Annotated in this window: 40 protein-coding genes; 27 read left to right on the top strand and 13 right to left on the bottom strand. The window is 48.3% G+C overall.

Features of this window, described 5'->3' with window-relative positions; all coding sequences use genetic code 11:
• The first annotated feature begins 174 nt into the window (after positions 1-174).
• On the top strand, positions 175-465 hold the full coding sequence (locus QQK21_RS21855) for an HU family DNA-binding protein (protein WP_284194288.1): 291 nt from the start codon (positions 175-177) through the stop codon (positions 463-465).
• A 25-nt stretch (positions 466-490) separates the two neighbouring features.
• On the opposite strand, the gene QQK21_RS21860 is transcribed toward QQK21_RS21855, so the two are convergent.
• From QQK21_RS21860 to QQK21_RS21875, 4 genes are all read right to left on the bottom strand, one after another.
• Positions 491-679, bottom strand: coding sequence for a hypothetical protein (locus QQK21_RS21860; protein ID WP_284194289.1), 189 nt, complete (start codon positions 677-679; stop codon positions 491-493).
• Between the two features lie 737 nt (positions 680-1,416).
• Positions 1,417-2,307: a replication initiation protein gene (locus tag QQK21_RS21865; RefSeq protein ID WP_284194290.1), complete on the bottom strand. Its 891-nt coding sequence runs from the start codon at positions 2,305-2,307 to the stop codon at positions 1,417-1,419.
• Positions 2,308-3,298: 991 nt separating this feature from the next.
• The gene (locus QQK21_RS21870) at positions 3,299-4,135 is read right to left on the bottom strand and encodes a VUT family protein (RefSeq protein WP_284194291.1); all 837 of its coding nucleotides are present in this window, start codon (positions 4,133-4,135) and stop codon (positions 3,299-3,301) included.
• A gap of 1 nt (position 4,136) precedes the next feature.
• Positions 4,137-4,709, bottom strand: a complete 573-nt coding sequence (locus QQK21_RS21875) for a helix-turn-helix domain-containing protein (RefSeq protein ID WP_284194292.1) — start codon at positions 4,707-4,709, stop codon at positions 4,137-4,139.
• 246 nt (positions 4,710-4,955) lie between these two features.
• Between QQK21_RS21875 and QQK21_RS21880 the strand changes: the two genes are divergently transcribed.
• The 25 genes from QQK21_RS21880 to QQK21_RS22000 all read left to right on the top strand — a co-directional run bounded on the left by QQK21_RS21880 (position 4,956) and on the right by QQK21_RS22000 (position 28,579).
• Positions 4,956-5,135 (top strand): TraY domain-containing protein, encoded by a 180-nt coding sequence (locus tag QQK21_RS21880; RefSeq protein WP_284194293.1) that lies wholly within the window; start codon positions 4,956-4,958, stop codon positions 5,133-5,135.
• Positions 5,136-5,480: 345 nt separating this feature from the next.
• A complete protein-coding gene (locus QQK21_RS21885) occupies positions 5,481-5,885 on the top strand; it encodes a hypothetical protein (protein ID WP_284194294.1) in 405 nt (134 codons plus the stop codon).
• Between the two features lie 11 nt (positions 5,886-5,896).
• A complete protein-coding gene (locus QQK21_RS21890; RefSeq protein ID WP_284194295.1) occupies positions 5,897-6,040 on the top strand; it encodes a hypothetical protein in 144 nt (47 codons plus the stop codon).
• A gap of 161 nt (positions 6,041-6,201) precedes the next feature.
• Positions 6,202-6,651 (top strand): hypothetical protein, encoded by a 450-nt coding sequence (locus QQK21_RS21895; protein ID WP_284194296.1) that lies wholly within the window; start codon positions 6,202-6,204, stop codon positions 6,649-6,651.
• Positions 6,652-6,704: 53 nt separating this feature from the next.
• On the top strand, positions 6,705-7,001 hold the full coding sequence (gene traA / locus QQK21_RS21900; RefSeq protein ID WP_284194297.1) for a type IV conjugative transfer system pilin TraA: 297 nt from the start codon (positions 6,705-6,707) through the stop codon (positions 6,999-7,001).
• Positions 7,001-7,303: a type IV conjugative transfer system protein TraL gene (traL, locus tag QQK21_RS21905; RefSeq protein WP_284194298.1), complete on the top strand. Its 303-nt coding sequence runs from the start codon at positions 7,001-7,003 to the stop codon at positions 7,301-7,303. Before traA ends, traL begins: the two co-directional genes overlap by 1 nt.
• A gap of 10 nt (positions 7,304-7,313) precedes the next feature.
• Positions 7,314-7,874 (top strand): type IV conjugative transfer system protein TraE, encoded by a 561-nt coding sequence (gene traE / locus QQK21_RS21910; RefSeq protein ID WP_284194299.1) that lies wholly within the window; start codon positions 7,314-7,316, stop codon positions 7,872-7,874.
• The gene (gene traK, locus QQK21_RS21915) at positions 7,871-8,602 is read left to right on the top strand and encodes a type-F conjugative transfer system secretin TraK (protein WP_284194300.1); all 732 of its coding nucleotides are present in this window, start codon (positions 7,871-7,873) and stop codon (positions 8,600-8,602) included. The genes traE and traK overlap by 4 nt, the downstream gene beginning before the upstream one ends.
• Positions 8,592-10,103, top strand: a complete 1,512-nt coding sequence (locus tag QQK21_RS21920) for a TraB/TrbI/VirB10 family type IV secretion system protein (protein ID WP_284194301.1) — start codon at positions 8,592-8,594, stop codon at positions 10,101-10,103. The genes traK and QQK21_RS21920 overlap by 11 nt, the downstream gene beginning before the upstream one ends.
• Before the next feature lie 39 nt (positions 10,104-10,142).
• Positions 10,143-10,532, top strand: coding sequence for a type IV conjugative transfer system lipoprotein TraV (gene traV / locus QQK21_RS21925; RefSeq protein WP_284194302.1), 390 nt, complete (start codon positions 10,143-10,145; stop codon positions 10,530-10,532).
• 3 nt (positions 10,533-10,535) lie between these two features.
• Positions 10,536-13,094 carry a type IV secretion system protein TraC gene (traC, locus tag QQK21_RS21930; protein ID WP_284194303.1) on the top strand — a complete coding sequence of 853 codons (2,559 nt, stop codon included), beginning with the start codon at positions 10,536-10,538 and terminating at the stop codon, positions 13,092-13,094.
• On the top strand, positions 13,060-13,788 hold the full coding sequence (gene traW / locus QQK21_RS21935; protein ID WP_431313156.1) for a type-F conjugative transfer system protein TraW: 729 nt from the start codon (positions 13,060-13,062) through the stop codon (positions 13,786-13,788). The genes traC and traW overlap by 35 nt, the downstream gene beginning before the upstream one ends.
• Positions 13,785-14,813: a conjugal transfer pilus assembly protein TraU gene (traU, locus tag QQK21_RS21940; RefSeq protein ID WP_284194304.1), complete on the top strand. Its 1,029-nt coding sequence runs from the start codon at positions 13,785-13,787 to the stop codon at positions 14,811-14,813. Before traW ends, traU begins: the two co-directional genes overlap by 4 nt.
• Before the next feature lie 330 nt (positions 14,814-15,143).
• A complete protein-coding gene (locus QQK21_RS21945) occupies positions 15,144-15,422 on the top strand; it encodes a hypothetical protein (RefSeq protein ID WP_284194305.1) in 279 nt (92 codons plus the stop codon).
• 133 nt (positions 15,423-15,555) lie between these two features.
• A complete protein-coding gene (gene trbC, locus QQK21_RS21950; protein ID WP_284194306.1) occupies positions 15,556-16,230 on the top strand; it encodes a type-F conjugative transfer system pilin assembly protein TrbC in 675 nt (224 codons plus the stop codon).
• On the top strand, positions 16,227-17,942 hold the full coding sequence (gene traN / locus QQK21_RS21955; protein WP_284194307.1) for a type-F conjugative transfer system mating-pair stabilization protein TraN: 1,716 nt from the start codon (positions 16,227-16,229) through the stop codon (positions 17,940-17,942). The genes trbC and traN overlap by 4 nt, the downstream gene beginning before the upstream one ends.
• A gap of 38 nt (positions 17,943-17,980) precedes the next feature.
• On the top strand, positions 17,981-18,766 hold the full coding sequence (traF, locus tag QQK21_RS21960) for a type-F conjugative transfer system pilin assembly protein TraF (protein ID WP_284194308.1): 786 nt from the start codon (positions 17,981-17,983) through the stop codon (positions 18,764-18,766).
• A gap of 8 nt (positions 18,767-18,774) precedes the next feature.
• Entirely contained in the window at positions 18,775-19,209 is a 435-nt protein-coding gene (gene traF, locus QQK21_RS21965; RefSeq protein ID WP_284194309.1) for a conjugal transfer protein TraF, read from the top strand.
• Positions 19,206-20,567 carry a conjugal transfer protein TraH gene (locus tag QQK21_RS21970; protein ID WP_284194310.1) on the top strand — a complete coding sequence of 454 codons (1,362 nt, stop codon included), beginning with the start codon at positions 19,206-19,208 and terminating at the stop codon, positions 20,565-20,567. The genes traF (QQK21_RS21965) and QQK21_RS21970 overlap by 4 nt, the downstream gene beginning before the upstream one ends.
• Positions 20,568-20,569: 2 nt before the next feature.
• Complete coding sequence (gene traG / locus QQK21_RS21975; RefSeq protein WP_284194311.1) at positions 20,570-23,383, top strand: conjugal transfer mating-pair stabilization protein TraG; 2,814 nt, start codon at positions 20,570-20,572, stop codon at positions 23,381-23,383.
• Between the two features lie 98 nt (positions 23,384-23,481).
• Positions 23,482-24,015 carry a hypothetical protein gene (locus QQK21_RS21980; protein ID WP_284194312.1) on the top strand — a complete coding sequence of 178 codons (534 nt, stop codon included), beginning with the start codon at positions 23,482-23,484 and terminating at the stop codon, positions 24,013-24,015.
• Positions 24,016-24,531: 516 nt separating this feature from the next.
• Positions 24,532-26,643 carry a type IV conjugative transfer system coupling protein TraD gene (traD, locus tag QQK21_RS21985; protein ID WP_284194313.1) on the top strand — a complete coding sequence of 704 codons (2,112 nt, stop codon included), beginning with the start codon at positions 24,532-24,534 and terminating at the stop codon, positions 26,641-26,643.
• 66 nt (positions 26,644-26,709) lie between these two features.
• Entirely contained in the window at positions 26,710-27,654 is a 945-nt protein-coding gene (locus QQK21_RS21990) for a hypothetical protein (protein ID WP_284194314.1), read from the top strand.
• Positions 27,655-27,702: 48 nt separating this feature from the next.
• Entirely contained in the window at positions 27,703-27,858 is a 156-nt protein-coding gene (locus QQK21_RS21995) for a hypothetical protein (protein WP_284194315.1), read from the top strand.
• Positions 27,859-28,003: 145 nt separating this feature from the next.
• Positions 28,004-28,579 carry a hypothetical protein gene (locus tag QQK21_RS22000; RefSeq protein WP_284194316.1) on the top strand — a complete coding sequence of 192 codons (576 nt, stop codon included), beginning with the start codon at positions 28,004-28,006 and terminating at the stop codon, positions 28,577-28,579.
• Positions 28,580-28,720: 141 nt separating this feature from the next.
• Here the strand turns inward: QQK21_RS22000 and QQK21_RS22005 are convergent, their stop codons facing one another.
• From QQK21_RS22005 to QQK21_RS22020, 4 genes are all read right to left on the bottom strand, one after another.
• Positions 28,721-29,290 carry a PIN domain-containing protein gene (locus QQK21_RS22005; RefSeq protein WP_284194317.1) on the bottom strand — a complete coding sequence of 190 codons (570 nt, stop codon included), beginning with the start codon at positions 29,288-29,290 and terminating at the stop codon, positions 28,721-28,723.
• Positions 29,290-29,742: an excisionase family DNA-binding protein gene (locus QQK21_RS22010; RefSeq protein WP_284194318.1), complete on the bottom strand. Its 453-nt coding sequence runs from the start codon at positions 29,740-29,742 to the stop codon at positions 29,290-29,292. The genes QQK21_RS22005 and QQK21_RS22010 overlap by 1 nt, the downstream gene beginning before the upstream one ends.
• Before the next feature lie 251 nt (positions 29,743-29,993).
• Complete coding sequence (locus tag QQK21_RS22015) at positions 29,994-31,100, bottom strand: RNA-guided endonuclease TnpB family protein (RefSeq protein ID WP_284194327.1); 1,107 nt, start codon at positions 31,098-31,100, stop codon at positions 29,994-29,996.
• Positions 31,101-31,137: 37 nt separating this feature from the next.
• Positions 31,138-31,686, bottom strand: a complete 549-nt coding sequence (locus QQK21_RS22020) for a recombinase family protein (protein ID WP_284194319.1) — start codon at positions 31,684-31,686, stop codon at positions 31,138-31,140.
• 129 nt (positions 31,687-31,815) lie between these two features.
• Between QQK21_RS22020 and traI the strand changes: the two genes are divergently transcribed.
• Positions 31,816-37,581 carry a conjugative transfer relaxase/helicase TraI gene (traI, locus tag QQK21_RS22025; protein WP_284194320.1) on the top strand — a complete coding sequence of 1,922 codons (5,766 nt, stop codon included), beginning with the start codon at positions 31,816-31,818 and terminating at the stop codon, positions 37,579-37,581.
• A gap of 33 nt (positions 37,582-37,614) precedes the next feature.
• Here the strand turns inward: traI and QQK21_RS22030 are convergent, their stop codons facing one another.
• The 5 genes from QQK21_RS22030 to QQK21_RS22050 form a co-directional block, all read right to left on the bottom strand.
• Positions 37,615-37,980 carry a hypothetical protein gene (locus QQK21_RS22030; RefSeq protein ID WP_284194321.1) on the bottom strand — a complete coding sequence of 122 codons (366 nt, stop codon included), beginning with the start codon at positions 37,978-37,980 and terminating at the stop codon, positions 37,615-37,617.
• Between the two features lie 586 nt (positions 37,981-38,566).
• On the bottom strand, positions 38,567-39,067 hold the full coding sequence (locus QQK21_RS22035; protein WP_284194322.1) for a lytic transglycosylase domain-containing protein: 501 nt from the start codon (positions 39,065-39,067) through the stop codon (positions 38,567-38,569).
• Between the two features lie 53 nt (positions 39,068-39,120).
• Positions 39,121-39,456, bottom strand: coding sequence for a type I restriction endonuclease subunit M (locus tag QQK21_RS22040; RefSeq protein WP_284194323.1), 336 nt, complete (start codon positions 39,454-39,456; stop codon positions 39,121-39,123).
• Positions 39,457-39,564: 108 nt separating this feature from the next.
• Positions 39,565-39,954 (bottom strand): DUF7659 family protein, encoded by a 390-nt coding sequence (locus tag QQK21_RS22045; protein WP_284194324.1) that lies wholly within the window; start codon positions 39,952-39,954, stop codon positions 39,565-39,567.
• Between the two features lie 27 nt (positions 39,955-39,981).
• Positions 39,982-40,275 (bottom strand): hypothetical protein, encoded by a 294-nt coding sequence (locus tag QQK21_RS22050; protein WP_284194325.1) that lies wholly within the window; start codon positions 40,273-40,275, stop codon positions 39,982-39,984.
• Positions 40,276-40,857: the final 582 nt, after the last annotated feature.

A 40,857-nucleotide genomic window follows, 5' to 3' on the forward strand; every position in this document is an offset into this window, starting at 1 on the left:
ATATGAAAATATTGATGAAATAGGATTAGGTGGAACTTATCGGTGAATTGGGCGCAATACCCCTATAAAACTGTCTATTTTCCTTCTAAAATAGGGAGATTTGTGAATAGAGCAATGGAGTGCTGTACTGAAAGTGTGTAATATCCTAGCACCATTTAAAAAAGTGAACTTGCGATGGAAAACATTGAGCTGATCAAAAGGATCTCAGAAAAATACAATCTCGATTACAAACAAGTCGAGGCATTGGCTGGCGTCATATTTGATGAGATGTCATTAGCACTCTTAAACCACGAATTCATTCAATTACCAAAAGTGGGTAAGTTTTTTATCAAGACTCGACCTGAAAAATCAACAGAGAATAGAAGAGGTCAAGACATTAGAGTTAAGGAAAAACACGTAATTCACTTTAAAGCAGATCTAGAGCTCAGAAAAAAACTGAATCCTAAATCTCGTCTGAGTGAGTAGTCAAACCCAAATATTTTTCTTCTATTCATCTACCATAAAGCCTATCGATACAGCCCACGACTGGATTAGGACCAGGATAAATGCCTTGTTCAATCTCTATAGGTCGCCGTTCTATAAAATCGAGTAACACATTAGAGATCTGGTGAGCAGCATGAAATAACCGGTGCCTATCACCAGAATCAAAGTAGCGACCAAGCCCAGGCTCAAGCATCACTATTCAAAATCACCATCCAATAATATGTAGACATCCATGACAATTTTCCCACTGCAGCAGTCTCACTAATAACAAAACTCACTCTCTTTATTCCCAACCTTACCTTAACTTCAACACCTAACCATCGTAATAAAATTTAGGTATTCACTTTTTTGAATACATTTTCACTTTTCGTATTTATAACCCCAAGGTATTGCTTGAAATTAAGAAGTGGATAGTTACGCTCAGAGGTGAGAAAGGCTTGATTTTAGGTAAAATTAACCCTTACCCACGCAGGCTTCTATTCGCTCACTGCGCAGGTAGTGGTTTTCCTTAAATGTCCTTACGCCCGTCGGGTCGAAAAGGAATCATCCAGTGCGTAGTCTCTCTCTACCTGTACGTATTTAGAGTCTCCACTTGTCAGCCTAACAAGCTTCTACAACTCCCTTCCTAGCCACGTACCGCAAATCAATAGAGGAGGAGAATACTCGCTCTATGCCTCTCGCCAGAGTGTCACGCGAGGGTTTCCCCAACATACGCTCTCTGTGATTTGCACCAACCGCTAGCAACCGCCGGACTGTGTTTGGTTGCTCTCTTTGTCCCTAGCGCCCACCTGTCTCTATAACCACCCGTAACGCTAGAGTCACTAAATTTGCACTTGGTTTTATTGGGTAATAAGTGCCTTTTAAACCCGTTAATCATTTATCTAGTGAAAGGCTTATCAGTGAATGCTTAAGAAACATGCACCGATAAGCCTTTCACCAATAAGCTGTCTCAGAGAATGAAATATCAGCCTTAGACTCCAATAACTGACGAATCGCGATAAAGATACGCTGTAACGTTTTTTTACTTCGTTGTTGATGAGTCGCTTCGGCCAAAGATTGTTTTTCGCTCAAGGGGAAAGTAGGGGATAGCTGCATAACATAACGATTACAGTCACTACGCCCCGTGTAGTGGTCCCAGGTCCAGCGAGCGACGCTTTTCACCCTTGTCTTAATAGAGCTTTCTGGTAGGTTTGCATCAAAGCCTTGCTCAACAAAATGATTCTTAGCTGAAGCATAGTGATGCACCCGATTTTTAAAGGGTTCATAGGTTCCTTGGTCACGTTCTTTGTTGGCGATCGAGTACGCAAAGTACCGAAGGTGGTCAAACAAGGTACAATGACGTGAATGCGACGTATCCGCTAACTCTTTTAGCCACCAAGGGTGAAAGGGCGTTTTGGCCATAGGACCAGAATACTGCCCATCCGACTCAAGTCGAGTGGCCATAGCTTTGTAGATGGCTTTCATATACTGAATCGGTTTTGCTCTGGCTTTATCAGACACGCAAACAGGGGGGATTGCGTAATACAGATGCGCCTTATTACTGCGCCTATTACGCACAATAAGATTAGGAGGGGGCAGGTTGGCATCTTGCCATACATATGGGTTGGGAATGGCAAGATGAGCATGGTCTATATCAAACACAAGCCATGACACCATATCGTTGCGATTCACTCCCATATAGGGATAGCGCATAGCGATCTTACGAGGTTTGATGTTTGCCGCCGTTTTATTTGTACTGCATCTCGAATAGTACGGGGCTTCATCAATCAAGCGTTGAGCGTTCGTTAATCGCTCTTTTCTGGGTATTGTAATCAATTCTTCCATAATAATGGCTTTGTTAGGGTTGCAAAAACCCCCTCATTGATTACAATAAAAAAGCAACCAACAAGTAGTTTTGGCGACCAGTAGTCTTAATCAGCAAGTCTTTTTACTTGCATTCCTGTTTGGGGGAAAACATTAGCTACATGACAGCCTCCTTGTGTTGAGTTTGCAGTGTGTATGTTTTTGGGACATACATATCCGTTGTTCATTTTTGCGGCCACAAAAGTGAACAAACAAGCCTATTTCATATAAAAAATGCCAAGCGACCTGACTTGACAAGTCGCTTGGCATTTTTATATTGAACTTGCATACGTATATTCCCCAGAAAATGAACGAATATAAGTAATCACTGCCGAAAGAACAAAGATCTAAAAATGATCTACGCATGCTTAGGCAGCAAGAGGCTAAAACAGAGAAAGTGGGGTTATAAGAGTTCACGACACGCCACCTCACCATAGCTCTCAAAGTACGCTATCGCACCATCAGAGAAATTGGGAACTTGACTGTGTCTAATTTTTTTTAGTCGCACATGACGACCACATCGAAGTAAGATCATATTTTCATCCAGACGATTGAGGTAATGATCGGTTGGTTAGGCCAATCAACGTCATAACTATAAGAGAATAGTGATAAATATGCAAATCAAAGATCACGAAAAGTGATATCAAGCCTAAAACGACAAAGCCCAAACTCCGTCTGGAAAGCTTGGGCTTTGAAGGAACACTATACGTTAAGGTACCACCCTTAACATGTTCTTTGTGATTACTAAATATCACTACCTAGTTTCTAGGTAGCTGCGCCCACACTAGGTGGTGACACTCAGCAATCTACTCGTATATTATGAACCTAAAATACGAACATTTCAATAGTATAAGTAAAAAAAATGAGCATCCATTATAAATTAATACAACTCTACGCATTAACGCACTACTCAGAAATAGATCTGTAATGATCTCGATAGGTTGATGTGAGAAACTCACTCCTTAATTACCATTCAAAATTTAATCTTTCTATTTAAGTAACATACTGACATGCACAATAATGGTATCATAGCAATAGAAAAAATAACTTTTATTTGGAAATTTGATAAAATAAACAAATAGGTATCTATATTTAAAAGTTTGCTATATTTAAAAAACGATATCCATAAAATAGTAAAGAAAAACTGGCTGATAAATGTTGACAAGACAGACCTAAACCATAATGCCTTATTTCTAGTTATATACTTTACTCTTCTAAAAACAATCGCATTTATCTGATCTGCGATTAAAGAACAAAATCCATTGATAAAACATAACTTCACCATTCCACTAAAAACAACGGTTTGGAAACTAGAGTCATCTGATACAGACGGAAGAAGTGATGATATATATAAAAGCCCTCCAGAGATAAACATAAGAAGGGCGTTAATCCACAATGTTTTTCTCGCAGCAATATAGCCGTAGGATTGGCATATTGTATCTATAAAAAGAAACGATAGACAGAAAAATACGATTCCACCTGGTTGTTTTAACCCTAGTATTTCAACCTCTCTAGGCGCCAACAAAACTGAGACTATCATGCACATATAGAAAAGGCACCTAAGCGCACTCAGATAGGATGTATTTGCTACTTTGTATATAGATACTCCACCCCAAAGGCCATCCTCCACAACCAAATCCGACTTGCACTTTTCCTTATACTCTTTACATAAGAGAATTTGATCATCTTTATCAAAATACTCTATCATTTGACTTTCAATTATATACGATAGTGATGATTTTAATTCTCTACCCTTTGAATCAGTGTATTCGACGTTCTGATCGTTGATTTTATATATATTAAGATTCATTCTATATCTCTATTGTTTTTATTCTATCATCAATAATAGCTGCAATAACGATGCCTATAACATCATAATTTCTAATATTTTCAATGATTTTTAAGCCATTCTTAAAAATCCATCTAGATTCGTATTCATCATTATATCTAATAGCCAAATATATTCCATCATTATTCTTTATCAAATAATCACCATTTGAGTTGCTGCTTTCTGGGATGGTAATCAAAATAGATTCTTTACTAAATGGCGGGAATGTAAAGCCTTTCCAAGCACTTACACTTCCTTCAATTTTGCTGAGATTATAAATTACTATATTACCTGAATATTTATTTTCTAATATATCAAATACCTTAACTGAATTTTTTGGGTCAACATCAATGTTCCCAGTCCCAGTTAAGATCCACTCTTCCGAAATGAGTAAATGTTCTGAAATCTGTTTTATGAATTTTTTCGGGCTGGTTATCTTGTTGTTTATAACCCTAGAGATATAACTCTTAGCTATACCTGTTTCTCTTTCTATATCTGCAGGGCTCTTACCTCGACTATGTATCGCCATCTTTACACGATCACCAATAGTACTCATAGGGTCCTTTTTAAACAGCACCTTACTCTCCAAAACTAGGCTATCTATTCACCGTCAATTACATTCTGACACCAAAAATACAAACATTCACTTAGTTTTCAGAAAAAAAGTAACAAAGTAATCAATAACGGCATCATATGTAAACTTTGTTGACATTATTTAAGTGAATGTGTTTACATATATGATGAATGTGAGAAGTGGTTAGCTTACATTCAAAACATTTTTTATAGATTCGGTAGGTTTTGTATGGATTTCAAATCTAAACCTGAGCAGTTTTACAAAGCAGTTGGCGTGGCTTTTACTATTAGTGGCCAGTCCAATGAAACACTGACTCAATCTGCAAAGCGAGCTCAGCGCCGTAAAAAATGCGAGGCAAAACTTCGACTAGAAGATCACCTCAAGCGTTTTCCAGATTGGAAGTTATAGAAATTTAGTTATCTATATTAGATAACCGGTTGGGTAGCCAAAAGCCACCATGCCATATTTTGAGGGCTGAATGAATATGGCAACAACACACTCGACAGGACGTGGCTTCGCGGCCTGGGAGGTCATCAGACCTGAACATAAAAATAAACAGAGCATGTGAACGCCAATCTGAAAAATGATAAAGACAGGCGTTGGCCGATGCCGCCAGGGTCGGGAATATGTCGAAAAAAGAGTTCCACCACTAGGAACTCACAAGCCCGTATAGTGGCGAGAGCACTGAGTAGGTGCTCATTTCCTGTGTGTTTTCTAAGAAAATATACAGGAAATCTCTAAGGAGGCGCTTCTATGCTCACCATCGTTATTGCCAAAACATCATGTGTTGAACCTCGTCAACTTATTGGTCAGCACTTAGATGAAGGCACCCAAATTAAATCTATTAAAACATACGGTAAAATTGACGGTGTTTCACTTTTCGCTGCACTGGTCGATAGCCCTAACACACTAAAAACCCCTATTTCTCATGTTAACTTTGAAGGTTTCGCAGTTCATCCTGTACACCTGAGACCTTCAACTCGCCCCCCACGAGTTCAGCATGGAGAAACTGTACAGTTAAGATCATCTCCAAAATGGCGTCGCCGATTGAAACGTTATAAGAAGAATGAAATTAAGACCCAACTATCTGAAAGTAGTTGGTCGAAATTTGTTAAGAAAAAACATGTCCTTTCCGCATATCAACAAATAAATCACTAAGGAATGATAACATGAGTAAGCATTCATATTATCGAAACAAAAAGGAAGAACAGACGGCAAAAAAACAAGCCGCAGTTCGAAGAAAGATTGAAACATGGAGAGAGTGTCAAGAAGTGGGACTAAATCCCCTCAAAGATCTGCAATGGATTAGATAAATAGAATCCTCAAACAAATAGTACCAGCTTAGCTATCTCTTAATCTAACATCCGGTGACGCTCGCGCCATCACCCCTTCGTTACGTAACCACTAGGGCCATCGACTCACTCTCGATGGCCCTAGTGACGTTTACCTCTGCCTATTTTTTAAAGGAGACAGAATGAACCCGACAAATAAGGTTCACCACCATCGCACGGACGGCCCCGACGTAGACTTGGCCCCTCAGATGAGCGCCATTCAAGCCACGCTCAACAAACGCAAAGCCTACACAAAACCCCATTGCCTGATTATCGAAGGACGCGCGGGATTTGGCAAAAGCACCTTAGCGGCACTGCTCAAACTTCGCTTTCCCCATGCGCAGCTTATCGACAGCGCCCCAGACGGAAGCTGGACTTTTCATTCGGTCTCGTTTGAGCCCGTCGATGACGCCTTTTATCTCATCGACGAAGGATTATTGTGTGACGAAGCCACACTGGAAAAGCTGCTCATCAAAGGCAACGCGGTCATCTTCGTCAATAAGTTTCAAGACCTCCCTGAGCGGCTTTGCCGCCAACCGGCATTTTGGATGCAGCTCAGCAAAAACTTCTGCTGGCTTATCCAAACGCCGTAATCCTTAACCCCAACCTTATCCATTTTTTTAACCCTAATAAAAGGACAAATACTATGAACACACCTTCTAAGTCCCGCTCCATCCTTGGAGCGGCGCTTACCCTTGGCGCACTGGCGCTTGTCGCCGCTCACCCCGCGCTTGCCGCAGACGATGTATTTGCGAGCGGTAAAGAGGTTATCAAAGCCTCGGCAGGGAAAGGCTCTACGATAGAAATGGCCATGCTCACTTCAGGTCTTGTCGGCGCTTTAGTGATGGGCTGGATGTCACGTAACTGGTTTGTTGCCGCAGGCGGTTTTGCCGTAGGCAATATTTTATGGTCGTTCGCGGCACCAATGGTGGGTCTGGCCTAATGGAAAACCCCCGCCTTTTTTTTGGTATCCCTAGCCACCTGAACAAAGGCAAACGTCTCGCGGGCTTTCCGCGAGACGAAATCGTCCCCGCACTTGTCTTGTTCGGATTGTGCTTTTGGAAAGTCGATGCCCTAGTCGGACTTGCGCTGGGCTTTGCTTGGTTCACGGGCCTTCGCACATTAAAAACTGCGTACGGCGAGAGCGTCATTGCCATCACCTTCTATTGGTGGTCTGAAGCTTGGCTCAGCAAAACCTATTTTAAGCGCACCCCCGCGGCCGAGCGCCGCTACTGGATTTTCTAAGGAGGCCTACTTGGACTCATACATCGAAGATGAAAAACTCAAACTCAAAAGCGTGCTCAATGCGTTCTTGGCGACAGGCTTTGGCGTCATGCTGCTCGTTAACTTAGGTCTTGGCGCGGCGATTTATAACATGTCCATGTACAAAAGCCGCACACTCCTTCCCCCTTTAATATCCAAAGCCTTTACGGTGTCGGACGGGGCCGTTGATGCGGCGTATTTGGAGCAAATGGCGGAGTACTTTCTGGCGCTCAAGCTCAACGTCACGCCTGCCTCGGTGGATAGAAAACACTCTCGGCTGCTCAGCTACGTCAGTACAAAAGATTGGTCAACGATTCAGCCAGCGCTCACGCGCGAAGCCACGCAAATCAAACAAGGTAACATTTCCAGTGTCTTTGACATCGAACACATCGAAGTGTCATTGGAAACCTTGGAAGTGCGCTTAACGGGCACGCTAAAAAAATACGTCGGCATTCGACCTCTTCAGCCCGAAACCGTTACCTACCAAGTGTCGATGGCCTACCGTGGCGAAATCACACTACTCACCATCCAAAAAGTGGAGCCGATATCATGACGCACCTTCTCTGGCTTACCCTGCTCACGCCCTTTCTTGTGCTGGCAGGAAACACCCCAAAAGCCGTCCATGCTTTTGACGATGGCGACACCATCAGCCTGACGTTATCGAGCCTTGATGTGAACACGCTGCGGGTAAGCCATGACCGCATTGTTTCCATCACCTGCCCGCCAGGGTTTTGCTCCTCACAGGCCAACCCCAAAGACAAGTTTGGCACCGTCAATCTTAACCTTGGCATACAAGCGCCGTTCACCGCGCAAGTGGCCACAGAAAAAGGTCGGCTACTGGCCCTTTTGATAAACCCTAAAGCCGTGCCTGGCAAAATTGTTGAGCTCACTTACAATCAGCGCCATCTTGATGAGCCCTCGTATTTTGAGCGTGGGTTTGATTACCCGATTGCGCTGACCGAATTCACCAAAGCCATGATGCGCTACCGCCAGCACCCCGCCCCCATCTCTGGGGTACGTATTCACCCTGTAGACCCAGATACCTTGCCAAAAGACGATGGGCCTTTGCCGCTTACCCCCAAAGTGGTGTTCTCTGGCAAAGACTATTCGGGCATTTTGTATGAGGTCACTAACGCTACCGAGCGCACCCAAACGCTGACCACAGCGCAGTTCTACAGCGTATCTGCCCGCAGTGCGGCGCTAGACCGTTACACCCTCGCCCCAGGCGAGTCCACGTCGCTCTATCTCATCACCGGAGGAGGCGCGCAGTATGCTCAATGAACTCAAAGACAAATGGCTCGCCAAGTTCAGCGAGCCCAAAGGCGATTTTAATGACGGTGCAACGATTAACGCCTCAACGTCCAAACTCAATCGCACCATCACCACTACCGTGCTCGGCGTGCTCGGGGCGGGCGGGTTTGTGGCTTGGATGTGGATGCAACCGGTCTCAGCCAACGTCGAGGCGCCGCCCACCTCAGAGGTGGCCTTTGGCGCGGTAGTGGATGACACCTTTACCGACAAAGACAATCAAAGCGCGCTGTCTCTGCAGCAGCTGCAAATTGAGCAAATGAGCCAATCGGTGTCCACGCTGCAAAAGGAAATGAGCGACTTGGCCAAAGACATTCAAAGCGGCTTTGACAATCTCAGGGAACAAGACAGCCCCACAAACCCTGAGCTGGACGCGCTCAAGCGCGAATGGGAATCGCAGCTTCAAGAGGTCGAAGCACTAAAACAATCGCTTCAGGCGCAGCTGACCGAGCAAAACGCAGCCCACAATGCGGTCAATGGTCAGGGTGAGCGATTGGGGGACTACAACGGGCGCTTGCCCAATGTGACCCAAGGGCGCTACGACGCCCAAGACCCCGAAGTGGACACGTTTACGTATCAGCGCGAAGCGCAAACGGTCGCAAGCCCGACCGACTTTGACATCAGCACCTTTGAATGGGACGCGACCATCACCGAGGCTAAAGCGAAACGCACGACTGACAACTACGTGCCCACAGGCACCTTTGTCACCGCCGTCATTTCAGGTGGGGCCGATGCCAACGCGGGGGTCAGTGGCCAAGGCGATACCGCGCCGATTGTGTTTCAAACCGTCAACGACGGCATTTTGCCAAACGGCGAGCACTCAAAGCTTGACAACTGCACCATCACAGGCTCGGTGTACGGCGAAATCTCAGCCAGCCGCGGCATTGTTCGCACCGCTCGGATAAGCTGCGTTCAACCTGATAAGGGCATCTTGGACATTCCCGTACAAGGCACCGCATTTAACTTTGGACGCAACGGCATTCGCGGCACCACCATTTTGAAAAACGGCGACATCGTTGAGATGGCGGGCATCTCCGGCATCTTGACGGGGATTGGTGAAACGGGCAAAGCGCTCTCTCAAACCACCACGCCAACCGCGCTCGGCCCCTCACAAACCATCCAAAGCAGTGACGCATTACTCAACCTTCTGGGCAATGCCACCTCCAGTGTGGGCAGCAAACTCGCTGATTACTACATCAAGTTGGCGGAGTTGTATCACCCCATCGTGGAAATCAACCCAGGGGGCCTTGTCAACATTGTCTTTCTTAAAGGCTTTCCGCTTGACCCCTTACTGGCGGATGAATACGAGGCCAAAGTCAACGCCGAAGAGGAAGCTAAGCGCGCCCCCACCAACGGCTTTATGAGCATCCTTGGCGCGGCCCCCGCCACGTCTTCAGAAAGCGCTATCAACCCACTGGCGCAGCAAATGGCCAGCAGTGGCCTCAGCGCGTCCTCGTTTGGCCAAGTGGAATAACCCCATTTCACGTTATTTAACACTAAAAAGGAAAGGATAATGAAATCTCTCATCATGGCCTTGTCCCTGCTGTGCCTGCTCTCTGGCTGCGCCGCAGGCCTTGGCGAAGACTTTAGCTGCGACAAAGTAGGCGGCGTCTCTGGCTGCATCACCATGGATGAGGTCAGGCAACACATTGACGGCTTTGCCAGCGGCGAGTCCAACACGCCGCAGATATCAGCGCCAACACACACCAACGTGTTTACCTTGCTCCCGCGGCGAGACCGATATGGCCAGCCCGAGCGCACACAGGATGTAAAGCGAAAAATCACCATCTTTCCTTTCGTGACAAGTGAAGGCAAACACTACGTAGACACGCTCGACATTTACTTTGTGCTCAGTGATAGCCAGTGGAGCGGTAAACCCGTACAAGACATCAAGAAGGATTAATCCATGCGCTTAACGTCACCGCCGTCACTCAAAAAGGCGCGGCAAGGATTGGCGGGCATTTACGCCGACGCCAAAACCGAGCAAAACCAGCTGCACGCCGAATTGCCCTATCGCACCTTCGACATGATAGAAGGTCTGTTTAACAACAAAAGCTCACGCGGCTTTGGGCTTCGCCTGAGCGTGCTGGGCGGGGCGAACGATGCGCTCATCGCCTCGCTCAACGATATGGTCATGACCTTGCCGCAAGGCAAAAAGTGGGACTATCAGTTACAATTGGTTGGCCACAACCGCGTCAGTCACTATATTGATGCCAATCAGCGCGAGATGAGCAAGCGCGGCGGCGTTCTGGCTGAAATGGCTGAGCGCGACGCCAAGTACGCCCACTACGCGGCCAAAAATGGGTTTTTCCATCGCCAGCACAACAACCATTTTGACCTTCGGGACTACGATGCGTATTTCTTTGTCTCCACCAAGGAGTCAAGCCTTGAGGAAATCAAAGACGTGCGCAGCGAGATTGAGACCTCGCTCGGTCAACTCGGCGTGCAGTTTCTGCCTGTCACGCCCGAAGCACTCATTACCCATGTGGGCGATATTGTCAACTTCAACCCCAAACAAGACCGCCCCATCGTGCGAGACTACAACCCGCTCGATTCGCTGCACAGGCAAGCGCTCGCCAGAGACACCGAATGTTTGTTTCGCCGTGACCATCTGGCCATGCGCCACACCTCAGACGAGGGGGACGACGTGGAAACGCGCGTGGTCAGTATGGGACTGTCCAAACTGCCCAAGGACTTTCGCTTGTATGGGCTGCCCGAGTGTTTTGCCTCGCTCAGACACATCAACCGCGCGCTGATTTGCCCGCACGTGTTAACCCTAAACTTTCGCTGCGAGTCTACGGCCAAAGAAGAGGCCGACAACAACTCGAAAATCACCGATTTGGTCAAAACCGTCGAATCGAAAATGCGCCTACTCGCGCCCTTTGCCAAAGAAGAGCTCGATGAGCGCCAAGAGATACAAAACGGCATGGCCAAAAAAGAGTTTTGCATCACCTCGATGGCGCTGACCCTAACCCTCTTTACCAGTGCAGCGCGCCAGCGAAAAGACACGCAAGCGGCGAGAAACGCCTTTTTTGGCGCGGGATTGAACATGATTAAGCTCAACATGCTGCAATCGCAATCTTTGCTCTCCATCTTGCCGTTTATGATGAGCGATGGGTTTTGGGAAGACGCGCACAAGGCCGGACGCATCTGGAAAGTCAAAAGCTCCAATCTGGTCAACTTCTTTCCGATGGTGCTCGATTTTAAGCGCTTAAAGCCAGGCGTCCTACTGCCGACCATGCGCCAGCAGCTCTCTTATCTCAATGTCTTTGATTGTGGCAGCGACAATCAAAACATTGCCTTAACAGGGGGCTCAGGGGCGGGCAAATCGTTTTTGGTTCAGGAGATTGCCCGCGTCACGCACGCCATGGGCGGCAAGGTGTGGATACTCGACAAGGGGTCGAGCTACAAAAAGCTCACCTTGATGCTCAAAGGGGCCTACATGACGCACAAGAACATCTTCTTAAACCCCTTTACCCATCTTGGCAAAATTGAGCAGGGGCGGCAGTTTGAAGATGACGAAGGCAATACGGTTGACCCGATGGCCGAGGCACTTGATAACATCACCGCGCTCTTTGCCACTATCGCTTCGCCCTATGAGCCGTTAACCGGCTATCAGACCAACATCTTAGGTGACGCGATTGCCAGCGCGTGGGAAAAGCACGGCACCACCACACTGGTTGACCATGTGCAAGCCGAGCTGTACGCCAAAGCCGATGAATTGGATGACCGGCGCGTGCGCGACATTGCCGTTCAGCTCAATAAATATTGTGAAAAAGGCATTTACGGCGACCTCTTTAATAAGCCGTCGATGCTCGACCCTGACGTGCACTTTACCACGCTTGAATTAGATGGCTTTGCGCCAGGCGTACTTCGAAGCGTCATTTTTGCCTTGATTGTCACCATCAATCAGCAAATGTATCTCTCTGGCTCTCGTTCGACGCCGAAGATGTGCATCATCGAGGAAGCATGGAGCTTGATGTCAGGCAGCAACCAACAAGCGCAAGAGTTCATCAATACCGGCTACCGCACCGCGCGAAAATTCGGCGGCTCCTTTTGCACCGTTACGCAGGGCATCACCGATTTCTTTGCCAACGCGGAAGCCAGAGCCTGTTACAACAACTCGGACATTCACATCATCATGCGCCAAGGCGAAGGCTTTGATAGCTACCTGCAGCAAAACCCCGATGCCTTCAGCGCGCTTGACAAAGAAATGATCCGCCGCTTTGAAAAATCCAAAGACGCCGGATACAGCAGTGTGCGGGTCAAAGCGGGCGGGCACGTCACATGGCACCGCTTTTTTGCCGACCCCATTAAGCGCGCCATGTACTCCACCGAGCCCAATGAATACGAATACTGCGAAAACTTAGTCAAGCAAGGCGTTCCCTTGATGGAAGCCATCGACCAAACCTCGATGCACTACTACGGAGATGACATTCGTGAATTTGAATCGCACTTTACGTAAAGGGGCGTATCTGGCGCTGGCGGTTTTTGGAACCGCCGCGCTTGCAAAACCCCTTGGCACACATGGCCCGACGTTTCCCATTGGCGAGCTCGACATGCTGCGCTGGATTGAGGCGCGCCTTACCCACTTTGAGCGCACAGGCAAACTGGCCGACATGCAAGAAGAGATGAAAGCGCGCGTCACGCACGCGGCCAATCACCCCGCCCCTGTGGACATTGGCCCCACGACCTCACCCAAACGGTTTTGGGTTAACCCCAGCGTGACCCTGCCGATTGACATCAAAGACCCGAGTACTGGGCGACTATTTGGTAAAAAGGGCGACACGATCAACCCGTTTGACCGAGACACTTGGCCTCAGTTTGTCAAAGACACCCTGCCAGAGATGCACTACACCAAGGCGCTGCTGTTTTTTGATGCCAGAGACCCGCGACAGCTCGCCTTTGCCAAAGCGTTTACGCACCGCAAGCCGATGAAATACATCCTAACAGGCGGCCCACTGAATGAAACGGCAAGCGATATTGGGGCGCGCATGTACTTTGACCAGCAAGGCACGCTCACTCGCAAACTGCACCTTCAACACGTACCTGCCTTGGCTGAGCAAGACGGGACGCGCTGGCGTGTTCAAGAGTTTGATGTCTCCACACTGCCCCTAGATGACGCGCCGTCATCCCCCACGAAGAAGGACAGTCCATGACCAAACCCTTTCTCAAACGATACGGTTTAAGACGATGTCTTGGCACCTTGTTATTGGTTCTCCTGACCAACAAGGCCGCCGCCCAAGGGCCTGCGTGCGTCAGCCAATTCATTAACCCCATCAGCGATATCTGTTGGTCGTGCATGTTTCCAATGACCATCGGCTCGGTGCCCGTGTTTCCATCAAGCTACCCCGACACGTCCAACCCCTCGATGCCGATTTCGTTTTGCCCCAAACCGCCGCCCATTTTTGTGCAAATCGGGCTCAACATTGGCTACTGGGAGCCCTACGCCTTAACCGATGTGACGAGGGTGCCGTACTGCATGGTCAACATGGGCTTGTCGCTTGGCGGGGCGAATCAACAAAAAATTGGGGGGCGCATTACCGCGCGCGACAGTGACAGCAGCGATGGCGGGTTTTATCACGCTCACTGGTACAAGTACCCGCTGATTTGGTGGCTGCAGCTGATGCAATCGACCGCTTGCATGGCCACGGATAACTTTGACATTGCTTACATGACCGAAATTGACCCACTGTGGGATGACGATGAGCTGTCACTGATTGTAAACCCCGAAGCGCTGCTTTTTGGCAACCTGTTTGCTCAAATGGCGTGCGTGCCCGAAGCGATGGCCACCTCGACCAACATGGTCTTGCCCTTTGATGCGCTCTTTTGGTGTTTGGGCTCACAAGGCAGCGCCTACCCATTAACCGGCACCACCAACTATCGAGACACGCCGATTCAAGCAGGCACCCTCATCATGGAGCGACTGAACTACAAACTGCACCGCCAAGGGATCATCATGGAAAGTCACGGACAAGATGGCGCAGTGTGCTACCAAACACCGATGCCCATATTGCCCAAATCCCGTTATCGATACCAAATGTCGGCCCCCATTCCTGATGCGGGATGGTGTCACCCGTACACCACCACGACCACGATTTGGGAAGCAGGCCACGACAACCCTGTCACGGGCGATAACTTTGGTTACGTTCAGTGGCGAAAACGCAACTGCGTCTTTTTATAAAAACCCAAGCTCAAGGGGCGCGCATGAGCGAGTCTTTTTTCGCTCGTGCAGCAAGGCTTGAGCCGACAAGCGGAAACCCCGTCAAAGGGCCGCTATCGTCCAATCCGCGCGTTCAGCCTGCGCACTCTCACCCACTCAGATTAAGGAATTCAAGCCGTGAAACACGCCACACGCACCCTATTATCATTAGTTACCCCGTCACGCATTGTATCTTGGTGTCGGTTCACCTTTCATCTTTTGACGACCTACACCGCCATCGGCTGTTTTTGGGTGGCCATGCTTGGACTCGCAGGCGGTTTTGTGCCCTTTGCCACCATCAAGGTGGTCGGCATGGCGGCCCAGTCAGCCGCCCTTGGCGGCGCCCCCGAAGGATACATCAATATCTATGGATGCGAAGATGGCAGCACCATTCCAAGACACACAGTAAAAACGAGCCCTATCTGTCCTGGCTCCAAAGTCAAGGCCATTCCGATTGTCGATTCCGCCCAGTACACCATCGACAATGTGTATTCGCTTCTTCAGGCTTACTACTTACTGGGGCTGATATTGGCGATTGGCTATCACACTTTCATTCCACCCATTCGACAACGACTCAATCTTCAACCTTAAGGACCCTTCTCATGCGCCAACTGCTCTATTATGTCTTATATTGCCTCGCCGCCTTTGCTCTCACCAGCGCCGCCTATTACGCTCTGGGCCTTACCGCCTTCTCAAATGACGCACTGACTTGCGGGGGATGCATATGATAAGGACCATGATTTGGGGGCTTTGGCTCATCAGCTTGCCCGCGCTCGCCTACACCGACGCCGAACTCAACGCCTTAGCCGAGCGTGAGCAAGCCCTTATTCGTACCCCGCCTACCGAAGACATCAAAGCCATACTCAAAAAGGCAGAGACGCACAAAAGTGACGCGCTGGCAACCGCCCAAACCGTGCAGTCATTGGTGAAATCCAATGCCCTCACAGAAATATTGGGCACGCCAACGCCTCGTGAGAACCCCAATCGCGCGCCGCGTGGCGTGATGGCTTTTGTCTCGCTCACCATGCCAGATACCGCACTCAAGCAGCTCCTTCAGCAAAGCGCACGCACCGAGGTGCCACTGATCATTCGCGGCGTTCTGCCCCAAGGCTTTGAAGCCACCACAGGCCGCATTGCCAAACTGGTCGGCATGAACAGCAAAACCCCCATTGAGTCCGGCTTTGCCATTAGCCCTGAATGGTTTGAACGTTTTCACATCCAGCGCGTACCGGCTTTTGTATCGGTCAAAGACGGACATTGCCTACCCAAACAGCCGTGTACGCCAAGCGATTACGACATTGTGTATGGCAATATTTCCTTGTATCAGGCGCTGACATTTTTAGAAGACGGCGACGCGGCTGAGAACGTTATCCCCCTTAATCAAAGGTTACGACAATGAACCGAGTCATGGCGCTTGGGTGGCTTATCGTTTCGGCCACGACCTTGGCAAACGAACAGCAACGTTTTACCGACAACGCGAATTGGGCAAGGCAAACCGCCGAATCGCTGCAAACGACGCAAAGTTTGCCCCTAAACATCAACGACTATTGCAAAGACGCGGCGTGTCAGCGTGAAATCGCCAACCCGTCGCAAACCCAGCTCAATGACGCCAACATGGACAGCGAGAAGACCCGCGCGATGGCAGACAATGAACTCGCCCAGGGCATCGAGGATAACCTCACCAAACCGCGCCCCGATTTTCGCCAAGACACCAAGTTTCGCTTTGCGCTGCTCAGCCAAGAGAATGCCTATGAAATCACGCACGGCATCTCAAACCAATACGTCAACTGTGACGCCAACCAGCAGTGCTTGTTTGACGACCAAATCAACCACTGCTTCGCGCCCACACGCTCGCCCGTGCCCTGTTTTAAAATTCCGCAGTTTACGCCCACGGCGATCCCAGCGACCTACACCTGCCCAGAAGGGCAACTCTCTGGGCGTCACTGCTTGGTCGCACGGGCAGAGTGTCGATACAACTATAGCAATTACTGGCGGGCTGATACGTATTGCCAGCGCAGCGGAACCGGAAATTACGCCATGTGGAACGGAAATATGGTTAGAGCGCCTTTTTTTAAAGGCAGGATGATTAGCTCAAGCAGCATGAACTGTGAGAGAGGTAGCGGGCAAGCATGGTCATACATGCACGAAGTTTGCCGCCCCTACACCCAGTCAATACCTGCGACCCCAACCTGCCCCGCAGGGTACGGACTGAGCGGCGCACAATGCGTGAAAAACGCCGTCAGCTGGAAAACCGACTGCGCCTTATTACCCGAATGCCAGCCTGTCAGCGAGCATTGCGTCGAAGGCCCCGCAACACGCACCATCAACGGCGTTCCCGTGACCTTGCCGTGCTGGAAATTCGAAGTGCTGCACGAATGCGACTTGCCTGACACATGCGCCCCGCTGTCCGAGTGCACCGAAAATGGCAGGCAGTGCAGCCAACGCCAAAACGGGGTTTGCATCGAGGAGAAGATCAGCAAGACGTGCGTCATCAAAACGTGCCGTGACGTCAGTCTGGAATGTGGCGAGCAGTCATTTTGTCTCGATGGCGAATGCTATGTGCCGACCCCTGAAACCAGTCATGACTTTGACCAAGCCGCGGCTTCCCTTGCGGGCGTCAGTGAAGCGGCGAAAGGGCTTGGCGATCCGCCGCGCATTTTTACAGGCACGCCAATGAAGTGCTCAAAAAAGGCGCTTGGCATTGCCGATTGCTGTAAAGATGGCGGCTGGGGCACCGATATTGGCCTAGCTAAATGTTCAGAGGAAGAAAAAGCGCTGGGCCTTGCCAAAGAAAAAGGCCTTACGATTTACATCGGCGAATACTGCGCCGAAAAAATTCTCGGTAAATGCATTCGCAAAAAGCGCGCTTACTGCCGTTATGACAGTCTGCTTGGCAAAATCATTCAGCAGCAAGGGGCGCTGGCGCAGCTTGGCAAAACTCTCGGCTCGCCTGAGCACCCAACCTGCGCGCCCATTACGCCAGACGAGCTCGCCAGCATCCATTTTGAGCACATTGACTTTACCGAGTTCTACCCTGAGATGCACAGCAACACTCAGCTCCCAGACCCCAGCCACATTCAGCAGCGCTTACAAAGCGCCATGCAGCCCTAACGCTTGAAAAACTTTCATCAATAGACCAAGGACAGTGTATGAACCCGTATACCACCGCGCCCTTTGCGGCCATTGTCGCGCTTATTCTCTCTACCCTAGTGCTGTATCCGCCAAACCTTCTTGCCCAAACGCCACCTGGTTGGCGATTTTACAATGAGCCGATAGCCCCCAAGGTTCAGCCCAAACCCAAACCCACGCCCGCCCCGTCCGCGCCCCAAAAAGTGATGAGCGCCACCGAGCAACTGGCGTGGTTTCATAAAGAGTGGAATGAGGCCAAAGCCGCGGCCATGATTGACCCGCACAACGAAGAAAAACTGCATCGACTGCTGACGCTCAATCGCTACATCACCGAGCAAACCAGCGTCACGGAAATGACCTTTAAAAAGCTCTTGGCCGAGAATCCTGAGCTTTCTTACACCAAAGACCATCCAACCGAGCAATCGGCCCGTAAGGTGTATTTGTCCAAACTCAAAGACAAGCACGAGCGCAAAGTCACCGAAATGATGCGTCTAGGTTGGGGGCTCTTTTTTGTCTATGACAGTACCGACACGCTGGCCATGACACTGGCTCCTTCAATACAGCAGTTTGCCGACCGCTATCAACTAGATCTGCTTGGGGTAAGCAATGACGGCGCGTTTTCAAAAGACATCCGAGATAACCGCGCCAATCACGGCAAATTCAAGGTGAAACACTTACCCGCGCTGCTTTTGGTTAACCCCAAAACCGGACAAACCAAACCCCTAGCTTATGGCTTTATTGCCCAAAGCCAACTGCTTCGCCGCTTTTACAACGTGGCGACCGATTTTAAAGACGCCAACTCATGAGGTGCACCATGAATACACATTTCAAATCCACACTCTTGGCCTTGCTGCTCCTTTTGGTTTCGCTTCCAAGCACGGCTAACACTTCCTCGATGCGCCATGAATACGCCATCGTGTTTATCTTTCAAGGCAGCTGCGGGTATTGCCATCAGTTCGCCCCTTCGGTCACAGAGGTCTCACGCACCCTGTCCTTACCTGTGTACGGGTTTAGTCTCGATGGCGGAGCCGTGCCAGGCTATGAGGTGCCCATTACGGCCACGCCTGAAATACACCGCACCTTTATGACGGGCGCAGGCAGCAGCCAAGTGGTGCCCGCGACGTTTTTAATTAACGTCAACAGCCGAAAGTTCGCCCGCATTTCATCAGGCCTTATCAGCCAAGACGTGCTCTATCAGAGCCTGTCAAATGCCTTAAGCGACCCAGACGTTCAGGAGGCCTTGCGATGAAGCGCCTTTCGCCGCTTTTATTGGCGCTGGTCAGCACCCAACTGATGGCGAGCGCCAACAACTCACTGCAGCAGTTTTTCGACCGCTCCGGCTACAACGCCAACGTCACCGACCCTGTGGCCTACAAAGGGCAAAGCGCGAACTATTACAGTGGCGGCTCTTTGTTTGTGCGTACCAACGTGGTCAATGCCCAGCTTGCCACCGTCACCGTGCCCTCGATTGGCGCAGGTTGCAGCGGCATTGATATGTTTATGGGTGGGTTTTCGCACATCAGCTCCGATGAGCTGTCTAAATTTGGCAAAGCCATCATCCATAACGCGCCGCCGTTTTTGGTCGATCTGGCGCTGCAGACGTGGGCCCCGCAGCTTAAGCAAAACCTCGATAAACTGCAGGCCACTGCCGACAAATGGCTCAACCAATCCATCAGCTCCTGCGAAGCCGCGCAAGCAGCCGTCGGAGGACTCGCCGCCTTTGCCGCGCCTGCCACTAAAAAGCATGTCTGCGCCACGCTGGGCACCCAGACCAATGCCTTTTCCGACTGGGTTGAGGGTCAAGCTGAGTGTAATAACGACGCCACGGTTAACGGCCAGCTTGATGCGGGGAAAAACGACCCAGAGCTGGAAGGCATGACGATGCGAAGTCACAACGTGGTCTGGGCCGCCATGATGAAAAACACCTATTTTCAGTCAGATACCGACTTGGCCCAGTTTGCGATGAGCTTATCTGGCACCTTCATCTACGACCAAGACGGCAATCCCTCGTTTTCTCCGAGTCTGTTAAAGGATGACAACAACATGATTGATGCGCTGTTAAACGGCGGTGAAATTGACCGTTACACTTGCAATGACACCTCCCCCGATGCGTGTCTGGTTCTGGTCAAACGCAAACACACCATTGCCGCGGGCAGCGCGTTTCAAATCCGGCTGCAAAAAGAGCTCGATGGATTGTGGCAAAACGTGTTAAACGACCAACCGCTCACCAATAAGCAAAAGGGCTTTATCGAGCTGATGCAAACGCCGATTTTAAAGTTCTTGTTTGACAGCGCCTCGACAGGGCAAAGGCCCAACACGCCCGCTTACGCCAACATGCTGGCGATTGAAATGCTCAATCGTTATCTCAATCAGACCCTTGGCGTGGTCGAGCATTCTCTCTCAGCGTCCAAAAGCCATCCAGACAATATTGAGGCGATTAAAACCGACATTGCCAGAGCCAAACAGTTTATGCACGGCCTCACGACCAAGGCGATGGACGACATTAACGCCTACAACGCGATGATTGCCGCCGAGCAAGCCAAGCAGCGCAATCACCGTAAATCCCTTGCCAAACGACTGCCCAGTCAGCCGTCGTATCAGGAGTGAGTATGACCTTTGATTACTACACCTACACCGCAGGTCCGGTCACGCAAAAAGCGTTTAACGCCGTGGCGACTTTTTTTAACACCGAGTCATTTGCCGATTATCTGCAAATCTGCATCATGGTGGGCCTGCTGGCCTCTACCGTGACCTTTATGCTCAAACGCGACCACAAAGACATTGGCAAATGGATGGCCGTCTATACCTTGGTGCCGCTGATGCTCATCAACATGAAGGGCACGGTGTTTATTATCGATAAAACCCAGCCAGGGCGCGTGTACAACGTCGATAACGTGCCGTATTTGGTTGCTCTGCCAACGTCGGTATTCAGCTCCCTGATGGTCGGCATGGCCGAAGGGGTAGAAGGGATTTTCACTACCTCCGACGATGAGCGCTATGGCCGAACGGGGATGCTGTTTGGCTCTGAGCTGTTTCAACTGTCGCGCTACGCCGATGTGCGCACCGCGGCCCTTCGAGACAAATGGAGCGATTATTTTGAAAACTGCCTCTATCTGGACGTGCAGATCAACCGCAAGTTCACCTGGGATGCGCTGTTTGGCGCGGAAGACGTGTTTGCGTTTTTAGACACCGTTCGCCAAAGCCCGCTGAGGGGGCTGTATCTTAACGATGTGTTTCACACCTGTGATAAAGCCTACCCCCTCATTAAAAAAGCCTTCGCTGACGCGGCAGGTGATGACATCAACCTTCTGGCTCAGCATTTATGGGGCAAAAACGCGCAGCAATACAAAGCCCAAACCGAGCAAGCGCTGCAGCGCAGCTACGCCAAGTTTGTGAAATTTAGTACCAGCGCGTCTAACATCATCAAGCAAAATATGGTCATGAACGCGATACGCTACAACATTGATGCGTCAGACCCGCAGCAAACTGCGATGAACTACGCCTACACCACCAATAAGATGCACACCTCTTCGATGTGGGCGTCGTTAGGACTGATGGCCAGAGAATATTTACCCATGCTCCACACCCATTTGTTTTTGCTCTTTAGTGCCCTAGGTTTTTTCATTGCAGGCGCGGCCATGATACCCAGCATGACACAGATGGTGCTGACCAACTACGCCAAAACCTTTGCGTACTTGGCAACATGGCCAACCCTGTTTGCACTGATCAATGCCATGCAATTATTTGGATTGGAAATGATGAGTGAGCCTGTGGCGTCCAAATTTGGCGGGTTAACGCTTTCAAACGCCAACCCTCTTGATGAGCTGCACAGCCGATGGTCGTGGATGACGGGCATCTTTATGATGAGCGTGCCTGTGATTGCAGGCTATATCCTTAAAGGCGGCAACGCGGTGTTATCCAATATGAACTATCAAATGGCCAGCATGATTAACGCCACCAATGCCAGAGCCTCAGCGGCTTCCTCAAGCGGTAATGCCGATTTTGGCAATCTGCAGATGGACAATCACAGCTTTAACAACACCTCGGCGAACAAGTTTGACGACAACACCCTCACCAACACGGGGCACACGTACACGCAAAACGCCGATGGCTCGATGACCACGCAGCACGCCGACGGGCACCGTACCTTCAACGCGACCCCAGCAGTGAGTCAGGCCAACTTCCAGACCACGGCGCAAAGCGCGATACAGCAAAACGTGCAAGACAACCTCACGCAAACGCAGCAATCCATCGAACAAAACTCGACGAATCTTGCCCACAACGTGAGCTCTGGCATTGCACTGTCTGACCGTTGGAACGATACCGTTAATCAAAACCTGTCTTACGGACACGGCCACAATACTGGCATCGAAACACAAGTAAGAGAAGGTATGGACGACATGCAATCGGCGGTGAAATCCGTATCTCAAGCTACCGGATGGACCGAAGATCAATCTAAAGCCTACCTTCGTTCCATGAGCGCAGGCGGCGGCATCGGACTGGGTGGCAAAAATGGCGGCGGCAAACCAGGCTTGCTTAGCCTGCTCAACGCCAATGCGGGCATGCAGTGGTCCAATGAAGACCGCGACAGCTTTAGCAAAACGGTCAGCGAAAATGAGCAGCTGCTTAACCAAGCGACTCAGCAGTATAGCCAAGGGGCCAGCACGGTCACGCGCGCAGGCGAGCAAGTGGACAGCAAAGACAGTCGCAGCGATATCGAGCAGTTTGCGCACGACTTTGCCACCAACTACAACGAGGGTCGCCAGCTGACCGCGCAAGCCAATAAGCTTGAGTCGGACATGCTCGCCTACAGCACCGCGCTCACTCGCCTAGAAAGCGATTCAGCCTCCTTTACCGCCAACCACATCATGGGCTTCCAGAGCTTTTTGGAAAATAGAGTCAACATGGAACCAGGTGATGTTCAGCGTTTAATGACTGCCCACAAACCAGAAGATCTGCAAGAAGTGAAAGAGCGCTATGGCGATTACGTGCAAACCGAAGCCTTTAAAACCCTCACCAATGTAAACGACGGGCAAGGCTATCAAAATCAGTATGACGCCAACAAGCCCACTCAGCATATGGTGCCCCAGATGAGCGACAATCAGCGCTACATCGTTGAGGCAGGCGCGGTGGTTGCCAAGGCCGACGCAACGCACAACCGTGACGTGGCCATGAATGAGCGTCAATCGTGGGAGTTGTTCAATCAAGACCAATATCAGCAAGTGGCCACCGACTCACAGACCCAGCAACGTGAGACGCAAAGCCGCATCGACCCATCGATAACGCCGCCCCCCTCACCTAAGATACGCCAAGAGGTGGAGTTTGAAGTCGGCAACGGGTATCAGGGCGCCGCGCCCAGACCGGATGCCTCGGACACGGCCTCAACAGGCTACAATGGCTACCGACCCAAGGAGGACGCCTAGACAAAAAATAACCAACTGAGTGCATAAAAACCTTTATGCACTCGCAAAAGGCTGGTAAAATAAACAGTGTAAATATGATCAGTTTAAAGGTATGGACGATGAAACGACTTTTTAGTGTGGTGATGACCCTGTTTGTGAGTCTACCCGTTTGGGCGCACTCGCCTGAGCTGACGCAGTTGCTCGATGAGCTCAACGCTCAATACAACCAAACGTATACAAAAGGAGCAAGGGAAAGGGACAAAGCCGATGTCACCAAGCTGCCTTATTTTGTGATGCATGTGAACGAGCAAGACACGCCTGAAAAGTTAAAATTGGAGTCGTATTTGACTGGGCTTCACAACGGTCTGTACGACAGCATCAATATGCAAAAACAGCTCAACGTGACGTCCTGGTTTTGTATGCGTGACACCATGATCATGAACCCCAAGCGCCATCCTGACTTTTTAAAGGATTTGATTTGGTCAACGCTGGAGAAAGTGGCCAATCAACAGCAAATTGACATCAAAAGTGAAAACTATATCGGCGCATTCGGTCTCTCCATTAACTCCGTTGTGAAATATGGGCTTCAAACTGAGTACCCTTGCTTTAAGCCAATCCCCAAGCAAGTGCAGCTTAATGGCTGGAAATACTAGTTTCAAAGCCGTGCGGTGAGACACATTGTCGTTTCACTAAACTTCGACATCGATAGCCTTTTTGACCATTTAATCAAAGCCATACCAAAAACCAGTAGAAGCGGGGCACCATCCCCGCTACTCTCACGGTGATAGACACAACTATCACACTCAACCCAAATTTGGGTGGCGCTCATTGAGCGCCCTTTTTTTAAGTTATTTGAGTAAATATCTGGTTATGACTACACTAAAATGAACGACAGAGAGTCATTATCGTCTCCTTCAAGTACACAAGAAGACTCTCTAACGTCATTTGGCCACGAGCTCTGTGGCCTTTCTTTTTGATGTGACACGCCCCACAAGGTGCACTGTCCAGCCTATTAAATCACCTCGCTCACTAGAAAACAGCCTTACCTGAGCTAGCCTTAAGATTGTCATGCAACTGAGTTGACTTGTCAGGCTAGTACATTACCGCGCTCTCACATTAGAGCGCTTTTTTTCGTCTGTTTTTTCACTGACACGACAAGGAACTCTGTTATGCCTACGCATACCCAAAGCAACCACGTCACCCGTGGTGGCCAAATTACTTTTCACTCCATCCACATGTTTTTTCAAGTTCACAACAAGCTCGCCAAGATCATCTCCATCGGTGTTGTGGTGCTGAGCGTGTTGGTTGCTTGGTTACTGGCCCCCGACAATGCTTGGCATGCTGTGTTTTACACCCTTCGAAACCACCTCTATGATGCGTTTCAAATGTCGCACGACGCCAAGGTCACGACCTTTTGGAACGGCCAGCGCTACGTCAGTACCCTTGGGCAGCAGCTCCATAATGCGGAACTTGGCCAGATATACGACGCTGTGATTTACCGCTTTCAAGTGAGCTTTCTCATTGCCTCTTTGATTGGCACCGCGACCTTCATTGGCATGACAGCGTATTTTAAACGCCAAGGCGAAAGACAAAGTGAAGACCGCCATATCCGAGGGTTTCAGTTGGTTGACCCCAAAACCATGAGCCAAGACATCAAAGCGCGTGCCAAACGAAAGCGTCGCCAAGGCATTGGCAACGGGCGTGTGTCGAGCTTTCGCATCGATGGGTACGCGCTGTTTAAGATGCATTTTGAAGTGCAGCACTTACTCTTTGATGGCACCACAGGGGCAGGAAAATCGGTGGCCATGCGAAAGCTGCTCAACTGGATACGCGCTCGCGGCGACAAAGCGGTGATTTATGACAAAGGCTGCACCTTTACCAGTGAGTACTTTGACCCCAGTGCCGACACCTTACTGAACCCCTTTGATAAACGCTGCGCCAACTGGGACATATGGTGCGATGCGTTTGAAGCCCCTGATTTTGAAAGCATGGCCTCAGCACTCATTCCTCAACACGGCGAAGGCGACCCGTTTTGGGTAGAATCGGCGCGCACCATCTTCTCAAGCACCGCCTATCGCATGATGAACGACACCCAAGGCGAGCGCACCACAGAGCGTCTATTGCATTTAATGCTCACCTCTGAACTAGAAACCTTGGGCACGTACCTAAAAGGCACGGAATCGGCCTCATTGGTGTCCGATAAAATCCAAAAAACCGCCATCTCCATCAAGTCGGTGCTCGCCACCTACATTAAAAGTCTGCGCTTTTTGGATGGTTTGGACTCGCAGCCCAATGACGAAGGACAGCCCCGCAAGACCTTTTCCATTACGCGCTGGGTGCAAGATGACCGTCAAAAAGGGTGTCTGTTTCTCTCAAGTGCCGCTGAGCAGCACGCCTCACTGAGACCCCTAATATCGATGTGGCTTGCCATTGCCTCCAACGCCATTTTGGGATTAAAACCGGATGAAAATCGGCGCGTGTGGGTACTGATGGATGAGATGCCGAGCTTGCATAGATTGCCTGAGCTCGGCAGCATCATCTCAGAGGTCCGAAAGTTTGGAGGCTGCTACGTCATTGGCATTCAGTCCTACGCCCAGCTTGAGAAAACCTATGGCAAGACCGCCGCGCAAGAGATGTTTGATTTGCTCAATACCCGCTTTTTCTTTCGCGCACCGTCAAACGCGATGGCGTCCATCTCTTCCAAAGAGCTGGGTGAGCAGGAAGTGGACTTATCTAGAGAAAGCATTTCGTATGGTGCGAACGCACTGCGTGATGGCGTCAACATTGGTCACGACACCAAAACCCGTCCGATTGTTACCGCCAGTGAAATTCAAGCATTGGATGACTTGGAGTGTTACTTGCGCGTGCCAGGCTCGGCGTATGTCACCAAACTTGACCTTCACTACGACAAACTCAAGCACCCAAACCCAGGCTTTATTAAACGCGAGTTCACCACCTCCCCAGGCATGGTCAGTGCGTACGAAAAAGCCGTGTTTTTGGAAACGGTCGCGCCAGGTCTGTATCTTTCAGACAAAGACCGTCAGAGCTTAACCGCCATACAAGCGGCTCAGTTTGAAACCGATGAAGAGATGAAAATCGAAACCACGCAAATGAACGAGGCCCAGCAAGGCGATACTTTCAAAACCCTCGTAACGAAAGAGAAAGCCCCTCAGCCCGAACCCGATAAATCAACGGATGCAGACTACGAAGAAAAAGCGCATCACCTACTTGACGAAGCAGCCATCAGTCAAGAACAAGAGGTGGGTGACATTTACGAGTAACCTACATTCCCCATTTGTCACCAGAGCTTTTCCAGTCTGGTGACGCTATTAAAAAGGACATCACTCATGACCTCAACACGCCCTTATTTAGTTCGCCCCCTATACCACTTCGCTCAATTTTTCTGGGACACGTTCGTAGTCAAAGCGTCGGTCGGCGTCCTGCTGCTGACGGTCTTTCTGTGTTTAAATGGCACCGTCACCCGTAACCTTGAAGATGCCTTATCCCTTATCGCTGAGCACGCCCAGCTGGGCGCCGCCCCTGAAGGCATGATTTATGTGACGCAATGCGCTAAGCCAAGCGCCCTCGACCCTCAAGCGATATCAGACCCATGCCCAACACGCCATATTGAGGCGCTATCGATAGAGGACGCCACCCAAAATCATGTACTCCCGATACTGTCGCTGCTCTCAGCGCTGTACTACTTGGCAGGGCTATGTCTGGGTTACACGCTGCACTGCCTGTATCACGCCAGCGCCTTTCTTATCCCAAAAGCATGCACGTTGATAAAAAGCATTCAGCACAGGCAGTTTGAAAAGGACGTGAACTGGTGCATGGACAAAATTAAGCAGCATTTTTCGGGGCAACCGTATTGGGAAGAATGGAATATCGCCGCGTTTTCTAGGCAAGGGAACGGCGACGCGCTTTACTGGGCAGGTGTTAACCAAGAAGCCACAAAGCGGATCACCACCATTCCCACGACACTTCACCACCAAGAGGCGTATCGAGAAATGAATCGTATGGCGCTGTTTTCATTGAATGTGATAGCAAGCGCTCTGCTCTACACCGATGAAGCCAGTCAACATAGCAACACGTTAGAAGACATCATAGAGCTGACACATCAACAATTAATCCGCCGCGCACCAAGCGCTATCTCCGAGCACGACGAAGCACTGCGCTGCATTCAAACTTGTCTTAATCACTTTTGCCATGTGCTGAATGCACCATGTACTGATTTTTTTTATTATTCAAAGGAATTACACGCGCATAGACGGAGGGAATTTGATAGTTAGTCATTTGACAGTTAATATTGATGAATTAACCAGCATAGTAAAACCTTTATGAGCCACCCTAACCCGACACCAAGCAGTACGAATAAGAATCGAAAATTCATGACCAAAGCTAGAAACTTTGAGATCAGCGTGTCTTATGAAGGGCTGGCGGTCAGCAAAAAGCGTCGCTCACTGGCTGAACTCAAACGTCAATATGCGGGATAAAAGCAATGGGTAGTAGAACGTTCTATGGGCAGTCCTGAGATTTCTCATAAATTTTTGTTGAATTAAATTTGCCTATATCATCATTATGTGTTCAATTGACTATCAGGCTAATTAATTAATAATTTCAAACAGTAGAGAAAAATTGATGCCCTACAACATTCCATCTATCAGTATCAACTCATCCGTTGTTGCCGTATCACTCAACCAAGCCTCTTATTATTTTCAGAATGAAATCGAGCATGAAGGCCCATTTAAAACCAACCCTCTTACTGTCATTGTTCTACCAGAATCTGAGACTGGGATAGCAAATCAATATTGGACTCAAGCCATGCTCAATATTCAGCAAGAAACAAGAGAGTATAGCGAACCAGAATTAATTCAGCTAAGTGACGGTACTTTCTTCGATGTGGGCTTGCTAGATATACAAGTCTTTTTCGATGGGGAAAACGGCCCTATTAAGGCACTATTAAAAAAACAACCTGACTTCTTTCTTAAAGAGAACTTAAAACATATAGAGGACGTCTACGGCATATTATTCCATGATCAAATGATCGTAAGCACTACACTCCATACCAAGAGAACTGACGGAGAGTTTCAGTTACATTACCACAATATCATTTATTCTCTTCGCAAAGAAAAAGAAAGAATTGAAACCTTACCTATGGTTCAGCTAATCAATCATTCATCCATCGACATCAGTACCCTTCACTTTATTCGTTGACCGAAACGACCATAGGAAACAAAAACACCATCTTAGAAAGGATGATGTTTATCTCTATGACGGACCCAAAGCACATCATTGTGTATTGACCGTTTAAAACGGTAACCATTTTTAGTAAATCGAGGAAAGCACCTATTCACACTAAAGCATCAATCTAAAACGCTTCAATTTTGAGACGAAACTCGGCAGTTTTTGCTTTTGTAAGCAAACTAAAAACTCATCGTGTGTCATGGATGGATTTTTTAATGAGCGCCTTTGCTGCTGGGCAGCTTTCACGCACGAACTGCTATCAAGCTCAAACATGTCACACAAGAACTCATCTGGATGTATGGCTGACAAGCCCAGCGGCTCAAGAGACTCAATAGGAAAATCTTTTAAATTGAAAGTGATGATGGACTCAGCTTGCCCTTTAATCGCCGCCGCAACAACGTGCCTATCATCGAGATCGGGCAGGCTCAGCCCATCAACCAACAATTCGTAACCTTCAACCAAGCAATCAGGCACATAAGCGTTCATTAATTGCTTCGTTCTTTCTAACCGCTTTGGATCAACGCTTGGGTTGTTTTTGAGAAGGTTTCGAATCCACTCATCGTGTATCTGCTCAGTCCATCTCGCTCTAAACAGACCTGTATTGGACAAATACATCAGATAGCTACGAAGAGGGGCTGGGTACATCACACATGCATCTAATATGACCGTATATGACGACATTAGTAGCCCATATCCATTTCTTGATCCAATTCGGATAATTCAGCGAGCGCCGCCAGTCTATTGTTTTCTAGGCGATGTTTATAAGCCATAAGATCGGCATAAGCTACTTTGCGGCGGTTGCCAGTACGACTATAAGGGATCTCTTCAGAATCCAGAAGTTTAATAAACGTAGGCCGAGACATATTCAGCATGTCAGCCCCTTCCTGCGTGGTCAGTTCAGCATGGATAGGGGTGATACTCACTGAGTTTCCCTGCCCCAACTGCGTCAGCATTTCGATCATCATGCTTAACACGCTCGATGGAAGCGTGACTTCGTGCGTGTGGCCTGATTTATCAACCACATTAATTTTTTGAGCCTCACCATTCATTTCCATCACCGCTGACAGCTCTTGACTTCCCAGTCTTGCGAGTGCGATTTCTTCATCGCTTGGTAATGGTGTCGCAATATTCATTGTTTTTCTCTCTTATTTTTGACTTCAAACGAGGCCAACTGGCCTGTTATTAACAGTATCCGCAATATTCGAAAAAAGTCAATATTCGAAATATTCGAAAATACGTAACTACTCCGTATTGCCTCAATACATTCACCCGATGTATCCGCTTAACACTGCGCAATTGAGCCATGTTAAGCGCTAAACAGACTTTCACTCTTGATTTAAATCGCAACGAACGCAATAGTTTGTTGTTATGACTAAGGTTCAAGCTACCTTGTTAAATGTTTAAGCAATATGTTTCTTGAGCCATTGACGTCTCGATCAACGGTGAAGCCATCGCCTTTAATGATTTTTGATGAGCCTAGATTTTCATCAATAGAGCCATCCCAAGATCTAGTCTTAGATGTGTATGACTCATTACAATTTACCACTTGCTTCCCGTATTTCTTGGCATACCACTTTAGGCGCAATTTAAAACCATAGTGGTTTAAATCAAGCATCTGACGGCAAGTGTTGCGGCGGATAGTTCGGATGTTTTTATCCTTTCGCGTAACCATCCCTTTTGTCTCGAATGATGGCAAAAAGATAACGTCGTAACTAGAAATAAGCTCATAAGCTAGTCGGTTGTGCAAGTCCAAGATAAGATCATCTTTCTTGCACTTTAAGCGATTAACCTCACGCTCAAAATGAACGATGCGATCTCTAGCCCATTGGGGCATATCGAAGAACTCAACGCCTTTCTGAGTGTTTAACACTTTTTGTTTTTGACCAATCAGCTTATCTACTCGCTTCATGAGCGGGAATAACTTTTCTTTAGCAAAGTTATCGCCAACAACCAACGCATCATCTTTACTAAAGCAAGTTGCGAACGTTCGTACACCCTGATCAACACCAACACATTTAACCTCACCTTGGATCTCGGTTTGAAGTTCAATATGTTGTTGCACTTGGATGAACCAGCGCCCTTTGTCACAAGTGATAATGCAACTTTTCCCGATTGCTTCACTTGGTACACTTTCAGTTAAATGAATCTTCCCTAGCGCCTGTACGCAAGGATTTAGCCCCTTTGGTAATCGGTCGATACTAAATGAGTGTCTAGAACCCTTGCGGCTCTTAAATCCGATCTCGCTAAAGCCAGACTTAGCACCTTTCAGCTTCTTGTTTCTACTGCATACTGCTTTGAATGTCGTAGCCGCGGCTAAAGTGCCGTTATCTGACACCAACGAGTTGTAAGCTCTTCCTGACTCTTTTTGCTCTTGCTCAACTTGCGCCTTGATTGCAGGGCGCATATTGATTAACTTGCCGCTCTCATCCTTGTAATCATCGTTACGAAATCTTTCTACAGCCAGATTATAAGACCTACGATAAAGCGCCAAAGCATCAAAGTAAGCCGATTCATTCTCTGGATAGAATCTAATCTTTTTCGATGCTATTACTTTTGCGCCTTTCAGCAGATCGCTTTCCGTAATGGCTATTGCAGAACGAGGTAATAAAACCGATAAGTTCGGCAGTGTCGAACGATTCAGTGGTGTTATTCGAGTCATCCAAGATCTCGATTCGTCCACCTGATAATTCAACAAGCCATTTGATAAGCTCGAAACCAGACCTTGCGAGTCGGTCTTTTGTGGCAACCACAATGTGGACTGAATGTCCGAGCATTGCTGATTCCAGAATGGTTTGCAGTCCTTTTCGATTAAAGTTGAAAGCGCTGGCAACGTCACTGATAAATTCTGCGTCAGGATACCGTTCGAGCAGGATACGCTTTTGCGTGTCGATACTCGACTTTTGTTTGCTTGAGCTAACTCTTGCATAGCATATCCTCCGTTGTTGGGTAATAAAAACGCGGTTGTGACCGCCCTCAGTTTGCTTAACTTTTTCGTAAAAGCCGTTTTCTATTCTTCGCCTGATTGTTTGCGTTGTTACGCCCTCAATCTTCGCTAATTTTGTTGTGGACACCCACATAAATAAAAACACCTCATCTAAGTGAGGCGTGAATGCTATCGCAACAAACGCAACACCATCAATGGGTTGATGTTGCGTTTGTTTTATATTTGATCAACTGTTCAGTACCCACATAAGGAAACCATCCCTATGATGTCCATCAGTCCCTTAAAATCGGCCTCAAAAGCGGCTGACTACTACCTTAAAGAAGAGCAAAACCTCAACCAAACCACCTTGTCTTTAGAAAAAGATGGCCAAGACAATTATTACCTTAAAGAGCAAGGTGCCACTCAATGTTCGTTTTGGCATGGAAAGCTGGCTGAAGAAGCGGGGCTGGCTGGCAAACCCGTTGAACAAGCCACCTTAGAGCGCGTTCTCTCTGGTCAGCTGGGCGAAGAAACCATTAAAGGCAAACGCAACAATCATAAATGCGGCCTCGACTTGACCTTTTCAGCGCCAAAATCCTACAGCATATTGGCGCTTGTTGGCGGCCATACCGACCTCATTGCGCTAAAAAATGAGGCCATAAAATCGACGTTGGACCAAATTCAAAAAGACGTCGCCCAGGTGGTGTCGATCAACGACGACGGTGAACGCGTATTCACCAACACCGAGTCGATGATATTTGCGGCCATCCCTCATCGAACCAGCCGAGAAAACGATCCCCAGCTTCACGACCATGTACTGACCCCCAACATGACACGCGACCAAGAAGGGGCTCTGCGCACTTTGGCCTCAACCATTAAGCAACAAGGCGGGGTAATTAATGGCTCAAGCGAGCGTATTTACAACTTCCAAAAATATTACACCGCCCTTTACCAAAGCACCCTAGCCAAAGGCTGTGAAGCCCTCGGCTATAAAACACGCGGCATTGGTAATGGTCAGTTTGACATTGAAGGGGTGCCTCAGACACTCACCGAGGCTTTTTCGAGTCGCAAACAGCAAATAGACCAACAAGCGCTCGAATTTGGTGACACGCAAGCCGCCAGAGACACCGCCGCCCTAGATACGCGCAAATCCAAACAGTATGAGAGCGACGAAGCCCTTAACGCCAAATGGAAAGACACCGTGGTCAAAGCGGGCTTTAAACCCGAAAACTTGGTCAGCAATGCGTTAAACGCCGCGAAAGATTTCACCCCCGTCCCCAAACAATTCGCCATCGATGCGTTTGAACGGGCGGTTGAACACCTTGGCCAAACCAGCACGGCGCTGAAACTGGAAAAAATCATCGAGCTGGCCGCCTCCGATTTTACCAAAGGTGGCCAACAGGCCAACGCGCTGGATTTAAAGGTCATTGCCGACGACTGGATAAAAAGTGGCACTCTCATCCCACTGGCGGAAAAAGGTCAATACACGACCCAAGCCATGCTCAATAATGAGCAGCAATTGATGGCGGTCACGCAAGGTCGCACGCATCATATGCGCACCCCCGTCAACGACGCGACGTTAAGCCGGTTAAACCTCAGCGCGACCAATCGACAAAAAGTCGCCGACATTTACGAATCCACCAAGCAGTTTCATGTGGTGAACGTGTCCGGCAGTCATGAGCAAATTGCACAAAACCTGCTGAATGTGGGCAACCATGCCGGAAAACGGGTTCACCTTGTCTCGCAAAACGCCAAAGACAAGCACCATCACGCCAACGCCATTGTACGCGAAAGCCACACCGTGGCCGCTTGGATAAAACACGCCTTCACTCAAGAGCAGCGCCACAGCGTGTATGGCTTATTGAACGCCGATGTGCCGCTCACTAATAAAGACGTTCTGCTCGTCGATAGCGCCCATAAAATGAGCGCCAACGAATTACTGAGCTTGAGCGAGAAAGCCAAACAATCAGGAAGCAAAGTGATCCTTCTTAATTCGACATCAAGCCGCCAAGGTATGAAAGGTCATAACGCCATCGACCTCTTTGCCAAAGGCAACGTGACCACACACGATTGGGTCAACAGCAAAGCCGCGCAAAGCTCGATTGCTTTGCACGACAGCGCGCACCACAGTCTTGCTCAAACCTACGCTTCAATGCCGAACAAAGACGACGTGCAAGTGTTGGCGACTTCAAGCCTTGAGCAGCGCCGCCTGACCCAAGACATTCGCGCAACCCTGCAAAACGACGGTCAGCTGGCCAGAGTCGGCACCACCCTTTCCACGCTCACGCCGCACTTTCTGTCAAAACCGCAACAAGCGCTGGCACAGCACTATAAAAAAGGCATGGTCCTTCGCCGTTTTGAAGACGGTAAGGCGCAAGATTGGTTAGTCACACAAGTCGATAAGTCAGACAACATACTGCACCTGATGAACACCAAAGACGCGAAAACCGACGCGTTAGATCCGTCTTCACGCGAGTTCAAGTCGCACAATCATCAAGTGTTTAAACCGGAGAGCCTTGATGTGGCAAAGGGCGAGCGCCTGATGAGCACGGGTCATCATGCGTTGTCAGGACTCAGCGCCCATGAGCGTTACGTGGTCACTGGACACAGTAAAGACACCCTCACGCTGACAAAATCGGACGGTCAAACCCTCCTCGTGGCCACACGCGATCTCAAAGGCGCGCCACTTCGCTATGATTACGTCTCACCCATAAACCACATCGAGTCTCGTTCGCACACTCTGATTTCAGGCAAAGCGTTTTCATTGTCTAAAGAGCTGTTTCATGACGTATCCGAAAAAAGCCCGTGCATCGATGTTTTCACCGAGCAACCGGACAAAGCCAAAGACAGCTTGGACAAAAGTGACACCACGTTTTCAGCCATCGAGCGCGTGATGCACACCCAAACGACCAATGACCGGTATCTCACAGAGGCAACGCAAGAGACGCTTCGCAGCGACATTACCGAGGCCCTTAAGCACCTTGCTCAAGCGCAGAATCAACCCTTGCATGACAAAGCGGTCAATTTTGCCCTAAACCACCTGTCGGAAAAAGAAGCGGCGTTTACCCAAAAAGACCTAGTGATCGCCGCGATTCGCTATGCCTTTGAGGAGACCAATCAGCCCATCGTCAAAGAAGAGATTGAAGCCGTGCTTGCCAAACGCGCCGATACGTTATCGGTGGAATACAGCGACGGAACACGCTGGACCACTCAAGCAGCACTGGACACTGAAAAGCATATCCTTGGGAACATTGATCAAGGTAAGAACCAACACACGCCCTATGCAACCGACCGTCAAGTGAAGGATTTCCTTGATCGCAACACCATGCTGACTCAAGGTCAGAAAGACGCCATCACCTTGATTTCAACCACCAAAGACAGCTTTGTCGCGGTACAAGGCTTAGCAGGCACCGGAAAATCGACCATGCTGGAATCCAATATTGAACTGATACATCACACCGCAGAAGCCTCAAAGCAAAAGCCAGATAACGTCATCGGCCTTGCGCCTACCCACGCCGCGGTCAGCGAGCTTGAGAAAAAAGGCGTCCAGGCCCAGACGCTCGAAAGCTTACTGACCGATGTCCGGCGCGGCGTGAAAACCGCAGAGGACTACAAAAATTCGCTGTTCTTTCTCGATGAAAGCTCGATGGTCAGCAATAGCCAGACCAAAGAAATCACCGACTTGGTGCTGGCCAGTGGCTCCAAAGCCGTCTTGCTGGGCGATAAAGAGCAGCTGCTTTCTCAAAGCGCGGGCAAACCGTTTGAGATGATGATAAGCCAAGGCCGCATCGATACCGCTTACATGACCGACATCATTCGCCAGCAAACACGCCCCTTGAAAGGCGCGGCGCACAACATCATCGATGCTCAGCCACTGAGCGCCCTCGACAAATTGAAAAGTCAGGCACCCGATAAACAAGGCAATCATCAACACGTCGTGTCCACTTTGGACGAAAACGCCAAAGACAAGCAACAGGCGCAGCTCATGGCCACCGAAATGCTGCCCCAAGTGGTTGCGAAAGATTATCTAGAGCGCACCAAAGAGACGCGAGAGAACACCTTGATCATTGCCTACACCAACACAGAGCGCGACATCATCACCGAGCACATCCGTGACGGGCTCATCGAGAAAAAGGAGTTGGGCAAGGAAAACATCATCACCACTCGCTTGCGATCAACAGGGGACAGCAAAGAAGAGTTATCGACCATGCTCCCTTATAAAAAAGGCCTCATCCTCAGCACGCGACCAGGACACTACGCGACGATCGAGTCGGTCAACTCTGAGCTGGGCGTGGTGATACTAAAGGACGCAGAAACAGACAAAGAGACGGTGTTTTTACCGCGCAATAAAGATCATAAGTTCACTACCCTATTTGCCAAATCTGAAAAACCGTTGTCATCGGGCGATAAAATCATGACTCGTTTTACCGATAAGGCGCGCGGCATCAAAGCCAACGTCGAATACCGAGTTCAAGAAGCCAGCACTGACGGCATCATTGCGCGTGCCAGTGACGGGCAGACGCTGACGCTCCAACCCAACGATCTCAAAGATGGCCACTGGGATTACGCTTACACCAGAACGGCGGATATGGCGCAAGGTTCGACGTATGCCAATGTCATCACCGCCATTCGCTCCAAAGCCAATCTCACCAATTTGCGACGTGCAGGCATCGATTTGACGCGCCCTAAATTGCACGCTCGGCTCTACACCGACAACCTCAAGCGCATGGTCAATACTTGGCTCTCAAACCAAGATCTCAAAGCCAGCGCCATTGAAACCTTAGCCGAGACGTTGCCCGAAAAGACCGTCTACTTTAACGATGCGCCGCTCGCCAAAGAGGACGTGCGCTTTCAAAACAAAGCCGGCGATTTTGATTATGACCGCTTTCGTGAGCACATCAATCAGACGCTGCCAAGATTCACAGAAAGCCTGGCCACGCGCATTTTAGGACAGCCCAATGCCAGCAAATCCGACCGAGATTACTTAACGTTTGGGACGGGTAAATCGGCGATTAAAGTCACGCTCACTGGAGAATACCGTGGATATTTTAAAGACTACACCACAGGCGAAAAAGGCTCGCTGATTAGTTTAATGATGAGTCATGACGGCATCACATATAAAGACGCGATGAACCAAGCCAACAACATGATTAATGAGCCAGAGAAATATGAAATAAAGGAAAACCCCAAACATGACATATTAATGAAGACCACACCGAAACATATCGCTAAATTTGAAAACAGAGCGAGAGACTATATGGCAAGCAGCCAACCAATAGCAGGGACACTCGCTGAACGCTATCTCAATTCATTAGGTGTTGATAATCCTAATAGCCAAAACATTCGATATCACGACGCGGTATATTCATCCGAAGATAAACAATTTCACCCTGCGATACTGACAAACATTCATAATAAAGAAGGAGAAACCAAAGCCATTGAAGTGACGTATTTAAATAGAGAAGGAAATAAAAGCGACACGTTAGACATTAACCCGAGAACATTGGGAACAAAGTCTAAAAACATGACGCGGTTTCATCATGGCACAGATTTAAATACAACTATCATCAGCACTTCCATTGAAAACTACTTTATTATTAACCAGTCAATGAAAGGAGAATATGACATTGTTAATGTCAATCATAAGAATGACATTCAAAACATATCCAGAGATGAACTTCGCCAAAACATTATTATCGTTCTCAGTCAAGGCAATACCGATTTAAACCCCAATAACATTGATAAAATCATGGAAAACTTTTCAGGAAGAGATATTCATTTTGTTTCTCATCAAGACATGATAAATGAAATCAAAACTTGCCTAAATAAAGAGTCCATACCGTCTTATCAAGAAAATAAAGAACTCGACATAAAAGAGTTTAATAAAAACATCACCTCAGAGAAACACGACAATATCATTAACCAACATCATAAGGAGAAAGACAGCAAAGCATTAGATCACTTCGAACCAAACCAATCCTCTTATCAAAAATCACCGGACAAAGATATTCATCCTCAGCAACAACTCGACTTAGAAATAAGCCGATAAGCCTACCCATCGATAATAAAAAGAGTCGTCAGCTTATGACGGCTCTTTTTTTTCGCCTGAAAGATACGCCTCCACTTTATTACCAATATCCGCTTTTACTTGTTGTCTCACGGGCTTGGATTCTTTCTGATCTCGATACAGTTTTTCACCATCAAACGTCTGTCCATGCACAATGTCTGTGATCGCAGAGCTGCTACGAACCACCCGATAAATCTCTTCCATCAACTCTCGATTGGATGGTCTTTCATCATCACTGTCGTTCAACTTGATCCGCAGCGCGAGCGTCAACAATTGACGAGCGGCTTCTGCATCACTCAGCTTTTCTCGGTTTCTAAACTTGATGAAATCTCTTTGCAATTGTTCAGGCAAAGACGTCTGTAAAGGGTAACTTCGGCTCAATATTCTCTCCTTTTCGATTCAATGAGCTTCATTGAATTCTCAATGACATGTCAATGAACACTATCATCATAATACGCCATAAAGCCTTTTACAAAAAGGGATAAATTAACATTCATTGATTTTTAATTGAAATCTAATTGAAATTGGCTACATCCATTGATATTAAAGGCATCAATGACAATTCATTGGAATTTAATGTTTTTTAATTGACATTTTTTCGGCTAATTAGTGCCGATTTGAAAAATTTTTTTGACCTTTTAAATTGCCCTCTCAGCTATCATAACTGTTTGTTTTTGTTGGATTTATATTTTTGCAGACAACCATTTCGATTTAGAATAAATCGGCCGTGGGGTGTGGTCCTCCTCAAAACTCAACCCCAGCGCTTAGACTCAAGCTCTGTCGATCTCTCTCAGCTGGCCACAAAAAGATCGCAAAGTGAAACCTAGCCTTATGATGGCGACTGAATCAGGGGTAAGAACTGTTTAGAAGATTGGGGACCGATAGGTAACTGAGTGACGCAAAAAGCCCAGTCATGATAGTCGCGCCGCCTTAGCGGTGCGGCTATCATGGGCACGCCAAAATAAGGTTACTGAATTAAAGAACGACGCTTATAAATTAACGCTTTAGAATGAGAGGGATTATTTTTAGAGGATTTAATCTTTAGATAATGCCGCTTAATTTTAGTGACATACTCATCGCGGATTTTTTGTTTGGATGGTTTAAAACCTGCATTATATGCGCCGACACTATTCCAATTATAACCGTGTGTCGAAAAGTTCGAGGCTAATACCCAAGCGCCAAGGTGAACATTAAAACACGGTTCCATTACGTTATCTTTATTAACATGAAATTGGGCAAGCTGTTTAAACCAACTAGAATTAAATTGCATCAAACCATAATCACGACTTACAACAACACCGTGTTTATTTTTGTTGTCGTTCGTCGCATTGGGGTTTAATGAGCTTTCTTGCGTGGCGATGGCTTTTAACAAATCGGGATCGATATTGTATTTCTGTCCCGCCTGATCAAAACAAAAGGCGTGACTCAATGAGGGAAGCAACAATAATATCAGGGCTAGAGGTCGCATAATAAAAAAGAGGTCCGTTAAGACCTCTAATTATAATCGATTATCCCAAATCCTCAATATTCAACTGGAAATAATACCGTGGTCACACTTCGGTCTGCTTCGGTAATGATCCATATGGTTTCACCGTCCAATTCATAAACCGATAAAATACGAAAGCCATGTAACACTGATTCATCATTCGTTAGTGAATCCTCTTCACATACATTTCCCCAATCGCCGCAACGATGGCGAGATACACACACAAGAAGTTTATCAAAATTATTTTGGTTCACATGATGAGAAACGCCTTTTGTCATCACCAAGGTACCTAAATTAAACAATGGCGTATTGTTTTTTATTAATTCAGTCTTGCTATTTTGTGTAACTGTGTTAGTCTCTACCGCGTTCATAAATTAATTCCTTACGTTTTAATGGTTGGGCATGGCCTCAATAGTCTTGAGTCGATATATTGAGGCTTTTCTAATTTTGGTTGTTATTATCACTAATGACTCATGCATTCAGTAATTAGAATTCAATTGCGTACCTCTTGAAAAAAACACCTCTAGCACTTCTTGTTTAGTAATATTGAAGTCTTTCATTTCATCGACACAATCACTAATATCTCGTGTGTAAAAACATTCGTGATTTCTGAGCGAATCGAGAATGACTGATTCTTTGTCACGATCTTTGAGATAGTCACTTACGGCGTCATATTTGATGCGCTCTAGCCTAGCCAGTGTTTCTTGCTCGTTGCCTTTGGGCACCATCAAACCCGCATGAAGCGCCACATATTCAACGCCTTCTTGACGCGCTTCATCAAACTGGCGATGACTGAACGCAAAGAACGCGCCCATGTCTTTAAATAACGCTCGAGTTTTGTCTTGCATATAAGAGTGAAATGATTTCATTGTGTCGTTTCCTTTTGGTTTAGGGGGTTAAATGCGGTTACGTACAAAGGCATAAACGCGCTGGCGGCCAACGGACTGATCGACCACAGTAAAGCGTGTATCAATCAAGGCGCTGACGACCTCAAACTGGCTCGGATAGAAAACAAACTGCTTCATCTCAAACCCACACGCCGCCAAATCTACAGGGCGAATATCACTGCCAAGGGCGACACGAAAGCCCAAAGAGCTATCATTTTTTGGTGAGCTTTCGAGGTCCAGCGCCGAAACGCTGGTTGCTGGATTCACGATAGAGCGAGTTAGGGGGGAATTTTGTTGCGCCATCTTGGGGTTTCCTTTCTGTTTGAGTATCACTTTTATGGAGCCGCTTGGCTTACCTAAGAGTTTTCATGGTTCTCAATGACAAGGGCGCGCAGCGTGCATTTCACCCTTGTCATTGGGGTTCTGAAAGCTCAGGTTTAAAGCCAGCGTGTCTCCATAATCGTGATGCGAGTGGAAAGGAAATCCGGCGCATAAGAAAACGCCCCTTACTCGCTCATCGATGAACACGGCAAGGCAACGAGGAGATACGACGAGGCGCAGCGAAGCGAAGAGAGCAACGAACGCAGTGAGGCGCAGCGCGTCGCCTCAGACGCATAGCGAAGAAAGCCCTACCGTGACCCGAAGGGACAAGACCCTTCTTAGGCGAGGCTTAGTCTGGCTAGATGAGCGCGGTTGCTCGCAAACGCAGCGCATCGTGACAGAGTTAGCCTGGACTGAGAAAGGCTTGGTTTAACTCGCTAGACAAGGCGCTTGCGCCGCAGGGTCGCGGGTGAAATAGGGTAGGTTCTCGGCGCAATACGATGACCATGTTAAAACGGGCGCAGATCGAGGTGGAGGGCGAGAGCGCGGTAGACCGATTTTACG

This window comes from Vibrio zhanjiangensis (assembly GCF_030161235.1).
Lineage (GTDB): Bacteria > Pseudomonadota > Gammaproteobacteria > Enterobacterales > Vibrionaceae > Vibrio > Vibrio zhanjiangensis.

Bases quoted from the DNA above. Each gene is read 5' to 3' on its own strand.
- QQK21_RS21855 (WP_284194288.1), top strand. From the start codon at position 175: ATGGAAAACATTGAGCTGATCAAAAGGATCTCAGAAAAATACAATCTC.
- QQK21_RS21865 (WP_284194290.1), bottom strand. From the start codon at position 2,307: ATGGAAGAATTGATTACAATACCCAGAAAAGAGCGATTAACGAACGCT.
- QQK21_RS21870 (WP_284194291.1), bottom strand. From the start codon at position 4,135: ATGAATCTTAATATATATAAAATCAACGATCAGAACGTCGAATACACT.
- QQK21_RS21875 (WP_284194292.1), bottom strand. From the start codon at position 4,709: ATGAGTACTATTGGTGATCGTGTAAAGATGGCGATACATAGTCGAGGT.
- QQK21_RS21880 (WP_284194293.1), top strand. From the start codon at position 4,956: ATGGATTTCAAATCTAAACCTGAGCAGTTTTACAAAGCAGTTGGCGTG.
- QQK21_RS21885 (WP_284194294.1), top strand. From the start codon at position 5,481: ATGCTCACCATCGTTATTGCCAAAACATCATGTGTTGAACCTCGTCAA.
- QQK21_RS21890 (WP_284194295.1), top strand. From the start codon at position 5,897: ATGAGTAAGCATTCATATTATCGAAACAAAAAGGAAGAACAGACGGCA.
- QQK21_RS21895 (WP_284194296.1), top strand. From the start codon at position 6,202: ATGAACCCGACAAATAAGGTTCACCACCATCGCACGGACGGCCCCGAC.
- traA (WP_284194297.1), top strand. From the start codon at position 6,705: ATGAACACACCTTCTAAGTCCCGCTCCATCCTTGGAGCGGCGCTTACC.
- traL (WP_284194298.1), top strand. From the start codon at position 7,001: ATGGAAAACCCCCGCCTTTTTTTTGGTATCCCTAGCCACCTGAACAAA.
- traK (WP_284194300.1), top strand. From the start codon at position 7,871: ATGACGCACCTTCTCTGGCTTACCCTGCTCACGCCCTTTCTTGTGCTG.
- QQK21_RS21920 (WP_284194301.1), top strand. From the start codon at position 8,592: ATGCTCAATGAACTCAAAGACAAATGGCTCGCCAAGTTCAGCGAGCCC.
- traV (WP_284194302.1), top strand. From the start codon at position 10,143: ATGAAATCTCTCATCATGGCCTTGTCCCTGCTGTGCCTGCTCTCTGGC.
- traC (WP_284194303.1), top strand. From the start codon at position 10,536: ATGCGCTTAACGTCACCGCCGTCACTCAAAAAGGCGCGGCAAGGATTG.
- traW (WP_431313156.1), top strand. From the start codon at position 13,060: ATGACATTCGTGAATTTGAATCGCACTTTACGTAAAGGGGCGTATCTG.
- traU (WP_284194304.1), top strand. From the start codon at position 13,785: ATGACCAAACCCTTTCTCAAACGATACGGTTTAAGACGATGTCTTGGC.
- QQK21_RS21945 (WP_284194305.1), top strand. From the start codon at position 15,144: ATGGCGGCCCAGTCAGCCGCCCTTGGCGGCGCCCCCGAAGGATACATC.
- trbC (WP_284194306.1), top strand. From the start codon at position 15,556: ATGATAAGGACCATGATTTGGGGGCTTTGGCTCATCAGCTTGCCCGCG.
- traN (WP_284194307.1), top strand. From the start codon at position 16,227: ATGAACCGAGTCATGGCGCTTGGGTGGCTTATCGTTTCGGCCACGACC.
- traF (WP_284194308.1), top strand. From the start codon at position 17,981: ATGAACCCGTATACCACCGCGCCCTTTGCGGCCATTGTCGCGCTTATT.
- traF (WP_284194309.1), top strand. From the start codon at position 18,775: ATGAATACACATTTCAAATCCACACTCTTGGCCTTGCTGCTCCTTTTG.
- QQK21_RS21970 (WP_284194310.1), top strand. From the start codon at position 19,206: ATGAAGCGCCTTTCGCCGCTTTTATTGGCGCTGGTCAGCACCCAACTG.
- traG (WP_284194311.1), top strand. From the start codon at position 20,570: ATGACCTTTGATTACTACACCTACACCGCAGGTCCGGTCACGCAAAAA.
- QQK21_RS21980 (WP_284194312.1), top strand. From the start codon at position 23,482: ATGAAACGACTTTTTAGTGTGGTGATGACCCTGTTTGTGAGTCTACCC.
- traD (WP_284194313.1), top strand. From the start codon at position 24,532: ATGCCTACGCATACCCAAAGCAACCACGTCACCCGTGGTGGCCAAATT.
- QQK21_RS21990 (WP_284194314.1), top strand. From the start codon at position 26,710: ATGACCTCAACACGCCCTTATTTAGTTCGCCCCCTATACCACTTCGCT.
- QQK21_RS21995 (WP_284194315.1), top strand. From the start codon at position 27,703: ATGAGCCACCCTAACCCGACACCAAGCAGTACGAATAAGAATCGAAAA.
- QQK21_RS22000 (WP_284194316.1), top strand. From the start codon at position 28,004: ATGCCCTACAACATTCCATCTATCAGTATCAACTCATCCGTTGTTGCC.
- QQK21_RS22005 (WP_284194317.1), bottom strand. From the start codon at position 29,290: ATGTCGTCATATACGGTCATATTAGATGCATGTGTGATGTACCCAGCC.
- QQK21_RS22010 (WP_284194318.1), bottom strand. From the start codon at position 29,742: ATGAATATTGCGACACCATTACCAAGCGATGAAGAAATCGCACTCGCA.
- QQK21_RS22020 (WP_284194319.1), bottom strand. From the start codon at position 31,686: ATGTGGGTGTCCACAACAAAATTAGCGAAGATTGAGGGCGTAACAACG.
- traI (WP_284194320.1), top strand. From the start codon at position 31,816: ATGATGTCCATCAGTCCCTTAAAATCGGCCTCAAAAGCGGCTGACTAC.
- QQK21_RS22035 (WP_284194322.1), bottom strand. From the start codon at position 39,067: ATGCGACCTCTAGCCCTGATATTATTGTTGCTTCCCTCATTGAGTCAC.
- QQK21_RS22040 (WP_284194323.1), bottom strand. From the start codon at position 39,456: ATGAACGCGGTAGAGACTAACACAGTTACACAAAATAGCAAGACTGAA.
- QQK21_RS22045 (WP_284194324.1), bottom strand. From the start codon at position 39,954: ATGAAATCATTTCACTCTTATATGCAAGACAAAACTCGAGCGTTATTT.
- QQK21_RS22050 (WP_284194325.1), bottom strand. From the start codon at position 40,275: ATGGCGCAACAAAATTCCCCCCTAACTCGCTCTATCGTGAATCCAGCA.